53 protein-coding genes (1 of these 53 only partly in view) are annotated in these 57,147 nt (G+C 55.2%); 27 read left to right on the top strand and 26 right to left on the bottom strand.

The window, feature by feature from the left end; all coding sequences use genetic code 11:
- Positions 1-2,661 precede the first annotated feature (2,661 nt).
- Positions 2,662-2,928, bottom strand: coding sequence for a hypothetical protein (locus Q3Y58_RS12720; protein WP_274218877.1), 267 nt, complete (start codon positions 2,926-2,928; stop codon positions 2,662-2,664).
- Between the two features lie 296 nt (positions 2,929-3,224).
- On the opposite strand from Q3Y58_RS12720, the gene Q3Y58_RS12725 reads away from it, so the two are divergent.
- Entirely contained in the window at positions 3,225-3,641 is a 417-nt protein-coding gene (locus Q3Y58_RS12725; RefSeq protein WP_319622512.1) for a DUF2147 domain-containing protein, read from the top strand.
- A 109-nt stretch (positions 3,642-3,750) separates the two neighbouring features.
- Positions 3,751-4,191 carry a DUF2147 domain-containing protein gene (locus Q3Y58_RS12730; protein ID WP_319622513.1) on the top strand — a complete coding sequence of 147 codons (441 nt, stop codon included), beginning with the start codon at positions 3,751-3,753 and terminating at the stop codon, positions 4,189-4,191.
- A 50-nt stretch (positions 4,192-4,241) separates the two neighbouring features.
- On the opposite strand, the gene Q3Y58_RS12735 is transcribed toward Q3Y58_RS12730, so the two are convergent.
- From Q3Y58_RS12735 to Q3Y58_RS12765, 7 genes are all read right to left on the bottom strand, one after another.
- A complete protein-coding gene (locus Q3Y58_RS12735) occupies positions 4,242-4,706 on the bottom strand; it encodes a GNAT family N-acetyltransferase (RefSeq protein ID WP_319622514.1) in 465 nt (154 codons plus the stop codon).
- Between the two features lie 27 nt (positions 4,707-4,733).
- Positions 4,734-6,317, bottom strand: a complete 1,584-nt coding sequence (locus tag Q3Y58_RS12740; RefSeq protein WP_319622515.1) for an ArnT family glycosyltransferase — start codon at positions 6,315-6,317, stop codon at positions 4,734-4,736.
- 64 nt (positions 6,318-6,381) lie between these two features.
- Positions 6,382-8,112 (bottom strand): glucans biosynthesis glucosyltransferase MdoH, encoded by a 1,731-nt coding sequence (mdoH, locus tag Q3Y58_RS12745; protein WP_319622516.1) that lies wholly within the window; start codon positions 8,110-8,112, stop codon positions 6,382-6,384.
- Positions 8,109-8,303, bottom strand: coding sequence for a hypothetical protein (locus tag Q3Y58_RS12750; RefSeq protein WP_319622517.1), 195 nt, complete (start codon positions 8,301-8,303; stop codon positions 8,109-8,111). The genes mdoH and Q3Y58_RS12750 overlap by 4 nt, the downstream gene beginning before the upstream one ends.
- Complete coding sequence (locus Q3Y58_RS12755; RefSeq protein ID WP_319622518.1) at positions 8,300-9,871, bottom strand: OpgD/OpgG family glucan biosynthesis protein; 1,572 nt, start codon at positions 9,869-9,871, stop codon at positions 8,300-8,302. Before Q3Y58_RS12755 ends, Q3Y58_RS12750 begins: the two co-directional genes overlap by 4 nt.
- A gap of 236 nt (positions 9,872-10,107) precedes the next feature.
- Positions 10,108-11,592, bottom strand: coding sequence for an Asp-tRNA(Asn)/Glu-tRNA(Gln) amidotransferase subunit GatB (gatB, locus tag Q3Y58_RS12760; protein WP_319622519.1), 1,485 nt, complete (start codon positions 11,590-11,592; stop codon positions 10,108-10,110).
- 218 nt (positions 11,593-11,810) lie between these two features.
- Positions 11,811-12,104 (bottom strand): phosphatidylglycerophosphatase, encoded by a 294-nt coding sequence (locus Q3Y58_RS12765; RefSeq protein ID WP_319622520.1) that lies wholly within the window; start codon positions 12,102-12,104, stop codon positions 11,811-11,813.
- Positions 12,105-12,431: 327 nt separating this feature from the next.
- On the opposite strand from Q3Y58_RS12765, the gene Q3Y58_RS12770 reads away from it, so the two are divergent.
- On the top strand, positions 12,432-12,689 hold the full coding sequence (locus Q3Y58_RS12770; protein WP_319622521.1) for a YjhX family toxin: 258 nt from the start codon (positions 12,432-12,434) through the stop codon (positions 12,687-12,689).
- 320 nt (positions 12,690-13,009) lie between these two features.
- Entirely contained in the window at positions 13,010-14,401 is a 1,392-nt protein-coding gene (locus Q3Y58_RS12775) for a methyl-accepting chemotaxis protein (protein ID WP_319622522.1), read from the top strand.
- 66 nt (positions 14,402-14,467) lie between these two features.
- Here Q3Y58_RS12775 and Q3Y58_RS12780 read toward each other — a convergent pair whose 3' ends face one another.
- The 3 genes from Q3Y58_RS12780 to gatC form a co-directional block, all read right to left on the bottom strand.
- Positions 14,468-15,790, bottom strand: coding sequence for an alpha/beta hydrolase family protein (locus Q3Y58_RS12780; protein ID WP_319622523.1), 1,323 nt, complete (start codon positions 15,788-15,790; stop codon positions 14,468-14,470).
- Between the two features lie 1,252 nt (positions 15,791-17,042).
- Entirely contained in the window at positions 17,043-18,521 is a 1,479-nt protein-coding gene (gene gatA, locus Q3Y58_RS12785; protein WP_319622524.1) for an Asp-tRNA(Asn)/Glu-tRNA(Gln) amidotransferase subunit GatA, read from the bottom strand.
- A 51-nt stretch (positions 18,522-18,572) separates the two neighbouring features.
- On the bottom strand, positions 18,573-18,860 hold the full coding sequence (gene gatC, locus Q3Y58_RS12790) for an Asp-tRNA(Asn)/Glu-tRNA(Gln) amidotransferase subunit GatC (protein ID WP_274218864.1): 288 nt from the start codon (positions 18,858-18,860) through the stop codon (positions 18,573-18,575).
- 177 nt (positions 18,861-19,037) lie between these two features.
- On the opposite strand from gatC, the gene Q3Y58_RS12795 reads away from it, so the two are divergent.
- From Q3Y58_RS12795 to Q3Y58_RS12805, 3 genes are all read left to right on the top strand, one after another.
- Positions 19,038-19,580 (top strand): TetR/AcrR family transcriptional regulator, encoded by a 543-nt coding sequence (locus Q3Y58_RS12795; protein WP_319622525.1) that lies wholly within the window; start codon positions 19,038-19,040, stop codon positions 19,578-19,580.
- A gap of 297 nt (positions 19,581-19,877) precedes the next feature.
- Entirely contained in the window at positions 19,878-20,354 is a 477-nt protein-coding gene (locus tag Q3Y58_RS12800) for a YHS domain-containing (seleno)protein (protein WP_319622526.1), read from the top strand.
- Between the two features lie 452 nt (positions 20,355-20,806).
- Entirely contained in the window at positions 20,807-21,283 is a 477-nt protein-coding gene (locus Q3Y58_RS12805) for a YHS domain-containing (seleno)protein (protein ID WP_319622527.1), read from the top strand.
- A 94-nt stretch (positions 21,284-21,377) separates the two neighbouring features.
- On the opposite strand, the gene Q3Y58_RS12810 is transcribed toward Q3Y58_RS12805, so the two are convergent.
- From Q3Y58_RS12810 to ung, 3 genes are all read right to left on the bottom strand, one after another.
- Positions 21,378-22,034 carry a hypothetical protein gene (locus tag Q3Y58_RS12810; protein WP_319622528.1) on the bottom strand — a complete coding sequence of 219 codons (657 nt, stop codon included), beginning with the start codon at positions 22,032-22,034 and terminating at the stop codon, positions 21,378-21,380.
- 190 nt (positions 22,035-22,224) lie between these two features.
- Positions 22,225-22,941, bottom strand: a complete 717-nt coding sequence (locus Q3Y58_RS12815; protein WP_319622529.1) for a metal-dependent hydrolase — start codon at positions 22,939-22,941, stop codon at positions 22,225-22,227.
- A gap of 47 nt (positions 22,942-22,988) precedes the next feature.
- Positions 22,989-23,693 (bottom strand): uracil-DNA glycosylase, encoded by a 705-nt coding sequence (gene ung / locus Q3Y58_RS12820; protein WP_319622530.1) that lies wholly within the window; start codon positions 23,691-23,693, stop codon positions 22,989-22,991.
- A gap of 152 nt (positions 23,694-23,845) precedes the next feature.
- Here ung and ruvX point away from each other — a divergent pair, with 152 nt between their 5' ends.
- Complete coding sequence (ruvX, locus tag Q3Y58_RS12825) at positions 23,846-24,340, top strand: Holliday junction resolvase RuvX (protein WP_319622531.1); 495 nt, start codon at positions 23,846-23,848, stop codon at positions 24,338-24,340.
- Positions 24,341-24,386: 46 nt separating this feature from the next.
- On the top strand, positions 24,387-25,313 hold the full coding sequence (locus tag Q3Y58_RS12830) for an AEC family transporter (RefSeq protein ID WP_319622532.1): 927 nt from the start codon (positions 24,387-24,389) through the stop codon (positions 25,311-25,313).
- Positions 25,314-25,320: 7 nt separating this feature from the next.
- On the opposite strand, the gene Q3Y58_RS12835 is transcribed toward Q3Y58_RS12830, so the two are convergent.
- Positions 25,321-26,976 carry an acyl-CoA dehydrogenase family protein gene (locus tag Q3Y58_RS12835; protein ID WP_319622533.1) on the bottom strand — a complete coding sequence of 552 codons (1,656 nt, stop codon included), beginning with the start codon at positions 26,974-26,976 and terminating at the stop codon, positions 25,321-25,323.
- A 135-nt stretch (positions 26,977-27,111) separates the two neighbouring features.
- Between Q3Y58_RS12835 and Q3Y58_RS12840 the strand changes: the two genes are divergently transcribed.
- From Q3Y58_RS12840 to dprA, 4 genes are read left to right on the top strand one after another with little or no spacing between them, the layout of a single operon-like run.
- Complete coding sequence (locus tag Q3Y58_RS12840) at positions 27,112-28,068, top strand: aspartate carbamoyltransferase catalytic subunit (RefSeq protein ID WP_274218854.1); 957 nt, start codon at positions 27,112-27,114, stop codon at positions 28,066-28,068.
- 10 nt (positions 28,069-28,078) lie between these two features.
- Positions 28,079-29,383 carry a dihydroorotase gene (locus Q3Y58_RS12845; protein WP_319622534.1) on the top strand — a complete coding sequence of 435 codons (1,305 nt, stop codon included), beginning with the start codon at positions 28,079-28,081 and terminating at the stop codon, positions 29,381-29,383.
- A gap of 24 nt (positions 29,384-29,407) precedes the next feature.
- Positions 29,408-30,025: a glycerol-3-phosphate 1-O-acyltransferase PlsY gene (gene plsY / locus Q3Y58_RS12850; RefSeq protein WP_274218852.1), complete on the top strand. Its 618-nt coding sequence runs from the start codon at positions 29,408-29,410 to the stop codon at positions 30,023-30,025.
- 3 nt (positions 30,026-30,028) lie between these two features.
- Complete coding sequence (gene dprA / locus Q3Y58_RS12855) at positions 30,029-31,165, top strand: DNA-processing protein DprA (RefSeq protein WP_319622535.1); 1,137 nt, start codon at positions 30,029-30,031, stop codon at positions 31,163-31,165.
- A 20-nt stretch (positions 31,166-31,185) separates the two neighbouring features.
- Here dprA and Q3Y58_RS12860 read toward each other — a convergent pair whose 3' ends face one another.
- Positions 31,186-31,401, bottom strand: a complete 216-nt coding sequence (locus Q3Y58_RS12860; RefSeq protein ID WP_274218850.1) for a hypothetical protein — start codon at positions 31,399-31,401, stop codon at positions 31,186-31,188.
- Positions 31,402-31,700: 299 nt separating this feature from the next.
- Here Q3Y58_RS12860 and topA point away from each other — a divergent pair, with 299 nt between their 5' ends.
- The 6 genes from topA (at position 31,701) to rpmG (ending at position 39,806) form a co-directional block, all read left to right on the top strand.
- Entirely contained in the window at positions 31,701-34,511 is a 2,811-nt protein-coding gene (topA, locus tag Q3Y58_RS12865; RefSeq protein ID WP_319622536.1) for a type I DNA topoisomerase, read from the top strand.
- 112 nt (positions 34,512-34,623) lie between these two features.
- The gene (rnr, locus tag Q3Y58_RS12870; protein WP_319622658.1) at positions 34,624-36,882 is read left to right on the top strand and encodes a ribonuclease R; all 2,259 of its coding nucleotides are present in this window, start codon (positions 34,624-34,626) and stop codon (positions 36,880-36,882) included.
- A 7-nt stretch (positions 36,883-36,889) separates the two neighbouring features.
- On the top strand, positions 36,890-37,336 hold the full coding sequence (locus tag Q3Y58_RS12875) for a DUF983 domain-containing protein (protein ID WP_274218848.1): 447 nt from the start codon (positions 36,890-36,892) through the stop codon (positions 37,334-37,336).
- Between the two features lie 6 nt (positions 37,337-37,342).
- Positions 37,343-38,089 carry an NUDIX hydrolase gene (locus Q3Y58_RS12880; protein ID WP_319622537.1) on the top strand — a complete coding sequence of 249 codons (747 nt, stop codon included), beginning with the start codon at positions 37,343-37,345 and terminating at the stop codon, positions 38,087-38,089.
- A 207-nt stretch (positions 38,090-38,296) separates the two neighbouring features.
- Positions 38,297-39,475, top strand: coding sequence for an MFS transporter (locus Q3Y58_RS12885; protein WP_319622538.1), 1,179 nt, complete (start codon positions 38,297-38,299; stop codon positions 39,473-39,475).
- A 163-nt stretch (positions 39,476-39,638) separates the two neighbouring features.
- Positions 39,639-39,806, top strand: a complete 168-nt coding sequence (gene rpmG, locus Q3Y58_RS12890) for a 50S ribosomal protein L33 (RefSeq protein WP_274218845.1) — start codon at positions 39,639-39,641, stop codon at positions 39,804-39,806.
- Positions 39,807-40,498: 692 nt separating this feature from the next.
- Here rpmG and Q3Y58_RS12895 read toward each other — a convergent pair.
- Positions 40,499-41,893, bottom strand: coding sequence for a PleD family two-component system response regulator (locus Q3Y58_RS12895; protein ID WP_319622539.1), 1,395 nt, complete (start codon positions 41,891-41,893; stop codon positions 40,499-40,501).
- Positions 41,894-41,910: 17 nt separating this feature from the next.
- Entirely contained in the window at positions 41,911-42,285 is a 375-nt protein-coding gene (locus Q3Y58_RS12900; RefSeq protein ID WP_274218843.1) for a response regulator, read from the bottom strand.
- A 146-nt stretch (positions 42,286-42,431) separates the two neighbouring features.
- On the opposite strand from Q3Y58_RS12900, the gene Q3Y58_RS12905 reads away from it, so the two are divergent.
- From Q3Y58_RS12905 to Q3Y58_RS12915, 3 genes are read left to right on the top strand one after another with little or no spacing between them, the layout of a single operon-like run.
- Entirely contained in the window at positions 42,432-42,737 is a 306-nt protein-coding gene (locus Q3Y58_RS12905; RefSeq protein WP_319622540.1) for a DUF3572 domain-containing protein, read from the top strand.
- Positions 42,724-43,398 (top strand): hypothetical protein, encoded by a 675-nt coding sequence (locus tag Q3Y58_RS12910; RefSeq protein WP_319622541.1) that lies wholly within the window; start codon positions 42,724-42,726, stop codon positions 43,396-43,398. The genes Q3Y58_RS12905 and Q3Y58_RS12910 overlap by 14 nt, the downstream gene beginning before the upstream one ends.
- 45 nt (positions 43,399-43,443) lie before the next feature.
- Positions 43,444-44,751, top strand: a complete 1,308-nt coding sequence (locus Q3Y58_RS12915) for a DNA polymerase IV (RefSeq protein WP_319622542.1) — start codon at positions 43,444-43,446, stop codon at positions 44,749-44,751.
- A gap of 86 nt (positions 44,752-44,837) precedes the next feature.
- On the opposite strand, the gene Q3Y58_RS12920 is transcribed toward Q3Y58_RS12915, so the two are convergent.
- Positions 44,838-45,683: an EipB family protein gene (locus Q3Y58_RS12920; protein ID WP_319622543.1), complete on the bottom strand. Its 846-nt coding sequence runs from the start codon at positions 45,681-45,683 to the stop codon at positions 44,838-44,840.
- A 259-nt stretch (positions 45,684-45,942) separates the two neighbouring features.
- On the opposite strand from Q3Y58_RS12920, the gene Q3Y58_RS12925 reads away from it, so the two are divergent.
- The 4 genes from Q3Y58_RS12925 to Q3Y58_RS12940 all read left to right on the top strand — a co-directional run bounded on the left by Q3Y58_RS12925 (position 45,943) and on the right by Q3Y58_RS12940 (position 49,231).
- On the top strand, positions 45,943-46,404 hold the full coding sequence (locus tag Q3Y58_RS12925; RefSeq protein ID WP_319622544.1) for a RidA family protein: 462 nt from the start codon (positions 45,943-45,945) through the stop codon (positions 46,402-46,404).
- A gap of 96 nt (positions 46,405-46,500) precedes the next feature.
- Positions 46,501-47,268: a glycerophosphodiester phosphodiesterase family protein gene (locus Q3Y58_RS12930; RefSeq protein ID WP_274218837.1), complete on the top strand. Its 768-nt coding sequence runs from the start codon at positions 46,501-46,503 to the stop codon at positions 47,266-47,268.
- A gap of 105 nt (positions 47,269-47,373) precedes the next feature.
- Positions 47,374-48,612, top strand: a complete 1,239-nt coding sequence (locus Q3Y58_RS12935; RefSeq protein WP_319622545.1) for a GNAT family N-acetyltransferase — start codon at positions 47,374-47,376, stop codon at positions 48,610-48,612.
- A 199-nt stretch (positions 48,613-48,811) separates the two neighbouring features.
- Entirely contained in the window at positions 48,812-49,231 is a 420-nt protein-coding gene (locus Q3Y58_RS12940) for an HIT family protein (RefSeq protein WP_319622546.1), read from the top strand.
- Positions 49,232-49,288: 57 nt separating this feature from the next.
- Here Q3Y58_RS12940 and Q3Y58_RS12945 read toward each other — a convergent pair whose 3' ends face one another.
- From Q3Y58_RS12945 to Q3Y58_RS12970, 6 genes are all read right to left on the bottom strand, one after another.
- Positions 49,289-50,053 carry an N-acetyltransferase gene (locus Q3Y58_RS12945; protein WP_319622547.1) on the bottom strand — a complete coding sequence of 255 codons (765 nt, stop codon included), beginning with the start codon at positions 50,051-50,053 and terminating at the stop codon, positions 49,289-49,291.
- A gap of 137 nt (positions 50,054-50,190) precedes the next feature.
- Entirely contained in the window at positions 50,191-50,541 is a 351-nt protein-coding gene (locus tag Q3Y58_RS12950) for an AzlD domain-containing protein (RefSeq protein ID WP_274218833.1), read from the bottom strand.
- Positions 50,541-51,299, bottom strand: coding sequence for an AzlC family ABC transporter permease (locus Q3Y58_RS12955; RefSeq protein ID WP_413697820.1), 759 nt, complete (start codon positions 51,297-51,299; stop codon positions 50,541-50,543). The genes Q3Y58_RS12950 and Q3Y58_RS12955 overlap by 1 nt, the downstream gene beginning before the upstream one ends.
- Before the next feature lie 229 nt (positions 51,300-51,528).
- Positions 51,529-53,946 carry an ATP-dependent Clp protease ATP-binding subunit ClpA gene (gene clpA / locus Q3Y58_RS12960; protein WP_274218832.1) on the bottom strand — a complete coding sequence of 806 codons (2,418 nt, stop codon included), beginning with the start codon at positions 53,944-53,946 and terminating at the stop codon, positions 51,529-51,531.
- Between the two features lie 12 nt (positions 53,947-53,958).
- A complete protein-coding gene (gene clpS / locus Q3Y58_RS12965) occupies positions 53,959-54,288 on the bottom strand; it encodes an ATP-dependent Clp protease adapter ClpS (protein WP_274218831.1) in 330 nt (109 codons plus the stop codon).
- Positions 54,289-54,844: 556 nt separating this feature from the next.
- The gene (locus Q3Y58_RS12970; protein ID WP_319622548.1) at positions 54,845-55,177 is read right to left on the bottom strand and encodes a phasin family protein; all 333 of its coding nucleotides are present in this window, start codon (positions 55,175-55,177) and stop codon (positions 54,845-54,847) included.
- 367 nt (positions 55,178-55,544) lie between these two features.
- Here Q3Y58_RS12970 and Q3Y58_RS12975 point away from each other — a divergent pair, with 367 nt between their 5' ends.
- A complete protein-coding gene (locus tag Q3Y58_RS12975; protein WP_319622549.1) occupies positions 55,545-56,966 on the top strand; it encodes a D-alanyl-D-alanine carboxypeptidase in 1,422 nt (473 codons plus the stop codon).
- Positions 56,967-56,984: 18 nt separating this feature from the next.
- Here the strand turns inward: Q3Y58_RS12975 and Q3Y58_RS12980 are convergent, their stop codons facing one another.
- Positions 56,985-57,147, bottom strand: partial view of a DnaJ domain-containing protein gene (locus tag Q3Y58_RS12980; RefSeq protein WP_274218828.1) — the end only. It continues 578 nt past the right edge of the window; the window shows 163 of its 741 coding nt (coding positions 579-741); its start codon lies beyond the right edge, outside the window — the gene reads right to left on this strand; the stop codon is at positions 56,985-56,987.

Consider the following 57,147-nt stretch of genomic DNA (forward strand, 5'->3'; position numbering starts at 1 on the left):
GCATGTGTTAGGCCTGCCGCCAGCGTTCGTTCTGAGCCAGGATCAAACTCTCAGGTTAAACAAAAAGTTCAATCCAGACATAAATCAACGCAATCTCAAAATCTCAAATCAAACAAGCACCAAAAGGCACCTGCCGACGAGAAACACAAACTAAAAGGTACTAAAAAGCACCTCTAGGTGTAACTTTAAGAGAGAACGCCTGTCTGGCTAAGCTCTTGCTTAAATGCTCAGCATCACTGCCAAGCCGCTTCAAACAAAAACCGCCGCCTGCGTTTCTCTTCCTTCACAATATATAATTGTCAATGAACAGAGGGAGACCCCTCAAAACCAAAGAGTAAATGCCTAGCCTAAACCCAACCAACTGTCATTGACAGGGCTCAAACACGCATCATCCTCTCAGGAAGATTTAGAGCGAACCGTGCCGTCGCCGGCAGCGCCGTCGCTCTCGATGGACCGGGTTATAGACCCACAAACTCAGACCCGTCAACTCGATTCTGTAAAAATCGTAGGACACAAATCAGACCAACTGAGGATAAACCCAACCAATCAAGCAAAACCCAGCGTAAAATCACCCAAAACCCAATGTGGAAACACAAAATCAAAACCAAAACACAACGAACGCACACACTCCCACAACCGTCATGCCGGACAAGGCGAGCACAGCGAGGCGCAGATCCGGTATCCAGCGCAGAACACCAAGCAAACCAAGTATGGGCAAGGCGATGCGCCACGCGACTGCACCGAGGCCCAAACGGCATTGCTGCCCAATAAGTGGGTGGCAAGCGGACGTGCAGCACGCAAACCGGTCGGCGCGGGTGTAGCGAGGCGCCGATCCGGTATCCAGCGCAAAACAAGAAGCATCACTACAAATCACGGCTCAAATTCGCGCTTGGACGCGGGAAACAACTCGCTCTCTTAGGAACCGGCGGGACAGCAAACTCTGGACTGCACTTAACGCCACCCTCACCGTGCGCAGGACGACAGGCATTCTGCAATTACAAAGTAGCGGCGGCAGGCATCTACTTGTCCCCCTTTTAGGTCCAACCCATGGAAGGCTCGCCCGAGCCAAGCGCGAAGAACTTATCCCCCTCTCCTCCTCTCGCCGCAGAACGATGCAATGATGCAGAGGACAGGAAGAAGAGCCGCTGACCGGACAAAAGATATCCCCCTGCCACGACCGCAACAGTCCGCGAGCTTGCAGCACGCAAAACAGCAGAACCTGCGGGGATAACCCATGCGTTCAATTTGCGTTGCTTTGAACAAAACACGGATTTTAAGCATCAACGCACGCAAACACAGAAGCGCTCCTGCAAACGCCGACCAACAAACGCCCTCACCTGCCGAACCAACTAACTGGATCCCGGGTCAAGCCCGGGATGACAGGCAAGAGAGTGTGGCGCAGGTGGAAGGACCGCCGTGAGGGTGAGGCGAAGGGAGCAGAGTAAGGCCCCGACGTGCTAACGAAGAATGCCCCGGCACTCGAACAAAGCGTCATTTAAAACATACGCACATGACATCCAACAGGCCACTCCGTGGGGTGTGCAGGCACTAAGCCTGCAGTCAGCCAGACAGGCAGCACGCGTTCAAGCAATCGGCGCACGATCTAACACGGCGGGCCGAAAGCGTGAGGACAGTGGGACAGAGGGCAGCAAGACAGCTGTGTGAGAAGCCGAGCCGGCAACAACCGCCCTCACCTACTGAGCCACCTATCTGGATCCCGGGTCAAGGCCGGGATGATCGCCGAAAGATGGGGCGGTGAGAGCAGAGGTTGGGATGAACAATGGGAGAGTAAGACGGAAGGAACAGTGCCGAGCGTCTCCTACCCAAATGTTCAGCCCGCCAGCGCTCTGCCTCCAACCAACCACCGCCCGCATCTGCCGAACCGCACAACTGGATCCCGGGTCAAGCCCGGGATGACAGCTAAGAAGGGCTGCGCAGGTGGAAGGACCAACGGAATAGTGATGCGGAGCGAGCCACCTCACAACCGTCATACCGGACAAGGTGAGCGCAGCGAGGCGACGATCCGGTATCCAGCGCAAAAACAGTAAGCAACCGAAGCATAGGGAAGCCAAGGCCCCACGCGACAGCAACACGGCCCAAACGGCATTTCTAACCATTCGGTTCGCGACTAGCTGACGCGCGGCACGCAATCCGCGGGCGGAAGATCGGCACGCAACTCGCTTGCTCTGCACAGCGCAAATGCCAAGCTCCCAGCGCTCAGCCCCAACCAACCACCGCCCGCACCTGCCGAACCACACACAACTGGATCCCGGGTCAAGCCCGGGATGACAACCGAGGGCTGAAGCAAAGGTGGGAGCAGAGGTCAGGGTGATCGCCGAAAGATGGCGCGGTAGCAGGAGGACCAACGGGAGAGTGAGGCGGAGCACCCCACAACCGCCATGCCGGACAAGGTGAGCGCAGCGAGACGACGATCCGGTATCCAGCGCAAAATAAAAAGCAACTGCGAACAACAAAAGCGAGGTAGCTGGTGACGGCACATAACGCGATCCAAAGCCACCGGGTTTCGATCGGCATTGGCTTCGACCCAAGGCAACAGGAGCAAAAAGGCAGCAGGAACAAAAAAGGCTGCGGGGCCCAAAAGACAACAGGAACAAATAGCCACGGGGTCAAACAGGAACAGTCTTCCAGACCCAACGCTGCCTATTGTGTTGCCAGCCACTGACGAGCCTGGCGCTGTGCCTCTGAAATTTCGGCAGCGCTCATTAAATCAGAGATTTCACGGCGATGATGCGTTGCCTCCCGACACCCCTTGAGAGCGGCAATATTGAACCATTTGTGAGCGGCAACCAGATCCATGGCACCACCAGAACCGGATGCGGCCCGCAACCCACGATGCAAATAACCTTCTGGAACGTCCTGCCCCTCAGAACAAACCAATTGTAAAGTGCGCTCTACTCGAAAGGCCATACCCCCTCCTCACAAAACAAGTAAACACAACAAACTAAGTAAAATATAATCCTAAATTCATTGATAATTGACATGGTTACTACATAATTACAATAATTATAGGCACAAATAACAAATAAATACTTCATAGAAATAAATATCATATCAGTAATTAGAGGCCCCTCCCTCTTGGAGAACCTGGGGTTGGGCCCTAGACCATAGACGCAGTTTACGCATTTCCCCTAGTGCACCGCCGGTTCCGCGCCTAAACTCGCAGTATATCCAAGCTTTCATCAAGACATCTGGGAGGGTACGACATGATGAAATCCATGGCATTGGGGCTGGCCGTTATTGCAGGCTTGAGCCTTTCAGCACCATCAGCTTTCGCAGCGGACGCAAAGGGCACTTGGCAGCGCTCTAATGGAACTGCCCGTATTCAGATCGCTGATTGTGGCAGCGCACTCTGCGGAAATCTCGTGTGGCTGAAAACACCGCGCAAGGATACCGAAAATCCAGACCCAGCACTGCGGACACGCAACCTGGTAGGGTCTCAAACCATTTTGGGCATGAAGCCTTCTGGCGATGACACCTGGAAGGGCAAGGTCTACAACGCAGAGGATGGCCGGACCTATTCCGGCAAAATGAAGCTGATTTCCGCGAATGAACTCAAGCTTGAAGGCTGCGTGTTGGGCGGCCTTATCTGTAAAGGTGAAACGTGGTCACGCATAAAGTAAGTTTACGTTTACACTAAAACGCTCTAAATAGTCCGCCGTGATAAAACATATCTCCCCCAATATCCTTGGGGGAGATAGCCAAATAACAAGAACAAATCACGGTGTACTCATGTTTATCAAACATGCGCTTTATTCTGCCCTTTCTCTGCTTATCGGCATGGGCACTACGGCAAGCGCCTCTCAAATCCAAGGACCATGGTTGACCGGGGACGGCGCTATCGTGCAAATCCGCCCTTGCAGCAATGGACTTTGCGGCAAGCTGGTTGACTTCCCCCCACCTCCCGGTGAAGTGAAAGAAGAAATTACCGACCGGAACAATGAAGACAAATCCAAGCGGGACCGAAAAGTGCTTGGCATCAACGTGATCTGGGGCATGTCGCCGGTAAATGAAACGAAATGGGCAGGAATGGTCTACGATCCCAAGCGCGGCCTTTCCGCCAAGGCGACACTGGAACTTCTGGAGAACGGCAAACTCAAGCTGACCGGATGCAAAAAGGTTGTCGTGGACGTGTGCAAATCGGAAGACTGGATCAGATCGGCCAGCAAGTGAGCGCAGGCGGCCGGGCGCAGACCCCGGTCGCAGGCCGGTCCTTCGCAGTTTCAGAGCATGAGCTTGAAGCCGAGGTGGCTTTGCTCAAACCCCTCCCGCAGATAAAACCGATGAGCATCTACCCGCTGCGCATTGCTGGTGAGCTGTACCATGCAACACCCCTTTTCTGCGGCGGTTTGCTTTGCATGCGCAATCATCGCGCGTCCAATCCCCTTGCCGCGCTGATCCGCCCGTGTGTGCATGCTCTCCACAGTCGCACGCGGCCGCCCCTGAAAGGCCAGCCCTTTTTCAAGGGTAAGCTGGTATGTGGAAAGCACTGTACCCTGACTGTCGACAGCCACAAAGATATCGGCCTCAGGCGCCTTTTCAATCTCTTTGAAAGCCGCCGCATAAACGGTCATGTCGTCCGTCTCAAGGGATGCACGCGCCCCCACTGCTGCAGCGTTCATGAGAGCAACGATTTGCGGGAGATCATCTCCGGTTGCGACGCGGATGGTGAAGGCATGACCTGACATATGTTATTCCGGAACAGTGAGCGGGTGCTATTGGCACAACGCATTTGTGGGCTCGATACGATACGCGGCCCAGTTTGTAACACGGTGTCCGGTCGGCAACCACAAATGCGGCCATGCCACCTTGAAGTATCCAGAGCTAAGGACCTCAGACGCTGTTACTCCCATTGCGGCTGTGAACCGCTCGTCTTTTGCAGCCTGCGCCAAGGAACGCAGCTGCTGCCCATCCCCCTGCTCCCATACAACGAAACAGGAGGCTCTGCCCGGCGTTGTCGGACGGAACTCGCGGATTACAAGACGCGCCTCGGGAAAGGCCGCCCTTAGGTTGCCGCCAAGGTATGAATCAAGGGAAATGAGAGTACCTTCAGCCACCGATGGGTCCCATTCCAGCAGCTTTTTCGCAAGCGCCGGATAAGGCTTTGCAACGCGGCATTTGGAACCGCAAATTGTCCGATCAGGCGCAATGAAGTCAGGAAGGCGGATAAGGAATACAAGGCTGATGACAGCGGCAATGACAGCCATGAACCACCACAGCCGCTTTTCCGAATAGCCTCGAAACTCAACCAATGCGAACGCATAGATCGGCAGAAGCAGCAAGATCGGGTGCATGTGCCGCTCCTTGATGTAGGTGGCACCCGAAAGCAGCACACCCAAACCCGTTATGACTATGGCAACAAAGATATACCGGCCAATTAGCTGCGCGAGCGGAGAAAGGCTCCTGTTGCCTTCCACTCGTTCTCTTGTAGCCAGGCCGCCTGTCAGAAAGAACAGCGCCCAAAGCACAAGAAAAGGCATCGAGAAGCCAAGAAGACTGACGCTCAGCCTTCCCACTCCTTGAGCCGCACGGAGTAAATGGCTTTGCTGCTCGCCAACGACCATGACGTTGAGGCTATTGGACAGAAGGGATTGCTTGGCTTCAAACGTCCAGAGCAAGTACGGCGCATAAACAACAGCACCAATCAGGATGGCAAGCGGCAGCAGGTCCCAAGGCAAACGCTCCCGCCATGGGCGCAGTGAGACAACAGCAAACGCCATCGCAACGGGAACCAACCAGAATGAATGCTTGGAAAGCATGCCTAGCCCCAAGGCAACACCAAGAAGCGCGGCGCGCCACAAACCTGGCGCTTCTACAAGCCGGATAAAGCAGAGGAACGTTGCGCACACCGTCGCCATAAGAACAGCCGTGTGCGTCACCCCCTCATGGAGGTTGAAACCAACTTGGTAAAACAGAACCAGAGAGAACGTGGAGACGGCGGCAAGTGCTGAATCGCGAAGCGCGCGGCGTGCCAAAGCGTAGAAGAACACACCGGTGAGACAGACAAGACCGTACTTCAAGATCTGGAAACTCCAGATCGTCGGGCCAACAAGCTGCTGGATGAGATAGAGAAGCCATTCATACAGCGGCGGCTGCCGCAGCATGTACCCGGCACGCAGCTCCTGAACCAAAACGTTCTCGAACATGTCATCGATGCCGATCACGGGCGACGCGGCGGCGCGAAACAAGAGATTCAGCCCGCAATATCCGATAATCAAGGCAATCACGACTTGAGGGCGCTGCAGCGCGCCATGAAAGCCGGTCCATTGCCCCTGACCTGCCTGTACCTGTTGAGACATGAAAAAGCCCGCGTTTGACAATCTGATCAAACGCGGGCTCTCGGTATTTATCTATCCTCTAGATCTAAGAGATTGCATGATCTCGAAAACCCAGTTGGCGCAGTTCGTCCCCAAGCCGCTGGTTTGGGTGCAAGACAAGGCCAAGGATTGACGCACCACGGGTTGAGATTGGCTTGGAGGTAACCCAAACAATCAGCGGAGCCAAAAGAACCGGCAGCGCAACTGGCAAGGACCAGCACAACGTCTCGATGGAAATGGAATAGCCAAATGCCAGCGCAAGCAGTGCAAACCCCGGCATCCATGAAGTTGCCCGCACACTCTCCCAGAGTGTCAAGGTGCCCTCCCCACGGTGCGCGGTAGACCAGCCACTGTCCCGGCCAATAAGGATCTCAAGGATGCCACGGCACTGGAACATCATCAGGATTGGCGCCAGCGCAATCGCCGCGAGCACTTCGAAGAAGTACCCAAGCATGACCGCTAGCCCTGACACGGCCCCCCGGCGGTAACCGGAGACATTGGCAACAGCAATCAGAATTTTCGGCAGGAACAGCAAGGCGACAATCATGCCTAGCAAGAACCAAAGATCCAGATCATTGACGGAAAGATAGAGGCGCAATGTACGTTCATAAACCGAAGTCGTGCCCAAGGAGACAAGGCTCAGGATAAGGAACAGACACCACAAGCCCGACGCCAGATAAGCCGTGATCCCAAGAGTGATGTTCACGCGGCTCCACAAGGTCAGCCCGTTTGCAAACAGAAGACGGGCGTGCTGCAAGTTGCCCTGGCACCAACGCCGGTCTCGTGCAGCAAACCCGAGCAGGTTGGCGGGCATTTCTTCATAGGAGCCTTCGAGCTCTGCGTCACACCGCACCTGCCACCCCTTTCGGGCCAGCAGCGCAGCTTCCACCGTATCATGGGAGAGGATATGACCGGACAGCGGCCCCTCACCTTTCAAAACGGGCAAGCCACAGGACTGTGCGAAGGCACGGGTGCGGATGATTGCATTGTGCCCCCAGAACGGCCCACAGGTTCCCTGCAACACGGTCAAGCCGCGAGCAAAGGTGCGCCCATAAAGCCCTGTGGCGAAAGCAACGATACGCGCGAAAACGGAACTTGCACCAATCACGATCGGTACAGTCTGGAGCAGGCCAAGGTCCCTCTCCTGCGCCATGGCCTTCACCATGCGCATCATGCATTGCGCCGTCATCAGGCTGTCCGCATCAAGCACAAGCATGGTTTCATAGGCACCGCCACACCGGGTGACGAACTCCTTGATATTACCAGCCTTCCGGCCTTCATTGGACACCCGGTTGCGATAGTAAACCGGAATGCCCGGATCCTGGGCAAGCTTCAGATGGCATTGACGCTCTTCGGCAACCAGCGTTTCGCAGCGTGTGTCCGACAAAACGTGAAAATCGAACTGGGTCAGGCACCCTGCCGCCATCAGATCATCACGCATGATGCGAATGCGGTTGAAGACTTCAGGCGCATTCTCATTGTAGATCGGAACAAGGATTGCGGTCTTGAAGGTCGGCATGGGGATGCCGTCCAGCGACGCACCAATGTTTGATGGCTGGCGCCAAAACACACCCAGCAATGCCGTAACTGCACCCCAGCCGAGCCAGAACACACTGAAGAACACAAGAACCACGCGGCTCCAGTCGATATTGGAGATCGCGCGCGGACCTAAACTTGAATGAAAGAGCAATGCCGCTGCTGTTCCGAGAGCCAAAGCGCCCAGTACAACAATCATGCGCGGCAGAAATGCTTGACGGTTCCGCTCAGAACCGCTCATAGGCAAGAATCCTTCTGTCGGTTCAGCCGAAACGCGATGCGCAAGGTGTTTGCGAACCACTCAAGAACGGCAGGACGCAGCGGAGAAAGATCTTGCACAGGCATTGGCAACGGCGCAATTGGCCCCATCAGGGCGACAGTTTCAGTAGCAGCAGATTTCATGTCAGACGGATAGCTAAGTTGGGAGGTCATGAACGGCCCCATTGATAGGCATAGGTTTCGGAAAGAACCTTGTCTTCAGATGCCAGATGCAAGGATAGCTCTGTAACAGCATCAGTAGACGGACGACGAATGTCGGCTGTAATGCGCAGACGCCCAGTGTCTGCGACAGGTTCGATAAGGATGAGTTCGGCTTTGCCGCCATGAACATCGAGCACGGGCTCAATGTCTTTAGCGGAGGCAAGCGCCCCTCCTTCAAACTCAACTACAAACTTCCGCATGAGCGGATCATCGTCAGCCGCCGCATTGCCAGCACGTCCCATGCGGGAGCTATATACGCGTGCCATGTCATCGGCTTTTTGCGGCAGGTCTCCCCAGAGCAGCCTGTAAGACAGCTCCAGTTCATCGCCCGCTTTCACAGGCGCCTCCGGCTGCCAGAAAGCAACCGTGTTATCGTTGATTTCCTTGTCGGACGGCAGCTCAACCAGAACAACCGATCCCCGTCCCCAATCACCCGTTGGCTCCACATAAGCACTTGGGCGCAGCTCATAGCGAGCCTCAAGATCCTGATAGTTGTCGAACCGGCGATCACGCTGCATCAGGCCGAAACCCTTTGGCGTTTCCATGGAGAAGAACGAGGTCTGAATATGCTTGGGGTTGGCAAGCGGACGCCAGATTTCCTGGCCATGACTTGCATGGATGAACAGGCCATCGCTGTCATGCACTTCCGGACGATAGTCATCAAAGCCGAAAGAATCGCCCTCACCAAACAAGTACATGCTGGTGAGCGGCGCAATGCCAAAACGCTCGGTGTCCTTGACCACAAACAGACGCGCACGAACATCCATCAAAGTGGCATCGCCGGGCACGATCTTGAACTCATAGGCGCCAAAAACGCTATCACTTTCCATCTCCGCATAGACGGTAAGCGGCTCGCCAGCAACCGCAGGCGGCGCAACGTAGAACGCAGTAAACCGCGGAAACTCTTCCGCATCACCCGTGACGGTGTTGACTGCCAAACCGCGTGCAGAAAGGCCGTAACGGCTTCCCTTGCCCAGAGCACGAAAGTAACTTGCCCCAAGAAAGGCAACCAGCTCGTCCTTGTATTCCTTGGAGTTCAAAGGATAGTGCAGCCGAAACCCGGCAATGCCCGGCAACCTGCTCTCTGCCTTTGGATGCTCCGGAACCCCTGCACCATAGATGAAATCATCTTCGGTGAAGGTCAGCGCAGTCAGTTTTTCACCCTCCGCCTCATAGAGGCGAAGCGGTTCATTGAAAAGCCATCCCGGATGGAAGGCTTGAAGCTCATAGTTATGCGGAGCGCCAGACCACAGAGCATTCTCCGGGTTGAAGCGGATTGCCCGATGCTGGTCATAACTCAGCCGGCTCAACCATTCTGGAATGGCTGGCGCATCTTCCGCAGCACCTTTGCCTGCGGCCTTGTCCTTCATCTTTTTAGTCAGCCAGTCGAAACTGAAGGAAACTGATTCCAGCCCTTCTGCTTCAACAGCCCATGCAGTATTGGGGTGTATAGGTCCGGCCCCGACAGTAAGCAGCGCAGCGACACCTGCGCTCCCCAAAAGAAAATCGCGTCGATTCATTTGCAGCAAATTGCCCTTTTGCCTGATCTTCACCCGAAAAACTGGATAATACTCTTGATGTATAGTCGTTGCAGCAAACAGACCTGCGGACAATGCCCTCAGTAGTGACTTGTGCTCACTTCTGCTTGAACGCGCGAGAACTGCAACCGATACGCAAGACGCCGGGAAGACCAAAAAAAAGAACTGCTCCCGACCTAGGGAGCAGCTCTATACATGAACTGAGAATATATTGGGGCTCAATCTAGGCCAATTTTGGCTTTCAACATATCAGACACAGCTTGTGGGTTAGCTTTGCCCTTAGAGGCCTTCATCACTTGGCCCACAAACCAGCCGAGCATCCCCGGCTTTTCCTTAGCCTGCTCAGCCTTGTCCTGATTTGCTGCAAGAATCTCATCCACAATCGTCTCGATTGCGCCAAGGTCGGTCACCTGCTTCATGCCGCGCTCTTCAACGATCACAGCTGGGTCGCCGCCCTCGCTCCATACGATCTCGAAGAGGTCCTTTGCGATCTTGCCGGAGATGGTGCCGCCCTTGATGAGATCAACAATGCCACCAAGCTGTGCAGCAGAAACCGGAGAGGTCTCAAGCTCAAGACCTTCCTTGTTAAGGCGGCCGAACAACTCGTTGATCACCCAGTTGGCAGCCAACTTGGCGTCGCGCCCCTTGGCAACTTCTTCGAAGAAGTCAGCGGAAGATTTCTCAGCAATGAGAATGTCGGCATCGTACGATGTCAGACCGTATTCGGCGATGAAACGAGCCTTCTTGTCGTCTGGCAATTCGACCAGATGCTGAGCAAGATCATCAACATAGGCCTGCGTGAATTCCAGTGGCAGCAGATCCGGGTCCGGGAAGTAGCGGTAATCGTGCGCCTCTTCCTTGGAACGCATGGAACGGGTTTCGCCCTTCACCGCATCGAAAAGACGGGTTTCCTGATCGATCTGGCCGCCATCTTCCAGAATGCCGATCTGACGGCGTGCTTCATACTCGATCGCCTGACCCACGAAACGGATGGAGTTGACGTTCTTGATTTCGCAGCGTGTGCCGAACTCACCACCCGGACGGCGTACGGAAACGTTTACGTCCGCACGCATGGAGCCCTGGTCCATGTTGCCATCACAAGTGCCGAGATAGCGAAGGATGGTGCGCAGCTTGGTCAGGTAGGCCTTCGCCTCATCCGCAGAGCGGATGTCTGGCTTGGACACGATTTCCATCAGCGCAACACCAGAACGGTTCAGGTCCACAAAGGACATGGTTGGGTGCTGGTCGTGCAAGGACTTGCCCGCGTCCTGCTCAAGGTGCAGACGCTCAACGCCCACTTCCACTTTCTCGCCGTCCTTCATGTCGAGGTAGATGATGCCCTCGCCCACGATTGGCTGCTTGAACTGAGAGATCTGGTAGCCCTGCGGCAGATCTGGATAGAAGTAGTTCTTGCGGTCAAAAACAGACTTCAAGTTGATCTCGGCCTTGAGGCCCAGGCCAGTGCGGATCGCCTGACGCACACACTCCTCGTTGATCACCGGCAGCATGCCTGGCATGGCCGCGTCAACGAGGCTCACATTCGCATTAGGATCATTGCCAAAGCCGGTGGAAGCGCCCGAGAAAAGCTTGGCCTCAGAGGTCACCTGCGCGTGGACCTCCATACCGATCACGATTTCCCAGTCGCCCGTTGCGCCCTTGATAAACTTCTTCGGGTCCGGCGTCCGTGTATCGACAATCGTCATGCGATCATTTTCCTGTCTTTTGCGTTGAAGCGGCCTTCCGGAGGGCCCCGTAGCGTAAACGGGAGAAGGCAGCCGCATGTAAACTCAATTGGCTTGGGTAGTCCGTTCTTTTCAAAGAGGCAAGAAGAAAGCCTGCTGTTTTTTTGAACAAGGCAGGTTTATCGCCTAAAAACTGGCCCCGCGCTGTCTGGACCGACAAAGCGATTACGGGAAAGCTGCTAGCTGCGCGCCCAGCGCACGTAGATCGTGCGAACGATGAATGCAGCCAACGCACCGCCAATCATGCGGAACGGAAACAGAGCCAGCGCGCCGCTCTCATGTGCTGGGAGAAACGGCATGCCAACAAGGCGCAGCAATGCCTCCAAAAACAAACTGACCGCCGCCGCAGCAAACCCAGCGATCAGATATTTACCAGCTTGATCACAGCCCCGCCCCATGAGGGCGCCAATCACAAGCGCAAGCGGGTTCAACATTCCCGCAAAGCCAATCAATACTGTCCAGCTGTCTGTCATGATCCCCGCCTCACCTGCGCTCAACACCCAGGTGTTTTCACTAGGCGGTTAGATAAGCACTCTCAAGTGTTTTTCGACCAGACCGGTGTTTTTTACGTTTTCGGCATGGTGTTGCCCAAATGCGCTAGCGCAGTGTCGGGGAGCCTTTTAAAGACAGAACCACCAAATCGTTGGAGTTTTTATGTCTTACAGCTTTGAGGCCCGGTAAAGCCCTGTCGGCTTACTGAAGAGACCAGACAGGGCCCGCACGAATATAACCGCTCACCCGTACCGCTCTTTTGTGGATGGGAACGAGCAGACGTGCCCACATAAAACTTCAAGAATTCAATGGACATTTCAAAAGCTGAACAGCGCATCATGCATGTGCTGGCGCAGGGCGGTCATATCTGCCTTGAAAAAGACGAGCGCGGTAAAATCATCGAGGTGAACTGCGTAACACGAGATGGATGGTACATGAGCGGCATGAACCTTCTCCTGTTCCGCAAACTCAAAGCGAAACGCCTCATCAAAAGTCAGGGCGGCAAGCCCTACCGCGCAACCCGGCTTGGCCTGACACGCGTGCGGGCCGAACTGGACAACCGATGAGTGATGGTGCCCCTGGTCACGGCTGACCGGGGGCAACCGCAACCAACGCCGCAAAAAAGCACCGTTTACTTAAAGAATAAAATTTTCCAAAACTTGAACCTCTAGCCACCTTCCATGCAAGACGGTCGCTGATTTACGTTAGAAAGAACTAATTTTCAAAATACCTGAAATATAGAATTGTTTTAAAGAAATATAATATGCCCTCTATATTAATTTTTCGCAGTAAAAGATATCTAGATACGTAAAACTACCCTCAACCCTACCCCGGTGAACTGCTAGTGATATGCAACTGTAAATAGTTTATCCGGGAGGAGGTTGTAATGTCTGGACAGCGGTCCCTTTTTGGCCTTGGCAACACGCAAACCATTGATGAGCCGAAGGCTGCAAACGGTTCGACTGATGCCAAAACACTCAATGAAATCCGCGCTCTTCTGGCCTCGCTGCGCGATTCCAGGCCATTGGAAGAAGGGCTCACTATCCCTGAGGATATCGTTGAGCTGGCGGCAGACATACAGCGCAAGATTGACCATTGGGATACGCAGACGCTGGAGCGCACCGTTGATTACTCCATCAACGCCAGTGAAGCCATGGCCTACACCGCAGAACTCAGTACGCATGTGCGGGCAACCGACGGCTGGGCGCAGACCATGTCTACCGGTGTCGAGGAAATGGAAAGCTCCATCAACCTGATCGCCGAAAACGCCAAGGCAACCGCTGACACCATTACTGACGCCAACAACGCGCTGCGGGACTGCGAAACGGTGACCCACGCGACGCTGGAATCAAATCGGGAAATTGGTGTTTCTTTCGAGCGCATGCAGGAAGCCGGCGAGCGGCTGGCTGAAGCGGCCGACAAGATCTCAAGCTTTGTGAACACCATCGACGGCCTTTCCAAGCAGACCAATCTTCTGGCTCTCAATGCCACCATTGAAGCGGCACGGGCCGGTGAAGCGGGCAAAGGCTTCTCAGTGGTGGCATCTGAAGTGAAAAACCTTTCCGGCCAGACCCAAAAAGCGACCGATGACATCAGGGCGCTTATCGGCGACCTCTTGCAAAACCTCAACGAAGTCAACTCCACCGTGGAAAGTGTGGGCGGTCTGGTGGAAGGAAGCCTGCAACGCTCTGAAGAGGCCGCGCAACACATTACCCAAGTGCGCACCAGCGCCGGAGAGATTGACACGCAGGCCCGCCAGAACGCTGAACTTTTAGAACAGCAAAGTCAGGCCAATCATGAAATCGCCAAGGGGGTGTTGGAAGTGGCCCATCACTCGGCAAAGGCCAGCACAGCCATCGAGAATGTGATCCGCAGTGTTTCAGGATCAGAGAAGATCGTTGCCCAGCAATTCGACGAACTGCAGCAACGCAGTATTCCCGGCTTCGTGCTCCTCAAGGCCAAGGCAGACCATATCCTATGGAAGAAGCACCTTGCCGAGATCATGGCAGGCCTGAGCAAGAAAACCTCAGCGCAAATGAGCAACTACCACGAATGTGGCTTGGGAAAATGGTATGACAACATCACCAGCCCTGCCCTAATTGCGATGCCTGCCTTCCAGAAACTGCTTCCTGCGCACGAGGAGGTGCATGATCAGGGTAAACGCTGCGCTGACCTGTTTCATGGCGGCGACCGCAATGGCGCGCTTGAGGCTTATACCAGCATGAGCGAGGCTTCTGAGAGAGTGCTTGCCTGTATCGATGAGCTGATCAGGAGCTAACGGCAGAAATGGTATCAAAAAAGCGCGGCAGGTTTTTGCCGCGCTTTTTGTTTAACTGGCCTTGGCTCACTCCCCGGCCTTCAACCATTCAAAGCGAAGGCCCTTGGCAGTGCGGTTCGGAAACCCTTTCCAATAGGAATGCCCCTCCCCGTAGATGCCATCTTCTGACTGCTCCCAAACACCATCATTGGAGATCGGAACAAGCTCCAGGTAGCTGGCCTTGTCGGCATCTTCCTTCAGGTAGAGATCCATCCACGCACTGGCAAAGTGCTGAGAGATGTTGTTCATGCGCACATTGTCCCAGACCGCATCCGTATAGTGTTCGCTCACGTTAAACCCCAGTTCCTCATCGAAGCGGTAGGCTTCTCTCGGCGCGGGCATGGGCGCACCTGCATTGTGGTTGGCATGTTCGAAGGTCAAAAGGGCACGATCGACCGCCCCCGCCTCTTCCCAGATGGTGCGGATGCCGCCCTCATATCCTGAGACATCGTCCTCGGAACCGGCCACAAACAACATGGGGATCTGGATGCCCTTGAGACCATCCGCCTCCCAGAAGTCGTAGGTGCGGCCCCACGGCGCGAACGCAATGGCCGTCTTGATACGCGGATCAATGAGCGCCTTGTGGCTCTCGCTACCAGCCCGGTGGATGCCCAGCGTGCCAAATGGCGCGCCCCAAGACAGATCGACAGCTGCTTGTGTGACCCCGCCGCCCGCCGTTATCACCGCGCCGTAACCGCCCATGGAGTAGCCAATAAGCCCGGTGCGGCTTGTGTCCACCAAACCATTCAGGAACGATCCCTTTTCGGTCGACAGACGATCAATCTCATTGAGCACAAAGACCTGATCCAGCGACCGGTTCACCAGCGTGGACCCGAACGCTGCCTTGTCCCTGTAGGTGCTGTCCTTGTGGTCGATGGAGGCCACCACATAACCTTTGGAGGCAAGGTTTTCCGCAAGTGGCGACAGCAGGAACCGATTGCCGGGATAGCCATGACTGACAAGGACCAGCGGATAGCTGCCACGCGCCGGCGCAGCGTCCCGGCGCGCACGCCCTTCAAGCGCCACCTCGGTTTTGCCATCACGCAGGTAAGCAGTCAGGGTTGTGGACCCGGAGCTGCCCTCTGCCGCCGGATACCAGACCTCGACCGTGAGGTTACGGTCATAACGCGGCAACACGTCAGGTTCGGCACCTGCCGGATCCAGCGCGAGAACATTGATCTGATCCTTGTGCATCAGGTCCAGAGTGCGCACGCCCAGCGCATAAGGGCCATAAGCTGCAAGTTCAGGCGCATCAGGCCGCTGACTATCAATTCTGTTTTCCGCAAACACGCTCACCGGCATCACTCCCAGAACCACTGCCAGCCCCAGAACCTTCTTGAATGAGGTCATTTACCCCTCCCTAATCATCAAGCGCGCCACATGACGATCAACTTAGAGTATAAGAGGAACTGAGCAACCACCCTGGTGGCATTTATGACCCGATTGATGCAGGTTTTTTGAGGTCTGAGGTTCTCCCGAACAAGAAAAGAGCTGATCCGGGATCCAGCGCAAAAAGCGTGAGCACTTGCGAACACGGAACCTCAAGCGCCGCAGGTAACCAACAGGCCTGCTGGATCCCGCATCAAGTGCGGGATGACGGTGGGGTGTGCGGAGAGTGCGGTGGGCCTCATGGGCACGGTCGGGGCGGGTAGAGAGTACGTTGGGTCTCATGGGCGCTGATGCGGGGTACCGGTAGTCCGTCCCCTCCTCGCGTCATCCCGGACAAGGGGAGCGATAGCGAGCCGCTGATCCGGGATCCAGCACAAGGGGCGTGAACCCATGCGAATACAGCACCCCAAGCGCCGTGTGCTGGCCAACAGGCCCGACTGGATCCCGCATCAAGTGCGGGATGACGGTGGGGTGGGTAGAGAGTGCGGTGGGTCTCATGGGCACGGAGTTTCAGCGACGCGTGGTCTCATGGGCGCTGATGCGGGGTGCCGGTAGACCGTTCCCTCCTCGCGTCATCCCGGACAAGGGGAGCGGGAGCGATACGCAGGTCCGGGATCCAGCGCAAGGGGCGTGAGCAATGGCGAACACAGCACCCCAAGCGACCTGCGCTGGCCAACAGGCCCGGCTGGATCCCGCATCAAGTGCGGGATGACGGTTGGGGTGGGTAGAGAGCGCGGTGGGCCTCATGGGCGCGGGGTTTCAGCGACGTGTGGTCTCATGGGCGCTGATGCGGGGTGCCGGTAGTCCGTTCCCCCCCTGACGTCATCCCGGACAAGGGGAGCGGGAGCGATACGCAGATCCGGGATCCAGCACAAGGAGCGTGAGCAATGGCGAACACAGCACCCCAAGCGCCGTGTGCTGACCAACAAGCCCGACTGGATCCCGCATCAAGTGCGGGATGACGGTCGAGGTGAATCCTCTCACGTCATCCCGGACAAGGGGAGCGGGAGCGAGACGCAGATCCGGGATCCAGCGCAAGGAGCGTGAACCCTTGCGAACGCAGCACCCCAAGCGCCGTGTGCTGACCAACAAGCCCAACTGGATCCCGCATCAAGTGCGGGATGACGGTCGGGGTATAGGATGGGCTTGCGCCTAAAACTAAAAAGGCCCCGGATCTCTCCGAGGCCTTAGTCATTCACATCAGGTTAGCAGCTTATTTGCTCCACCAGTTTTCTGGCTTGAAGGTGCCGGCAGCTTGCTCGATCACCTCACCCACCTGGAACAGGGTGCCTTCATCAAACGGCTTGCCAATCAGCTGAAGACCGAGCGGCAGACCATCCTTGTTGAGACCTGCTGGAATGGAGATGCCCGGAACACCTGCCATGTTTGCGGTCACGGTGAAGATGTCGTTCAGGTACATGGTCACAGGATCGGTGATTTCACCCGGCGCAAACGCTGCATCTGGTGTGGTTGGCGTCAGAATTGCGTCAACGCCGTTTTCCCAAGCCAAGTCAAAGTCGCGCTTGATGAGCGTGCGCACCTTCTGAGCCTTGAGGTAGTAAGCGTCGTAGTAACCGGCAGAAAGCACGTAAGTGCCGATCATCACCCGGCGCTTTACCTCATCTCCGAAACCTTCCGCGCGGGTGTTTTCGTACATCTCAACGATGTCGTTGCCCGGAACGCGCAGGCCGTAGCGCACGCCGTCGTAGCGGGCAAGGTTTGAAGAAGCCTCAGCAGGTGCCACGATATAGTAGGCTGGCAGAGCGTATTTGGTGTGCGGCAAGGAGATTTCGACGATTTCTGCGCCAGCGTCCTTAAGCCACTCAATGCCCTGTTGCCACAGCTGGTCGATGACTTCCGGCATACCGTCTACACGGTACTCCTTGGGAATGCCGATCTTCATGCCCTTGATGGACTTGCCGACAAAGCTTTCATAGTCCGGCACAGGCGCATCAACAGAGGTGGTGTCCTTTGCATCCACAGAAGCCATGGACTTCAGCAGGATCGCGTTGTCACGCACGGTTCGACCAATCGGACCGGCCTGATCCAAAGAAGACGCAAACGCAACCATGCCCCAGCGCGAACAACGGCCATAGGTTGGCTTGATGCCCACGGTACCAGTGAGCGCTGCTGGCTGGCGAATGGAACCACCCGTATCGGATGCGGTCGCCGCGGCACATAGATGAGCAGCAACCGCAGATGCAGAACCGCCAGAAGAACCGCCTGGAACCAGCGCGGTGTCAGAGCCATTCCGGCGCCAAGGGTTGACCACGTTGCCATAGAAAGATGTTTCGTTGGAGGAGCCCATTGCGAACTCATCCATGTTCAGCTTGCCAAGCATGACAGCGCCGTCGTTCCAAAGGTTCTGGGTGACGGTGGATTCATACTCGGGCTTGAAGCCATCCAGAATGTGAGAACAGGCCTGCGTGTGCACGCCCTTGGTGGCGTAAAGGTCCTTGATACCCAGAGGAATGCCTTCGAGCGGGCGCGCCTCACCTGCAGCAATCTTCGCGTCAGACGCTTTCGCCTGCTCGCGGGCGATGTCACCAGTAACCGTAATGTAAGCGTTGAAAGCCGCATTGGCGGTTTCGATTTCGGAAAGATACGCCTCGGTCAGTTCCGTGGCAGAGATTTCGCGGGCAGCGAGTTTTTCACGCGCCTCGGCGATAGTCAGATCGACAAGCTTTGTCATTGTCTAGTGTTCCTTGGAAAAAGAGAAACAAGCGGAGATCAAGCGCGGGGCTTACTCAACAACCTTTGGCACCATGAAGAAGTTGTCTTCAGAAACAGGCGCGTTCTTGACGATGGTATCGGCATAATCGCCATCCGTCTTGCCATCACTGCGCTTCTTCATGCTCTGCTCAACAACAGAGGTCATTGGCTCAACACCATCGATGTTGACTTCATCGAGCTGTTCAACGAACCCGAGGATTGCGTTGAGTTCTCCAGTCATCTTTTCCGCCTGGGCGTCATCCACCTTGATGCGGGCCAGCCGTGCCACACGCTTTACCGTGTTCAAATCAACAGACATGCGCTTCTCCAACTTATCTCGGCACCTGCCGAGGTCAATTTATTGTAGTCAGCTATAAACAGGCCGCGCCTTGGTTTTCAATGCGCCGCAGCGGGTCATCCTCTGCCATGGCCACTTTACGAGACTGACAAGGACCGTTATTAGAAGACACGCAACTCGCAGGTGGCGGCTTTTTCCATGAAGACAACAATCGGACGTCCGAAAAACAATGATCTGACCCGCAGCATTCTGAAGACGACACTTCAGGAAGTGGCTGATCACGGGTTCCACGGCGCTCGTTTGGACCGGATAGCCGCCAACGCACAGACCTCCAAGCAGGCTCTCTACCGCCGGTGGCAAAACAAAGAGGAACTCATCAGCGAGGCGGTGCGCTATGGGTTTTCAAGAATTCCCGTTGAACCGCCCGGCTCAGGGTCGCTCTCCAGTGATCTGATCAGTGTTTCAGGCCACTTTCAGGAGGCGCTCGTGTCCTCCCCCCTCGGCAAGGCCTATCTCGCACTCTTGACCGAACCCGCCACAGCAGACGATGCAAGACTGATTGAAGGAGAACAACGCACGTTCTTTCGTCAGATGTTCGTCTATGCCGGGAATACAGCGGGCATGGAAGAAAAGATCGACCTCATTCTGGCGCAACTGCTGTACCGTTGCCTGTTTCAGCGCTCAGCACTGGGCGCAATTGCCCTGAAAAACCTGATCACATCCACCGTGAAAGACATGTGATCCAAGGTGAACAGATCTGTACACGACCTATTTAAAGCCATCAAGCATCTGAAATAAAACAGGTATTCTGGAAATTTCAGAGGAACCCCCTTGACTTCTGACGGGGATCTCACGGCTCCTCTCAGCCGCGTGAGGTCGTTTGATTGGCGCTTTTGAACACTCCCCGCCACATTCCAAATCGTGACAGGCGCCGGTCCCAGTGGACGATAGAGATCAGCCCGGTCATGGAGCAAGAAACAATCAGTTCGAAGCCACCCCATCGCGAAGGAAGCGATCCGGGTGAGAGGAACAAGAAACATGCCGATTAACGCGACATTCAAAGCATTTGCCCTGGCCACCATGGTGGCAGTCTCCGCTCCAGCGATGGTTATGGCAGACGAAGTAACCACTTACACCCAAGAGGGTATTGCAATTAACGGCACCGACCCAGTCGCTTACTTCACTGAAGGAAAGCCGGTACAAGGTACCGCCGAGTTCACCACAACATACGATGATGTAACCTGGCAGTTCTCCAGCGCGGAAAACCTCGAGAAGTTCAAGTCTGACCCGGCCAAGTATGCACCTCAGTACGGCGGCTGGTGTGCAACCGGCATGAGTTTTGGCGTCAAGCTGCCCATCAAGTCTGACCTGTGGCGCATTGTAGATGGCAAGCTGTACCTCAATGCACATGATGGTGCCATGAAGCGCTTCAATGAAAAGACCGAGGAAGTCATCGAGAACGCCAACACCAACTGGCCCAACGTGAAAGACATTCCTGCGGACGAACTCGGCTAATCGGCCCCCTCAACCCTACCCGTAAGTTGTTCGCATGAAGAAGTCGCAGAGCGCCCCCTCTGCGGCTTCTCTCGTTTTCGAAACTAGCTCATTCCGGTTGCGCATCTGAGCGCATTTCACTTCAACCAGTCCAATTGGGAATGAGACAACACGCACTCGATCAGTATCAACACGACTCAATCGCTCAACACCCAAAGGTACGACAGGCGGACAGTGGGCACGGCGACAGGATTTGTTTCGAACTTGGCAAGAGCTGTAGAACGCGCCCTAACCATAACGCTCATCTGACGGCCTTCTCGCGCGTCCGTGATGCCCTTTGATTGGCATGAGCCTGAAAAAAACCGCAGAGTATCGTTGCAAAGAAACACAGCCGAACCGGCCCGCGCAACAAGATAGAAACTGACGCTCCCCCACACAGTCACGCTCCGGGTAGAATTGAGAGGAACCGACACATGCCGATCAAGTCAACTTTCAAAGCCATCGCTCTTGCAGGTCTCATGATGACCGCGGCTCCCGCCATGACATTTGCAGATGAGGTGACCACCTTCACCGCAGATGGTCTTGCAATCAAAGGGACCGATCCGGTTGCCTACTTCACCCAAGGCAAGCCTGTGCCGGGCAAAAAAGAGTTCTCGACAACCTATGATGACGTGACTTGGCAGTTCTCCAGCGCAGAGAACCTTCAAAAATTCGAAGCCAATCCGGAAAAGTATGCCCCGCAATACGGCGGCTGGTGTGCCACAGGCGTGAGCTTCGGTTACAAGATCCCGATCATGCCTGAAAAGTGGGCCATCGTTGATGGAAAACTCTATCTCAACGCCCATGACGGTGCCCATCGCCGCTTTACCGAACGCACAGATGAAGTGATCAACAACGCCAACACCAATTGGCCAACAATCAAGGAAACACCAGCAGACGAGCTGGGTTAATCTGTTGACCTTCATCCCCATCGACGACGAAAGCCGCGGCTCTGGAGCTGCGGCTTTTTCTTTTCAAGCTTAGATGACTGCGGCACTCGCCCGACTAATTGGCAGCAAACACAGAGATACTTTGGAACCGCTCGATGGCGCTTACCAGTACGTCCTGTTTGACCGGCCATGTTTCCGGGTTCTGGACCAGAAAACTCTTGCCTCTCCACTCGTGATAGACCTTCACGAAGGTGTCGTTGACCTTGGCAAAATGAAACAGGGCCACTTCCCCCGTGCCTTTGCCATAAACACCGCCCTCCGGAGCATGGGGCGTATCCTGGCAAATCAGCAGAAACGTGCCTGAGCTGCCGCTCTCCGAGATCCGTTGAACAGTGGCGTTCTCCTGTCCGCAGATATCTATGAAAGGCTGCAGGCTCATGGACAGATAGGCGTCCAGTGAAACGTCCTGATCCAGCTTGATGTAGTCGCCGCGCACGGCATAAAGCTGCGTCCAACTTTCGAACTTCTGCCCCTTGGGGATTTGCTCAAAGATGAATTCCGGGCCGTTCTGGTGACGAAAGTACTCGCTTTGACCAATAGGCTCCCCTGCCTTGATCCACATCGGCGGCGGATACGAGATGACAGCCTCATAAACCTGGATTGATTGTATAAAATCTGGTGCCTTGTCTTGCCCCTCCGCCGACACGCTGGTCCCGGGCAACAAACCGAAGGCAATAAACCCGGCGCATATCAGCAAACTCTTCAATCTCATTGGCACCCTCATTCAAACCGCTTTCTCGTCCCAATCAGAACGAGCACCTTCGGGGCGCCATGTAGATGGGAACTCACCACACCCATAACGAGAAAAACGCCAGCTCGCGACACCCAAACACCAACTCAAACAAAAAAAGCCGCAGCTTTCGACTGCGACTTTGCAAGGCGTCAATGCGAAAAAGGCGCGTTTACTCTTTGCCGATCTCAACCGTTTCACCCGGCTTGAGGTCGGCAATGCGGAAGCCGTTGGTGCCCATGGTCTCAATGAAATGATCCGCACTTTGATCAAGAATTGGGAAGGTCTTGTAGTGACAAGGCACGATGGTCTTGAAGTTGAAATAGCGCTTGCAGGCCATGGCTGCTGTTTCCGCGCCCATGGTGAAGCGATCGCCGATTGGAACGATCCCCACCTCAGGCTGATAGATTTCATGGATCAAGGCCATGTCGCTGAAGATGTCCGTATCCCCCATGTGAAGCAGGGTGGGTTCCCCTTCCGCAATGACCACAATGCCATTGGGATTTCCCATGTAGGTCTGGCCGTCTCCGGCCTGCGCGGTGGAGGAGGAATGCTGCGCCTGGGTGAGTGCGACCTTGAAAGGCCCCACATCAACACAGCCACCTGAACCCATCGGATTGATGTTCTCAATACCCCTGGACTGCGCCCACATGCAGATTTCGAAGTTCGACGTCAACTGAGCGCCGGTTTCTTTCAAGATATGTAGGGCGTCTCCCACATGATCGTCATGCCCATGGGTGAGCAGCACATGGGTAACCCCTTCACTCACCGAGGCGACTGTTGCATCCTCAGGAAAGGTTGGATTGCCAGTGAAAAAGGGATCAATGAGAATTTTTGCGTCTTTAATTTCAACAGTAAAAGCCGAATGGCTCCAATAAGTCAGCTTCATGCCTAGCTCTCCCAATCGCGCACCAAGGAGGCCTCTCCCGACGATGCCTAATGCCGATCTTCCGTTGACGTAACATGCTCAACGTCCCAACGTATACCTGAAGAGCTTTCTGTCTTTAAGTACTCATTGATCGCGGAGAAGGGTTTCGATCCGAAAAAACCCCGATAAGCCGACAAAGGCGACGGATGTGCGCCTTTCAGAACAAGATTCTTGGTGGGATCAACCATCTTTGCCTTCTTTTGCGCGTGCGCGCCCCATAGCAAATAGGCAATTCCCTCTCGCTGCACTGCCAACGCGTTCAGCGCGGCGCTGGTGAAGGTCTCCCATCCCTTCTTGGCGTGCGAACCGGCCTTGCCTTCCTCAACGCTCAAACTTGTGTTGAGCAACAGTACGCCCTGCTCCGCCCAAGCCTGCAAGCAACCGTGAGAAGGCACCGGAATGCCCTCATCCGCCTCCAGCTCCTTGAAGATGTTGCGCAACGAGGGCGGAAACCTGACGCCCTTCTCGACCGAGAAACTCAAGCCATGGGCCTGCCCCGGCCCGTGGTAGGGGTCCTGCCCCACAAGCACGACCTTTACCTTGGAGAACGGTGTTGCATTGAACGCTGCAAAACGCGTGTGCTTGGGCGGGTAGATGGTCTTGCCCGCAGCCTCCTCCGCTTCCAGGAAAGCTGCCAGCTTCTTGAAATAGGGCTGCTCGAACTCAGCCGCCAAGATGTTGCGCCATTCCGGTTCCAGATCCAACGGGCCCATGCCACGCCTCCAAGCTTTGCACTACCAGACTGCTTGAGACCACGCCCACGGCAAGGACGCCAGAGGGTTTGCCCGAAACACATGAGGTTTCCACTTTAAATCTGTTCATCTGAAGCGTGGCAATTGCGCAAGAACCGTGCTACAGCGCGCAAATGAGCACGAATACACCAGTTCTTTCCCTTGAAGAGTTTCAAGAGGTTCTCCCTCCCCAAGGTCGCCTGATCGGGCTTGATCTGGGCACGAAAACCATCGGCCTTGCCATGTCCGACATCGGCCGCAAGATTGCCACGCCCCTTGAAACCATCAAGCGCAAAAAATTCACGCTAGACACAGACCGCCTGTTGGAACTGTGCCAAACCCATGAAGTGATTGGCCTGGTTCTGGGCCTCCCGCTCAACATGGACGGCACAGAGGGTCCTCGCGTACAGTCCACCAAGGCATTTGCCCGCAATCTGGCCCAGCGCACGGAACTGCCCATGGCGTTCTGGGATGAGCGCCTGTCAACGGCAGCTGTCACACGCACCCTTATCGACGCCGATCGCTCCCGCGCCCGACGTGCCGAGCTGGTCGACAAGATGGCCGCAAGTTACATTCTGCAGGGGCTCCTCGACCGCCTTCAGCTGGGTGGTACAAGCTTCTTCGACTGACCCGCCACGACGCCGTTATCCGGCATCAACGAAAACGAGTAGCTCCATGCACACCGTGCTCATGGCCTTAACGCCAGTCCTCATGCTGATCGCAACCGGTTGGGCCATTGCCAACTACAAGATGATCAGCGCAGATGGCTGGCGGCCCATGGAAACGCTGTGCTACTGGCTGCTGTTTCCTGCGGTGCTTTTTACCAGCGTGTCGGATGCCGATTTCGCCAGCCTGGATCTTGGAAGCTATGCCATCGGCCTCTATGGCACGCTGGCTCTGCTGTGTGTCATTCTTGTCCCCACGGGCGTGCTGTTGAGGCACCAGCTTGAGGTATCCGGCCCTGCGTTCAGTTCCATCTTTCAAGGAACAACACGGTGGAACGCCTTCATTGCACTAGCCATTGTATCCAATATTCTGGCGGATGAAGGCTGGACGCTGATCGCCATCACAATGGCGCTGCTTATTCCGGTGATGAACGTGCTCAGCATCACCATGATGACCTTCTACGCTTCCTCCAATGCTCTTTCCATCAAGGCACTGGTGATGGGCATCGTGAAAAACCCCTTCATCATCTCCATTGGAGCGGGTTTGATCGTCAACGTGACTGGCCTCGACCTGCCCGGCTTTATCGAAGACTATGCAGAGTTTCTGGGCCGCGCCGCTCTGCCACTGGCGATCTTGAGCGTTGGCGCAGCAATTGACATGAAGTCCCTTCGCAAACCGGGGCCACGTCTGCTCATTGGCTGCCTATTACGCCTTGTCGTCGCGCCGGCTATCGCACTTGCCGTTGCAACCCTACTGGGCCTTGGATCCAATGCGACCATAGCACTTGTGATTGCATTCGCGGTCCCAACGGCGGCGGCAAGCTATGTGCTCGCGCGCCAAATGGGAGGCGATGCCACGTTGATGGCAGAACTTCTGGCCCTTCAAACCCTTGCCTCAGCCGTCACTGTTCCGCTGTGGCTCCTGTTGTTGGTTTGAGCCCTGGTCAGGCGACCACGTAGAGCCAGTCCACGATGCTGCGCGCGTCGTGGCGCGCATCAAGCATCCCATAGCTGGAGCGCCATTGTCCGGCAAGACGGCTGTCCATAAAGGCATCGGAGATGAAACTGGGGGCCGCTTCTCGCAGCGCGGCGGCAGCGGCCGTAAGTGCCAGCTGCTCTGTAAGAATGCGGGCACTGCCCGGATCGTCAATGCACGTGCGAGCGGCAGCCTGAAGCACCTCAACGGACACCTTTCCTGCCTGACCAAGCCGCCCTTCCAGATGATCCAAAACAGCCAGGAAGCCGCTAGAATTCTTGGTCATGACACGCATCAGGTCGAGGGCCATCACATTGCCTGAACCTTCCCAGATGCTGTTCACAGGTGCTTCGCGATAGAACCGCGCCAGATCATGCTCCTCCACATAACCATTTCCGCCTAGGCATTCCATCGCCTCGCCGGTGACCACATTTGCTGTCTTGCAGACCCAGTACTTTGCCACCGGTGTGATGACGCGCAGGTAGTCACGCTCCAACTCGTTTTCCGGGGCCGCATCAAAGGCGCGAGCAAGCCGGAAGGCAAGCGCAGAAGCGGCGGCTACATCCAGTGCCATATCCGCCAGAACACGATTCATGACCGGCTGATCCAACAGCGCCTTTCCAAAGGCCTGTCGATGCCGCGTGTGATGCACCGCCCGCGCCACTGCACCGCGCATCACACCAGCAGAACCCAAGGCACAATCTAGACGTGTCGGATTCACCATGGACAGAATGGTCTTGATGCCCTGCCCTTCCTCGCCCAGCAGGAAACCATGCGCATCTTCAAACTCCACCTCAGAGGAGGCATTTGACAGATTTCCCATCTTGTTTTTCAGGCGAATGAGGTTCAGGCCGTTGACACTGCCGCCCTCCAGAACCCGCGGAACGAGGAAACAACTTGGCCCTGCCTCTGTACGCGCCAGCACCAGAAAGGCATCAGACATGGGGGCAGAAAAAAACCACTTGTGGCCGTTTATGAGGTATTCCCCCTCACCAACCCTTTCCGCCGTGGTGACGATCTGGCGGAGATCGGTCCCACCTTGTTTTTCGGTCAGCCCCATTCCAAGGCTGACGCTGTTTTTTTGAGAGGCGGCGCGGAACCTCTGGTCATAGGTCCGCGAGGCAATCAAACTCTGCCATTTCTCGGCGATCTCAGGATTGTGTTGCAACGCCATCCCGGCCGCATTGGTCATGGTGATCGGACACAGGTGCCCCATCTCCACCTGAGACATCATGTAGTATCGCCGCGCCCGATTGAAGTGAGCGTTTTTTGCCCCCGGCTGGAGCGCGTCAACGGACGCACAATGCAAGCCTGCTGCAAACGAGCGCCGCATCAATGCGTGATAGGACGGGTGAAACTCGACGATATCCAACCGGCGTCCATAGGCATCATGGGTCTTGAGCTCTGGTTTGTGGACATTGGCCATGCGCCCCAGATCCAGCGCATCAGCCGCGCCGCATTGCGCGCCCATCTTGATGAGATCGGTGCGAACGGAATCAGAATCCGGCGCGTGTCCCAGAGAAGAGAAAACAAGCGGATCGCTCTCGCAAAGATTGTAGCCGAAGTAAGGAGGGGCTTGGTTCAAAACCGGTTGTCCAGCCCCATTGCTATTAGTCTTTGGCATAATACCGGCCCTCCTCCCTGCAAAGTTTCCGCTGGTTAATCAACGACATCACAACCTTTACCTGCAACTGCAAAAATATACTAGCGGTATTGCCTCTTTACGGTTGACCTCCATGAGCATATAGGGGTGTCTTCGATGACTACACACACAGCACATCGATCCACATCCTTTCCTCACCGGCACCTCCTCGGCATCGAGGGGTTGCAACCGCCGGAAATTCTCCATCTTTTAGATCTTGCAGACGAAGCAGTTGAAGTCTCTAGACAGGTAGAGAAGCAGAAGGCGGTCCTGCGTGGCCGGACACAAATCAACCTCTTCTTCGAGGCATCCACTCGCACCCAGGCTTCCTTCGAAATCGCAGGAAAACGCCTCGGCGCGGATGTGATGAATATGTCTGTCGCAACGTCCTCTGTCAAAAAAGGCGAGACGCTGATCGACACAGCCGCCACCCTTCATGCCATGCGCCCGGACCTTCTGGTGGTTCGACACCAGTCCGCTGGGGCGGTGCAGCTGCTGGCCCGCAAGGTTGGCTGCTCGGTGGTCAATGCGGGCGATGGCCAACATGAGCATCCAACCCAGGCACTTCTGGATGCGCTGACCATCCGTCGCCACAAAGGCGATATTGGCGGATTGACTGTTGCCATCTGCGGCGACATTCGCCACTCCCGAGTTGCTCGCTCCAACATCATTCTTCTCAATGCACTGGGTGCGCGAGTGCGCGTCGTAGCACCATCAACCCTCCTGCCCTCCGGTATCCATAACATGGGCGTTGAAGTCTTCACCGACATGCGCAAAGGCCTTGAAGGCTGTGACATCGTCATGATGCTGCGCCTCCAGAGAGAACGCATGAGCGGTGCGTTTGTGCCATCGGTCCGTGAGTATTTTAAATATCACGGCCTCGACAAGGAAAAGCTGAGCTTTGCCAAGCCAGATGCCCTTGTCATGCATCCCGGCCCCATGAACCGTGGTGTTGAGATTGCAGCAGAAGTTGCGGACGGGCCTCAGAGCCTGATTAAAGAACAGGTCGAAATGGGCGTTGCCATCCGCATGGCAGTACTTGAAGCCCTGGCGACACACCTGCCGACCAAGTGAGGAGCTGAGCATGGCTGAAAAGAACAATCCGCTCGTTCTGACCAATGCGCGGGTGATTGATCCTGCCTCGGGACTGGATGAAGCCGGTTCCGTGCTCGTGCAGGACGGCAAGATTGTTGCAGCAGGCGCTGCAGCAAACAACCAAGGCGCACCTGAAGGTGCGGTGAAGATGGACTGCGGCGGCGCCATTGTCGCTCCGGGCCTCATCGACATGGGCGTTACTGTGGGCGAACCGGGAGCAGAGCACCGGGAAACCCTTGAAAGCGCAAGCCAAGCAGCCGCTGCTGGTGGCGTGACCACCATGATCACCAGCCCGGACTGTGATCCCATCATTGATGACCCGGCGCTGGTAGACTTCATCCTGCGCCGCGCCCGCCACACCGCCATCGTGAATGTCCATCCGATGGCAGCGCTGACCAAAGCCCTTGAAGGCAGGGAAATGAGTGAGCTTGGCCTGCTGAAGGAAGCGGGTGCCGTTGCCTTTACCAACGCCACCATTCCAGTCTCCAACTCGCAGGTGTTCGCTCGCATTCTCACCTATGCCCGCGACTTTGATGCCCTTGTGGTGCATCAGGCCAAGGACAAGGATCTGGCAGGCTCAGGCGTCATGAACTCGGGCCTGCGTGCCACGTGGCTGGGTTTGGGCGGCGTGCCGCGTGAAGCGGAGTTCATCGCCATTGAGCGGGACATGCGACTGGTCGCCATGACCAAGGGCAAGTATCACGCCCGTCTCATCTCCTGTCCGCAGAGTGCACGCGCCATTCAGATCGCCAAGAATGACGGCCTGAATGTAACGGCTGGCATTTCCATCAATCATCTGACGCTCAATGAAAACGACATTGCGAACTACCGCACGTTCCACAAGATGTCGCCGCCCCTGCGCACGGAAGATGACCGACTGGAAATGGTGAAAGCTCTAGCTGATGGCACCATTGACATCATTATGTCAGACCACAACCCGCAGGATGTGGAAACCAAGCGTCATCCGTTTGCCGAATCTGAAGACGGTGCGCTAGGGCTTGAAACCATGCTGGGAGCTGGAATGCGCCTCGTCCATAGCGGCGACGTGCCTCTCATGAAGCTTCTGGCGGCCATGACCTGCAATCCAGCAGATCGTCTTGGGCTCGAAGCTGGCCGTCTGTCGAAGGGTGCCCCTGCCGACCTGATCGTGTTCGATCCGGAACGGCCTTGGATTGTAGAGAAAGAAAAAATCCGCTCTCGTTCCAAGAACACACCGTTTGAAGACGAGACGTTGCAGGGCCGTGTTCTGACAACTCTGGTGGCGGGTCGCATTCTGTATAATATTGCAGCTTAACGCGCCACAACGGAGACCGAAGACGTGCCAGATCCAATCAGCTGGTCTTACTCACTGCCATACTACATGATTGCTCTGGCAATCGGGTACATTCTTGGCTCCATTCCATTCGGTCTCCTGATCACAAAGGCAGCCGGTCTGGGCGACATTCGCCAGATCGGCTCCGGCAACATTGGCACCACCAATGTGCTACGCACCGGCAAGAAGAGCCTCGCCGCCCTCACCTTGTTGTGTGATGCGCTCAAAGGCACCCTTGCTGTTGTCATCGCCTACATCTGGCTGGGCAATGACGCCGCCATGATTGCGGGCCTTGGGGCCTTCCTCGGTCACCTGTTCCCTGTCTGGCTGAAGTTCAAAGGCGGCAAAGGCGTTGCAACATACATTGGCATTCTGCTCGGCCTGAACTGGCCTTTCGCGCTGGTCTTCATGGTGATTTGGTTGCTTGTGGCCTTCATCACCAAATACTCTTCACTGTCAGCACTGGTTTCGTCTCTTCTGATCCCGTTTGTTCTTGTTGTATTTGACCAATGGCAACTCGCAGAAATCACGGGTTTGCTTGGTGTCATGCTCTGGCTAAAACATCACGAGAACATTTCTCGTCTTCTTAAGGGCACAGAAGGCAAAATCGGATCGAAGGGATAGTAAATGCCAACAGCCACGAAGGGCCGCGCGGTTGAACTTAGTGACGCGCAGCGGCTCTCCTGGCTCAGGCTTATCCGTTCTGAAAATGTGGGACCGCGGACCTTCCGCGATTTGCTAAATCACTTTGGTTCTGCCGAAAATGCGCTCGCCGCACTTCCCGACCTGTCACGACGCGGCGGACGGTCCTCCTACAAGGTCTGCCCTGCAGACAAGGCGGAGGCCGAACTTGACGCTGTGAGCCGCTACGGCGCGTCCATGGTGGCCCTTGGAGAGCGGCCCTATCCGCCAAACCTGCGCGAAATTGAAGCGCCCCCACCGCTTCTTACCATGGCTGGCCCCGCAGATACCGCAGGTTCAAAGGCTGTCGCCATAATCGGTGCGCGCAATTGCTCCATGGCAGGCGCAAAGCTCGCAGCGACCTTTGCAGAAGAACTATCGCGCAACGGCTATCTTGTCGTCTCAGGCCTTGCGCGCGGCATTGACAGCGCGGCGCACAAGGCAAGCCTTCGACTGGGCACCCTGGCCGTATTCGCAGGTGGGATTAACGTGATCTACCCGAGTGAGAACCAGGCTCTGGTTGAAGCCTTCCACCAAAATGCGGGCGGCGTCGTGACGGAGATGCCATTTGGGCTCAAACCCCGCGCCAGAGAGTTCCCCCGTCGCAACAGACTGATCTCAGGTATCTCGCTAGGGGTACTGGTGATTGAAGCGGCAAGCCGATCCGGTAGCCTGCACACGGCGCGCTTTGCTCTGGAACAAAACAGGGATGTGCTGGCAGTCCCCGGCTCTCCCCTTGACCCGCGATCTGAAGGCGCAAACCGGCTCATCCAGCAAGGGGCCGCCCTGATGATGACGCCCGACGATGCCCTTCAGGTGTTGGAAGCCAACAGCGCAAGCCTGCTCTCCCAAAACTTTGAAGAACCGGCAGGTGCCGAACATCCCGGCTATAACACTGAGGAAATTTCAGAGAATGATCGGCAAAGGCTTTTATATGCGCTCGGCCCGACGCCAAGCGATGTGGATGAAATAATCCGTTTTTTGCAGATATCCCCTCAAGCAGCTCAGGTCATGCTGCTTGAGCTTGAATTAGCAGGACGCTTGGAACGTCACCGGGGAAACAAGGTTTCTCTCATCACATAAGAAACGTTGGGTAGGACGAACTACCCGTTGGCTACCTTGAGCTCTGTTTCAGGTGCTGCGCCTTTCTGACGCTCCTGACGAGCTTCTTCTTCAGCCATGGACAGAAGATAAGCAAGAAAACTCAAGTCATTAGAGCGAGCCATCTTGGCCAGTTCCTGACACATCTTCTCACAATAAGTTGCAGTTGCTACACGATCATCGTTGCTTGCGGCATTGAGGGGTGCGCCTTCACTCATGTTTCGCCTTTCCAATTGCTGGGATGGTACCAGCTAAACGTTTTCTCTTATGTTTTGTGAAATGCAATTCATGATTGCGCTAAGGAAATAACACTCTTCAATCTTGAGCGGAAGTGCAAAACCACTAATTACGTAGGGGTGCTTTATCAGGGTCTATGGCTTTTCCACTCTTGACCTCGCGCGCTGAAAAGGCCATTTGACAGCCGCGACTGTATCCGAGATTGTCTCGGATCGACTCACTTGCATCCTGTGCCCTGCACCAATTCATAGGCGAAAAAGTCGCGAGAGTTTGGATTTAGATGAATATCGTCATTGTGGAATCGCCGGCGAAAGCCAAAACCATCAACAAATACCTTGGGTCTGATTACAAGGTACTGGCCTCTTATGGTCACGTGCGTGATTTGCCCCCGAAAGATGGTTCAGTGCTCCCCGATGATGACTTTGCCATGTCATGGGCGGTGGATTCCAAATCACAAAAACGCCTCAGCGATATAGCCAATGCGGTGAAGGATGCCGACCGCCTCATTCTCGCAACCGACCCCGACCGCGAAGGGGAAGCAATTTCATGGCACGTGCTTGAGGTTTTGAAGAAGAAAAAACTCCTCAAGGACAAGAAAGTCGAGCGCGTCGTGTTCAATGCGATCACGAAAAACGCGATCCTTGAAGCCATGCAGAACCCCCGCGAGCTGGACGAGCCTTTGGTAGACGCCTATCTGGCGCGCCGTGCCCTCGACTACCTCGTGGGTTTCACACTCTCACCTGTCTTGTGGCGCAAGCTGCCGGGAGCCCGCTCTGCAGGCCGCGTGCAGTCCGTTGCCCTGCGCCTTGTTTGTCAGCGTGAAAACGAAATCGAAGACTTTGTCAGTCAGGAATACTGGTCGCTGCTGGCCAACCTGAAGACCCCATCTGCAGATCCGGTTCAGGCCCGCCTGACTGCGTTTGACGGCAAGAAACTTCAAAAGCTCAGCATTGGAAACGAGGCGGAAGCCACCAGCATCAAGACCATGCTGGAAGGCGCGAGCTTCCAGGTGATGAGCGTTGAATCCAAGCCGCAAAAGCGCAACCCGTTCCCGCCATTCACCACATCGACCCTTCAGCAGGAAGCTTCTCGTAAGTGCGGCTTTGCCGCTGCCCGCACCATGCAAGTGGCGCAGGGTCTTTATGAAGGGGTGAACATCGGCGGCGAGACTGCCGGTCTTATTACCTACATGCGTACAGACGGTGTGCAGATTGCGCAGGAAGCCATCCACAGCGCCCGCTCTGTGATCGGCAAGCAGTTTGGCGACAACTACGTCCCAGAAAAGCCTCGCTTCTACTCCACCAAGGCCAAGAACGCGCAGGAAGCACACGAAGCGATCCGCCCAACGGATCTGACGCGGCACCCGCGAGATATGGCCAAGTTCCTTGATCCAGATGCAGCACGTCTCTACGAGTTGATCTGGAAGCGCACCATCGCCAGTCAGATGGAAAGCGCAGTGCTTGAACGCACCACAGCAGACATTGAAGCCATCAATGGCTCAAAGACCGCGGCCTTGCGCGCCACAGGGTCCGTTGTGCGCTTTGACGGCTTCCTGACCCTCTATCAAGAGGGCCGCGATGACGAGGAAGACGAAGATTCACGCCGCCTTCCAGCCATGAACAAGGACGACGTCCTTGGCCGCACAGGCATTGAAGCCAATCAGCACTTCACTGAACCGCCACCACGCTATACGGAAGCGACATTGGTGAAGAAGATGGAAGAGCTCAGCATCGGTCGCCCTTCCACCTATGCAGCCACACTGCAAACCCTGCGTGATCGCGGCTACGTGGTTCAGGAAAAGAAGCGCCTGGTCCCACAGGATAAAGGTCGTCTGGTTACAGCGTTCCTGGAAGGCTTCTTTGAGCGTTATGTGGAGTATGACTTCACCGCGTCGCTGGAAGACCAGCTCGACAAGATTTCCGCAGGTGATTTGGATTGGAAAAAGGTCTTGCGCGACTTCTGGAACCCATTCCACGAAATCTGTGACCAGGTCATAAAGCGCTCCAACACGGAAGTGCTGGACGCCCTCAATGACATTCTGAGGGCCCACGTCTTCCCGGACAAGGAAGATGGTTCGGATCCACGCCAGTGTCCAAAGTGTGAGACCGGCCGCTTGTCCTTGAAAGTAAGCCGCTTTGGTGCCTTTGTTGGTTGCTCCAACTACAACAAGGACAAGAAGGACGGCAAGGTTCCTGATGAGGATCCGCCACACTGTGATTATACCCGCCAGCTGAACAACTCCGGTGACGGCGATGGGGACGCAGCTTCCGATGGCCCGAAGGTTCTGGGTGTTGATCCGGAAACCGGCCTTGAAGTCTCCTTGCGCGTTGGTCGCTTCGGACCTTATGTGCAGCTGGGTGAAGAGGCCAAGCCAAAGCGCTCCTCCCTGCCGCGTGGTTGGTCTGCTGCGGACCTGGATCTCGAAAAGGCGCTCCAGTTGCTCTCCCTCCCACGGGAAGTGGGCGAGCACCCTGAAGACGGCAAGATGATTACCGCAGGCCTTGGACGCTTCGGCCCATTCGTACAGCACGATGGCACCTATGCCAATCTGGATGGACCTGATGAGGTGTTCTCTGTTGGCATCAACCGCGCCGTTACACTTCTCGCCGAGAAGCGTGCCAAGGGTGGTGGTCGCCGCGCTGCAGCAAAACCGCTCAAGGAACTGGGTGATCACCCGGATGGCGGCGCAATTAATGTTTACTCCGGCCGGTATGGTCCCTATGTGAAATGGGAAAAGACCAACGCCACACTGCCGAAGGACACCAAGCCCGAGGACGTCACGCTTGAGCAGGCCATTGAACTGGTGAATGCCAAGGCAGGATCAAAAGGCAAAGGCAAGAAAGCCGCCGCAAAGAAAACCACCGCTAAAAAGGCCTCCGCTTCCAAGTCCGAAGGCGCTGCGAAGGGCGTACTGAAGGAGTTGGGCGCACACCCTGATGGGGGTGACATGAGCCTTCGTGACAGCGGCCGTCTCGGCATCCGCCTGAAGTGGGATAAAACTTTCATCTCCCTCGGCAAGGATGTGAAACCGGACGACATTACATTTGAACAGGCCGTCTCAATCGTAAACGCCAACAAGGCTTCCGGTTAAGGCGGTACACTCTGCCCGCAAAAAGGGCGCAAGCGCAGCGCTCTGCTGTACTGGAAGAAAAGAATTGAGCCGACACAAGCTCGCTGGAAAAAAGCACAAGGGACCGGCAGAAATGCCGTCCCGCGATGACATCCTTGCGTTCATCGCAGAAAACCCCGGCAAAGCCGGCAAGCGGGAAATCGCCCGCCACTTCGGCATTGTGGGTGCAGCTCGCATCCATTTGAAGAAACAGCTGAAGGAACTCGCTGAAGAAGGGTCGATCGAGAAGCGCAAGAAGCGTATGATCCGCCCCGGCGACCTCCCCTCCGTTTTGGTGGTGAACCTCAACACCCGGTCCCGTGATGGCGAGTTGCTGGGCACCCCGACGAACTGGGATCCCGAACATGGCAACCCGCCCAACATTCTGATCCTGCAGGAACAGCGTCGTGGCAAGTCCGGCCCTCAAGTTGGGGTGGGCGACCGTGCTCTTGTGCGTTTGAATGAACAGGATCCGGGGCCGCAAGCCTCGTATTGCGCCCGTGTAATCCGCAGGCTGCAGAAGCAGGAAAGCACCATACTGGGCATCCTGCGTATCGACCCGACAACCAAGGCGGTCCACCTGGAGCCAGTAGACCGGCGTGTCAAGGAAGTGGATATTGATCCACGGGACCTGAAAGAAGCAGAAGACGGCGATCTCGTTTCCGTTGCTGTTCACAAGGTCGGGCGCTACGGCATCGCTCGGGCCAGCGTTGAACACCGCATCGGCTCCATGAACTCCGAACACGCGGTCTCCGAAATCGCGCTTTACAGCCAGAACATTCCGAACGTGTTTCCGGATGAAGTTTTGGCAGAAGCCGAGAGCGCCAAGCCGGTCAAGCAACAAAACCGGGAAGACTGGCGCGACATTCCGCTGATCACGATCGACCCGGCGGACGCGAAGGACCACGATGACGCGGTATTCGCACAGGCTGATGATGATCCGGAAAACGAAGGTGGCGTTGTGGTTTACGTCGCTATTGCCGACGTGGCCGCGTATGTAACACCAGGCTCCGACATGGACCGCGAAGCGCAAAAGCGCGGCAACTCGGTCTATTTCCCGGACCGGGTCATCCCTATGCTGCCGGAGCGCATCTCAAACAACCTGTGCTCCCTTCGCGAGAAGGAAGAACGCCCTGCCATGGCGACGCGCATGGTGTTTGATGCTGAGGGCCAAAAGATCTCGCACACCTTCCACCGTGTGATCATGCGCTCTGCGGCCAAGCTCTCCTACCAGCAGGCACAAAAAGCCATTGAAGGCATAACTGACGACAAGACAGAGGTCTTGCTGGAAGATGTGCTGAAACCTCTTTGGCAGGCCTACGCGGTTCTCAAGAAAGGCCGCGACAAGCGTGCCCCACTCGAGCTTGACTTGCCTGAACGCAAGATTCTTCTAAAAGAAGATGGCACAGTGGACCGCGTGGTGGTGCCAGAGCGCCTTGACGCCCACAAACTGATTGAAGAGTTCATGATTCAGGCCAACGTGGCCGCGGCAGAAACACTGGAATCCAAGAATTCTGCACTGCTCTACCGCATCCATGACGCGTCTACGCCGGAAAAGCTTGAAAACCTGCGCGACTTCCTGTCGACCATGAACATCAAGCTGCCCCATCAGGGTGGTTTGCGCGCCTCCGTGTTCAACAACATCTTGGACCGCGTAAAAGACACGCCAAACTCGCCTTTGGTGAACGAAGTTGTGCTGCGCTCTCAGGCGCAGGCCGAGTATCACCCGCAAAACATTGGTCACTTTGGCCTTAACCTGCGACGTTATGCCCACTTCACTTCCCCAATCCGCCGCTACGCCGACCTGATTGTCCACAGGGCGTTGATTGCCTCGCTAAACCTCGGCAAGGACGGTTTACCTAGCGGATTTGAGGAAAAACTCGAGGTGATCGCAGGGGAAATTTCCGCAGCAGAAAGAAGGGCAATGCTGGCGGAAAGGGAAACCATTGACCGCTTGATCGCCCTCTGGTTGGCAGACCAGGTCGGTGCCAAGTTCACCGGAAGAATCGCTGGCGTCACCAAATCGGGACTTTTTATACGCTTGCAAGATAGCGGCGCAGATGGTTTTGTACCTGCTTCTACTATTGGGAATGATTACTACGCCTATGAAGAAGCGGCCCATGCACTGATTGGCAGAGCCACCCGTGAAACCTTCCAACTGGGAGATACGGTTGAAGTTCGCTTGGCAGAAGCAGCTCCATTCGCAGGCGCCTTGCGGTTCGAGATTTTGAGCCCAGGTAAGATTTCCTCAGACATGGGTCGACGCAAGCCGACCACAAAAAAGAAGAACTGGTCGCAGCGAACAGGCAAGCCAGCGGGATTGAGAAAGTCGAAGTCTCGAAAGAAACGGTGAAACACGAATGAGTTTGCAGGAAAGCATCAGCCCTCCCCCAAAACGTGACGTGGCTTCCGCTATGGCCAAGGGAGGGCTGCTGAAGTGCCCCTCCTGCGGCAACGGCAAGATGTTTGAAAGCTTCTTGAAGGTCAAACAAAGCTGCGATGCGTGTGGCGAAGAACTACACCACCACCGCGCCGACGACGCCCCTCCGTACTTTACCATCTTCATTGTCGGTCACATCGTTGTGGCTCTGTGCCTTGCAGTGGAGATGGCCTTCTTTCCTCCCCTATGGCTTCATATGGCCTTGTGGCTGCCCCTGACGGTGGTTATGTCGCTCGCCATGCTGCCGCCCATAAAAGGCAGTCTTGTGGGCCTGCAATGGGCGCTACGCATGCACGGCTTTGATCTAAAGTCAGAGGATGAGGAGGAAACCGGTGACAACACCTTTCACTCCGTCAGTCAGGCCTAGCGCACCATGAGCCAGGAAATACTCGACCGCCTTCAACGCGTTGATCGCATTCTTGATGGAGAGCCGCTGGTACCAAAAGATGCGGCAACGCTTCTTATTCTGGAGCGCAAGGCTGACGGTGACCCTCATGTTCTCATGGGCAGGCGCCACATGCGCCACAAATTCATGCCCGGAATGTTTGTGTTTCCAGGTGGGCGCGTCGATCCGGAAGACGTCGGCGTCCGTTTTGCCGCGGACTATGATCCCACTGTGCAGTCAAAGCTTACCAGGGATCTGAAGGGCGAAGAAGAAGAGGACTACACTCGCGCCTTCGCCATTGCCGCTGTGCGCGAAACCTATGAAGAAGCAGGCCTGTTCATCGGTCGTCTGGACCACAACGATACAGAACCCTGCGGCCATGGTTTTGAAGCCTTTGACAGCCGGTTCGTGATGCCAGACCTGAGCCCGATGCGCTTCATTGCACGCGCCATCACGCCTCCTGGACGTCCACGGCGTTACGACACACGCTTTCTCGCTGTCTGGGCAGATCAGATCGCCGACAGGCTCCCAGAAGGAACAGGGCCATCGGGCGAGCTGGAAGAGCTTCAATGGCTTTCTTTGGAGGAGAGCAAGCAGTTGGAGCTACCGCCAATAACTTTGGCCGTTATTGAAGAGCTTCAGAACCGCCTCGCGGAAGATCCGAAGCTGGAGCCAGATTATCCGGTTCCTTATTACTACTGGACACCTGAAGGGTTTGTTCGAGAAGAACTCTAGAAACACGCGTGTACTGGTAGTATTTGCAAAACACTGTGTTGATGCGTCGCAGCCTCTGCGGCGCTTTTTTTTTGCGCCTCATCCCTATTCCGTATTGTGCTCACCGACACACATGGGCTAAATCCTGAACGAACGTTCAAATGTTTGAGTAACTTTGAACCCAAAAAGAACTTAAGCCTCACCCCATTACTGAACAGGCAAACTGCTATGCACTCCCCCACCGCACGCGGCGGCGTTCTGTTTGACCCAAGACAACGACGCGGCATCGTTGCCGCCATCGGCGCGATCACCGCCGTCGGTCTTGCACTCTCCGCCAGCCTGCCCCTTCTTGCCCTCACACTAAGTGAACGCGGCATTTCAGAGGGCATGATCGGCCTGAACACCGCCTTCGCTGGTGTGGCTGCCATTGCGGCCACACCGCTCTGTACACCCATCGCCCGCCGCTTTGGAACGCCACTCGCCTTGCTGGGTGCCGTGGTTGTCTCCGGCCTCGCCCTTCCGCTGTTCTTCTTTGCGCAAGAACTGTGGATGTGGTTCCCATTACGTATTTTGTTTCACGGCGCAGTCTGCGTGGCCTTCGTGCTCTCTGAGTTCTGGATCAATGCCCTTGCTCCCAGCGAACGCCGTGGCTTGATCATGGGAATCTATGCAACGGTGCTGTCAGCGGGCTTTGCAACGGGACCCATCATCTTGGCTACAGTGGGCACAACAGGACCAGCACCGTTTTTCGTGTCCGCCGTATTGATCCTTTTGGCTGCCTTCCCGATCATGTATGGCTTCAGAGCCAGACCAGACCTTGAAGAGAAGGCCACAACCAAGTTTCTCTCTTTCCTGCTGGTTGCCCCCATCGCAACCCTTGCCGGATTCTTCTTCGGAGCAATTGAGTCGAGCGCGCTTTCTCTGCTGCCGCTTTACGGCATCGGCATTGGATATGTTACCGCAACAGCCGCGCTTCTTGTCACAGCCATGACGGCCGGAAATCTGCTTTTGCAGATACCAATCGGCATGTTGGCGGACAAACTCGATCGGCGCATGATACTCTTGGTCTGTGCCATCCTGGGCAGCGGTGGCGCGGCCCTGATGATTCCCGCATCAAGTTCCCCTTACCTCTTGTTTCCACTGATGTTTTTTTGGGGAGGAATTATCGCAGGTCTCTACACCATTGGGTTGACTCACCTTGGCGCTCGGTTTTCAGGGGCCAATCTGGCCTCTGCAAATGCGGCCTTCGTGATGATGTATTCCCTTGGAATGCTTGTAGGACCAGCCACAACCGGGTACGCCATGAAGGCCTTTGATAGCAATGGCTTGCCTATCGTGTTCGCAACTCTCTTGGGAGCGTACGTTTTAGTTTGCCTCATAAGGACAATTTGTTTACGGCTCTCTTAACAACAGATCTTGACTTTAAGCCGCTAATCAGTAGTGTGCGCGCTGAATTTCCTCTGTTTCGCTCGCACACGCGCCCGACGGAAATGATCCGCAAGCGGGCATGACGAGCATGACAAAAACAATCCGGCCATGACCAGGCCGACAACCCATAGGACCCTTAGCCATGGCCAAGGCAACCACAATCAAAATCAAGCTGCTGTCTACTGCTGACACTGGCTTCTTCTACGTGACCAAGAAAAACTCCCGCACCATGACCGAAAAGATGGTCAAGCGTAAGTACGACCCGGTCGTTAAGAAGCACGTTGAATTCAAGGAAGCAAAGATCAAGTAAGGTCTTTTCTCTTCGACATGATCAAGGGTGCCCTCTGGGCGCCCTTTTTTGTTTGCGAAGACCGTTTCCGGACCGGAGCCAGACCCGGATCCCGCTTTGGTTAATGGAGTTCACTTATTCAAGAGCGGTCTTCGGACACATCTCAAACCGCCTCAGCGCAATACTACTCCAGCTAAACGCGAAGGCCCCCTGCACAATCTAGAGAAGCCAAATACGCACAAAAGGTTGCGCACTTCCCGGCTAATAGCTCAGGGTGAGAAAAAAGGTATCCCCACACGCACTGCGTGCGTTATATCACTGACATATAAGGGGTATAGATGAATAAATTAGGAAGTGGAGTGGTGGTCGGCGCGAAGCGGATGACATGAGGAGGCCACTCTGAACCCGTTTCTGCGCCGACCAACCCCACGGACCCAGGAGATGCGGCGGACCTGAGCGCTCCGTAGGGTGTTTAAATTGTCCAAGTCCAGTCTCGGCAATCCTGCGCAAATGCGCGTCACCTTGTGTTAAATCTGGACATGCCCTGCAATTATCGTTTGCAATCAACGATACCATCGCAACATTTACGACTTTAGTAAAGCTTTAAGGTAAATGCGCTCCTGAAAAGCGAGGGGATTCTAGTTCTATGCACAACAAATAAACTCTAATTTCAATGAAGACTACGGAAACAAGGTGAGAACCACACCTTTTTATTAGAGGCAGTGGTTATCTTGTGGATCAATCAGGTTCAGCTGCACCTGATTCCGCCCACCATTTTTGGCGGAATACAACCCCTGATCGGCCCTCTTGACCAAGCTTGCAGTGGTCTCGTCTGTGGACTGAAGCGTTGCTACACCAATACTTGCGGTAATGGGTATCTTCTCGGTTTTGCCTACAACAGAGAACGGCATAGCCGCGATTTCGGCGCGCAAGCGCTCTGCAACAGTCAGCGCAACTTTCTGATCAGTTTCCGGTGTAACAATAACGAATTCCTCACCGCCGTAGCGGCAAACCAGATCAAGACCACGCACGTTCCGACGAAGCCGATGCGCGAACTCCACAAGCACCTCATCCCCCACATCATGTCCATACTTGTCGTTGATCGACTTGAAGTGATCAACGTCCAGCAAAAGCAGCGAGAGAAACTTGCCCTCCTTGATCGCGCGGGCGATGTGGGCACCAGCGTGATGCTCGAAGTAGCGGCGGTTATAGAGCCCTGTGAGCGCGTCCGTCACGGCCATCTCCACCGTTTCCTGCATGGCGCGCAAAAGCGCGTCGCTGGTCCGTTTCTGGCGCACCTGTGTCGTACACCTCAAAATAAATTCCGATGGGTCAATGGGCTGCTCAACGAAGTCATTGACGCCAATATCCATTGCCTTGATCAGGCGCCGCTTGTCGCGCTGACTGGACAAGAAGATTATCGGGATCATCCGGGTGTGCTCATTGGACCGTAGCTGCGCGCATAGCCGCAATGGATCGGTGGCATCTATATTGCCATTGATCAGCACCAAATCGGGATCATCTTCCACGCAGCGGTAAACAGCCCTGCCCGGCCGCCCTTCAGAAATCACGGTAAAATGCCCGGCAAGATACCCTTCAATTTGCTTGACTGAGGCCGGATCACTGTCCACCAGAAAAACCGAGGCATCGGTCACTGGCTCCTGAAGTTCCGGCTCGCTCATTTGCAGGTTCAGATCCTGCCCCGTGCGTGCGCGCATGCGCAGCTCATCCATGGCCCTTTTCATGCGGATCAGATTACGCACCCGGATCACCAGTTCCACGTCATCGACAGGCTTGGATATGAAATCATCGGCGCCAGCCTCATAGCCCCTCAGTCGATCGCTCTGATGCTTGAGTGCGGTAATCAGGACAACGGGAATATGGGCTGTGCGGGGAGATTGCTTGATGCGCCGACAGACTTCAAAGCCGTCAATGTCTGGCATCATCACATCAAGTAGCACCACATCGAATGCGTTGGATTCCATGGCTTCCAGCGCTTCACTGCCATTGGAGGCTGTGGTCACCTCAAAATAGTCTGCGGCGAGCCGAGCTGCGAGCAGGCGAAGATTGGCTTCAATGTCGTCTACAACCAATATTCGACCTGTCATCTGCTATCCTACTCCAGTTACGCGGCCTCCCCGAGAAAGGAGCGGACCGTTTCCAAGAAACTTCCTACCGAAATCGGCTTGGATATATAGGCCTCACACCCGCCTTGACGGATGCGTTCCTCATCGCCTTTCATGGCGAACGCCGTCACGGCCACAACGGGAATGGACTTCAGCGCATCGTCCTCCTTGATCCATTTGGTCACCTCCAGCCCGGAGACTTCCGGCAACTGAATGTCCATCAAGATCAGGTCTGGCACATGTTGACGCGCAAGCTCCAAGGCCTCCATGCCGTTACGTGACCTTAAGGTAGAATAGCCATGCGCCTCTAAGAGATCATTAAAGAGCTTCATGTTGAGCTCATTGTCTTCAACAATCAGCACTGTCTTCTGCATTTCCATTCGAATCCCGCAGGTTTTTTGAACGATCGACGCTTATAACCGAATGATCATTCAAACGAAATGATAGCCTTGCTCAGCATCTCGCACTAGGGTTTTGACAATAAGTTAAGGAAGAATCGTTTCGGAAAGGCAAACAAGCGATGAAAGGAACGAAATCCGGCCCCATGACGCAGGAAGCCGCGGAAGAAATCGCCACAAGCGCACTGTCTTACCTCGCCCAGAACCCGGAATACCTCGGTCGCTTCCTGTCTCTGGCAGGTATTGGCCCCTCAGAGATTCGCGAGGCAGCCCAAGAACCCGGCTTTCTGGCCGGTGTTTTGGAGTTCTACATGCAAGACGAGCAGCTGCTGCTGGCTTTCACCGAGACTCAAGGCCACCGGCCGACAATGCTGGCCGCCGCCCACCTGACACTGGCGGGAGGGGTGGACTACTTTGCCGGAACCTGATCGCCCCTCGCCGCAGTTCATGAAGGAAATTGAAGGCCTGGAGCTTACATCACGTCCGCTGATCATCTGTGATGCGGACGAGGTTCTGCTGCACTTCATTCGGCACATGCACGCCCTGGGCCAGGAACAGGGCATCGCCCTTAGAGAACCCATTTATCGCCTCCACAACAATCTGGTGGAAACAAAAACGGGTCGCCTTCTCTCAAAGACCGAATGCGACCGCTTCATTTCGCAGTTCTTTGAGACAGTGGTCCACCGTCAGGATGCGGTTGATCATGCAGCGCTCCAGCTGGCCGCCCTGCGTGAGCATGTAGACATCATCATTCTGACCAACCTTCCGGGAACTGCGAACCGGGAGGCACGCATCAAGCTGCTGGCAGAGCTTGGCATGGACTACCCGCTGATTACCAACTCAGGCCCCAAAGGCGGCGCAGTTGCCGAACTGGGAAAAGGCCGGGGCTCTAACCCGGTGGTCTTCATTGATGACAGCCCTCAAAACCTGATTTCGGCCAGAACAACAGCGCCCCGTGTGCAGCTGGTCCACTTCGTTGCCGATCCTGTGTTCTTTGAGGGCGCACCTCAGATCGATGGCGTCGCTTTTCGCTCCTGCTGCTGGATAGAAACCGGGGCATACTTGAAGGAAGTGTTTGGTTTGGCGTAGAAGACGAGGACATAATAGGAACAAATCCAATCACTGGTCTTGCTTATGTCCATTCCTGCGACCCAACCAAAGGCACTGTGCCGCGATTGCGGTAACCGCTTTGCCTCCACTCGGAACCGCTGCCCTTCTTGCGGCAGCCCTCGCATGGTCGCACATCCAGAGCTGGACCAACTCTCCATCGCCCATATTGACTGCGACGCGTTCTATGCCGCCATCGAAAAACGCGACAACCCGGACCTGATTGACAAACCAGTCATTGTTGGCGGCGGGCGGCGGGGCGTGGTCGCGACCTGCTGCTATGTCGCCCGAATGTATGGCGTGCGCTCTGCCATGCCCATGTTCAAAGCGCTCGACGCCTGTCCGGATGCAGTTGTCATTCGCCCGCGTATGGACGTCTATGTGAGTGTGGGCCGCCAGATCCGAGAGGCCATGCAGCAGCTCACCCCTCTTGTGGAACCGCTGTCCATTGACGAGGCCTTTCTGGACCTATCCGGAACCGAAAAGCTCCACCACGGCACACCAGCGGAAATCTTGGTGCAGTTCGTCAAACGCATCGAACAGGAAATCGGCGTTTCGCTGTCTGTGGGGCTGGCCGCAAACAAGTTCCTCGCCAAGATTGCTTCAGATCTCGACAAACCACGCGGCTTTTCTGTCATCGGTGCCGCTGAGCGCAAAAGTTTCCTTGAAGACAAATCCACCAGCATCATCTGGGGCGTTGGAAAGGTGCTGCAAAAGAAGCTTGCAGCCGATGGCATCACAACGGTCGGCCAGCTCCAGCGCAAAGACCCCACGGACCTCGCCAAAGCCTATGGCGTCATGGGCCTGCGACTGGCGAAGCTATGCCAAGGTGAAGATGATCGCCACGTTTCCAACGAGCGCGAAACCAAAAGCATCTCCAACGAAACAACGTTCAATATCGATATCGCCGACCCCAGGGAACTCTCAGACATTCTCTGGGAACTGAGCGAGAAGGTGTCGTTCCGCGCTAAAAACGCAGGCTTTGCAGGGCGAAGCGTAATGCTGAAACTGAAGTCCAATGACTTCAAATCCATCACACGCTCACGGCAGCTGCATGACCCGACACAGCTGGCGGACCGTATTTTCCGAACAGCGAATGCGCTGTTGCAGCCGGAAGCAGATGGAATAAAGCGCTACCGCCTTATCGGCGTAGGTTTGGCTGACCTGTGTGATCCAGCCCTTGCAGACCCGGAAGATCTTGTCGATGAACAGGCAGGCAAGCGCGCCAAGGCTGAAAAGGCCATCGATGCGCTGAGAAACAAGTTCGGTAAGGAAAGCGTCGGTTTGGGCCGCGCTCTGGGCAAAGACCCGACTTCAACGGCCAAGGAGCGCTAAGCCCCTTGGTTTGCCGCAGGCAGGAACCCGCCGACCAAATAGATTCACAAGAAACAATTCAGCCAGAACCTCCGTTCAAACGCCGGTTATTGGCACTTGTCCTCGTTCAGGACCGTCAGATTTGCAAGGGTTCCAGAGACGATGAAGGTGCCATAATCCAGCTTCAACTCACGTGCAATTCCGCGGCTGTCCATGAGAAACTGCAGCTCGTAATCCGGCGTCTGCTCACTAACACCTTCTGGCATGTCCAGGTTGAAATAGGCGGAAGAAATGCGCCACAGTTGTTCTGCGGGCTCCGCTACAGGCACTTTCGATTCATAAGAAATGACCTTCAGATTTCTTGTTACGGGCGTCATCACGGTGCTGGTTTCAAACAGTGTGCTTCCTGCCTCGCTGCCATCAAAGACCTTGGCCGACAGGAAGCGCTCGCCCCGCTGCGCCGCGTCTATGACCGCAGACAGGTGTTCAGTTGGAAACATGACATCTTTGGAAAATTCCAAGGACTGACCGGATGGCTGCTTCAGCCGGACTGAAGTGCCTTGAGCCTCTCGGGTTGCCGTGCCGCGCACCTCCTCCGCCAAGGAGCTGTCGACAAAAGACCGTGTGAGAAAGCGCAGGCTCTCGCCGCCAGCCGTCTCAAACGACGAAATTCGCAAGTCGGTCACCTGCGACATTCCCATGTCAGAGGTCATGATCATCATGAAACGCACAGTGATTGCATGACCCTCGCACGTGTTCCCAGTGAACTCGTAGACCATGCGCCCACTGATCTCCGAGATGCCGGAGCCTTCCTCGGCATCCACGAGCTCCATATCGTAAATGGCCAGATGCGGTTGCAGGTCTGCGCTGTTGGCACCGCTACTGCCCAAGGCAAGCCAAGCCGCGGCCAATCCCCACCTCATGAGCCGAGAAGCTACTGTTCCTGTAGACATACAACCTCCAGATGACACATGAGTTTGCGGAAGTGCTCGGGTTTCTTGGCTACCCTGTGTCCCGCAGCGGCATTTTCTGCATAAAGAACGCGCAAATGCAAATCCCAAAACCAATAGAACGGGCAGTTTTTCGTAAAGTGCATGAAAATTATACAGCCAATATGAATAGTAAGTTCCTGTCTTGCGCGCCCCACGATTCTTCGGCAATCTGCAAAACACTTTAAGCGCAAGTGCTTATAGTGTGCACTGAGGGTTATCGATGACTGCTGATATTGAAGCAAATTTGTCCGCTCTAGGCATCACCCTGCCAGAAGCTGCCGCTCCAGCTGCCAACTATGTTCCATTCGTGAAGACCGGCAACCAGCTGTTCATCTCCGGTCAAATCCCAATCAAGGACGGAAAGATCAGTTTTCAAGGCAAAGTCGGCGCTGATCTGACCACCGAGGATGGCGCAGAAGCGGCCAAGATTTGTGCCATCAACCTGCTCGCGCAAGCCAAGGCAGCCGCAGGTGACCTCTCCAAGGTCAGACTGGTCAAACTTGTCGGCTTCGTAAATTCGACACCGGACTTCGCAGAACAACCCGTCGTGATCAACGGCGCTTCTGATTTGATGGTCGCGGTTTTGGGAGAAGCGGGCAAGCATGCTCGATCAGCGGTCAGCGCAGGCGCGCTGCCCTTTGGCGTCGCGGTCGAAGTTGAAGCCATTTTCGAACTGCTGTGAGCGTCATCTGGTTATTGGAACCAGCTGGCACACTTATCCGACAGAACTGATGACAGTGGCGGACCAAGGTTCGCCCGTGATCTCCGGAATGCGTGTATGAAAGATCTTTCGTGGCTCACAGAGCGCCCAATTGCGCATCGCGGCTACCACAACGACGAGAACGGCGTTATCGAAAACACGCCAACCGCCGTTTCCAAAGCGCTGGAGCGAAACTTCGCCATTGAGGTCGACCTGCAAGAGACCGCTGATCACAAGGCACTCATCTTTCATGATCATACACTGAACCGAGTTACCCATGCCAAAGGCGAAGTTGCTCACCGCACGCTTGACGAGCTTATGAAGGTCAAGCTGAAACGGACCCGTGACCCGATGTGGTCACTGCAACAGCTCCTTGAAGAAGTCAAAGGCGATGTCCCGCTGATCATTGAGGTGAAGTCGCTGTTCAGGAATGGTGGTCAACGCGAATTTCTCTACGAGATTGTGGAGGCCCTGCGCCACTACAACGGGCCCTTTGCCCTTAAATCCTTTGACCCCAAAATGCTGCGGGCTCTTAAAGACATGGCCCCTCACATTCCAAGGGGGGCTCTGTCCTGCTCGTTTCTTGAAAAGCCACAGCGGGATTTTTACAATCCCGTGCAGCGGTTCATTATCCGCTACATGCTGCATATGCTTGGGACCAAGCCAGACTTCATTTCATACTGCATTCGCGACCTACCAGCCGTCGGCCCAAGCTTTCTGAAACGCACAAGAGACGTTCCGGTAATGGCTTGGACAGTCAAAACCCCGGCGGATCGCGAGAAAGCCCAAATTTTTGCCGACCAGATTGTGTTTGAAGGCTTCGACCCAGATCTGCCAATCATGTAATTGTTAGCCTTGGCCTCTTTGACGCGTGCGTTAGAAACACTAGCTTAGCCAGTGTCAACGCGCATCCCCGCGCAGATGAACCGAGCAACAGGAGATCAGAGGCGTATGCCCGACGAAAACGCACCAACCCTGCGCGCGATCTCGTCACTAAGAGAGATCGAACGTGCTCAGTGGGATCACTTGGCAAACCCGGGTGTAACGAGAACTCCAACCGAGTTTGAATCATCCTCTGAACTTCTTGAATCAGTCTCCGAAGAAAACCGCTATAACCCATTCTTATCCTGGGACTTTTTACAGGCACTAGAAGAGAGCGGCTGCGCATCCGTAGATACTGGCTGGATGCCGCACCACCTGATATTAGAGCAGCAAGGCGAACTTCTTGCCGCAGTCCCCGCCTACCTCAAAAACCACAGTCAGGGCGAATATGTCTTTGACCACGCCTGGGCCGATGCCATTCATCGGGCGGGCGGGCGTTACTATCCAAAGATTCAATGCAGTGTTCCATTTACGCCGGTTACAGCACGCAAACTGCTTGTCGCACCCGAGGTGGACCAAGCCACCGCACGCCAAGCCCTAGTCTCGGGACTTGTTCACCTCGCAGACCGCTACAACGCTTCTTCCGTGCATTTAACCTTCATGCAGAAGCCGGAATGGGATGCACTTGGCGAACTGGAGTTCCTGCAACGTACCGACCAGCAGTTCCATTGGAACAACAACGAGTACCGCTCGTTCGAGGAGTTTCTTGAAACTTTGGCTTCCCGAAAGCGCAAAGCGCTGCGCAAGGAGCGCAGAGAAGCGCTGGCACACGATATCGAGATCGAATGGATCACCGGTTCGGACATCAAAGAACACCACTGGGACGCCTTCTATGCCTTTTACATGGACACTGGGGCGCGCAAGTGGGGAACACCTTATCTGAACCGCACGTTCTTCTCGCTTCTGGGCGAACGTCAGCCGGAAGATGTCTTGTTGATCATGGCAAAGCGCAATGGCCGCTACATCGCAGGCGCACTCAACATGATCGGCTCCGATACGCTGTATGGCCGCAATTGGGGGTGCATCGAGCATCACCCCTTCTTGCACTTCGAGGTGTGCTACTACCAGGCCATCGACTTTGCCATTCATCGAGGCCTCAAGCGCGTCGAAGCAGGCGCCCAGGGAAGCCACAAGCTGGCACGCGGCTACATGCCCAACACGACCTATTCCGCCCACTGGATTGCACACCCTTCCTTAAGAAACGCGGTAGCAAACTATCTGGAGCACGAACGAGTCGCAGTGGAAGAAGATCAGGCCTACCTGAAAGAGCGCGGCCCTTTCAAAAAACATCAGGACAATTCAACTTGAAGAACGCCCTCTAAGAGTCTGCTCTGACTCACAAAAAGGGCGAAGTTGAATCATTTTCTGAAGAACCCGCGTTTCTTGAATCATTTTCTCAACAAGCCGATTGAATCACATTATGAATGAGTTCAGCACCTATTGAACGCCGCAGCGTAACCCCAAAAAGATAATAGGTAATTTCAACTAGAGCCCGAGGGATGTCACCATGACTGCCTATGACGACCAGAACGTCTTTGCGAAAATTTTGCGCGGGGAAATGCCCTGCGAAAAGGTATACGAGGACGACAACACACTCGTAATCATGGACATCATGCCACGAGGTGACGGCCATATTCTGGTGCTGCCAAAGGCCCCTTCTCGCAACATTCTGGACATCGACAGTGACAGCCTCACATCCTTGATGGCAACTGTTCAGAAAATGGCTCTGGCTGTTATGAAGGCCTTCTCCGCTAACGGCACCACAGTTCAGCAGTTTTCAGAAAGCGCGGGCGGTCAGGTCGTGTTCCACACCCACGTGCATGTAATCCCTCGCTTTGACGGGGTCGCCTTGCGTCCGCACACTGGCGACATGGCTGACCCTGCGATACTGAAAGAGCACGCAGACAAGATCCGCGCAGTGCTGTAGGAAGCTGCAGGCACAAAAACGCAGGCCCCACCTTGGCAGACCGGTGGGGCTTTGCGGTCACGCTTTGGCAAGCACCTTGTCGAACCGGCTATCCATGCAGACACTAACATCAGTCGTGATGAAAGCCCCATCCTTGAACAGGGCGAAGATGGTAGCCGGACAGGCCGCAGCCTGCGCCTGCTCCAAACGCTCAAACTTTACGATCTTGAGCGGTAGCCCCCTCTTTTCAGCGGTCTCGCGCAAAGAGTGGTTCACGTACAGCTCCGTAAAGGGGCAGCGCGCGCTGTAGTAGGCCACCAGTCCCTTTTCCTCAGGGCCCTTCCCCGTAAGCGCAGCTGGCAAGAAGTTGGGCTCAACGGCGTTCTCAGAGAGCTTCAATGCAAGCAACTCAAAGCCCCAAGGCGAACTTGCTGCCACCTCGAAGCCCTGGCGCTTGAACCACTTTCCCTCGCCCATGAAGTGAAACTTCTTTTTCCCAACAATGGTAACAAGTCCATCGCGGCCCTGATCCCGCGCAGTCTTCAGAGCAACGTCAAGCAGCGCCTTGCCGTGACCCTGCCCCTTGAACTTGCCTGAAACCCAAAAGCAGTTGATCAGCAGATAGTTCGGCGCGGAAATCGGTGCCCATCCATGTTCGGCTGGCCCAAACTCAATGAACACCTTGCCGCGCTCATCCAGCTTCACGAACTCATAGCCATGAGCGAATTGTTCCGTGAGCCACGCCTTCTTGGCCTGATAGCCTGCCGCGCACTTGCTATCTGAAATCGCGCAGCAAATATGCTCGTCCGCGATATTCTCCGGACTGAGATGAATGTATGCCATCACCTGCTCCCAACCTATGGAACTGTGCCTGATAGCAACAAACTAGCACCCTCGCCCGGTCCTTCGCAGGACAGAAGTCAAAACCCCCGAGAATTAGGAGACTAAATTAAAGGCCTAGAACGCAAAAGCTCGAAAGCTCATACGACGACCAGCCAACCGCTGATCAGCACAAGCTCCGCAGTGGCAACACCTGCCAGCAAATGATCCCGGCACAACTTGAAAGTCGCAAACCCCCAGGCCGTTGCGACCAAGCGAAGCCAAACCGGCGTTTCTGCAAGCGGCCCTTCAGGAAACAGGATCAGTCGCGCGATGATGGCAGCAATGAGCGCTGTAGCGACAGCGCGCACCCAAACCAGAATTTCGCTTTCTTCATCAATGCGCCCGGCAGCATAGACCCCAATCCAGCGCCAGATGTCTGTGGCAATCCATCCTGCAAAGAAAATCATCAGGTACGGCCACCACCACGTCTGCATCATGTCGCCTGTCATCAGATCCACCCCTTCCGCCGAGCGGTAAACAGCCCATAGGCCAACGTGCCTCCGACAAAGCCGGAAAGCAGAAGGTCAAATCCAGGAAACCAGAGATAAAAAACAGGCCCGAGGATCAAACCGAAGATCATGGCCATATGGTCTGAGGGAACCCTTGCCGCGCCCCACATGGAAATCAGGAAGTAGATTGGTGTCAACATGACCAGCGCCCCGGCCACGATGTCCGGTACCTGAGGCACAAGCAAATAGGCGATGGCGGTCACGATCGCCACAGACGAGTTCACAAAACTCACAAAACCCGCAAAAAACGGCAACCTCGCATGCCGTGGCATGTCTGGCAGTGTGCGCATTGCAAAAACCCAAGCGGTGACTGCCACGAAGTGCGACATGATCAACAGCAGCCAATTGGGGGTTCGCTTGCCATCTCGCAGTACCGGCATCAGGGCCACCGTCATGGGCATCAACCGGATGGACGACAAGGCAACCGCAATAGCAGCCGTTACAAGCCCGACGCCGGTCGACAACGCGCCGGTTAAAACCACGATACTTGGCAGAGCCCAAATAAAAATCGTCATCAACATGACTTGAAGCAAAGACAGATCCGCTTCTCGAGCCAAGCTTGCGAAACCGACAAATCCACCCATCAAGATGACTGTCGGAAGAGAAAGCGCTTTGCGCATGCCCAGAAAATACCAGGACAAAGTACTGCGAGTTTCCATGACTGAAACGGGATTGACCTCACTGGACTGGAGAACCATTCAGAACAGCTCGCAGATCTGAGAAACACTTCCCAAATGGCCAAAAAAGCACCCACTCTGGGTTTAGCCCTTACCAAACCTGCGACAATATATCATCCGTAATACTCCCTTATTATTTAAGAGGCAAAGGAAATTGCTGCGCAGTAAGCATCATTTCAAAAAATACAAAAGGGCCGGACTTCAAAAAGAAATCCGGCCCTTCATAATTTAGGTAGCTGTAACTAAAGCGTTATTCGGCGAGCGGAACCTTTGGCACGCTGGAACCACCCTTGGAGGACGTGGACTTGGCCGCTTTCTTGCGCTTTGGCTTCGCCGCTTTCGGAGCTGCCTTGGCCGGGGCCGCAGGCTTGTCCTCCACACTCTCAAGTAGCAACCCTTCAAGATCCTCGGAGACAGATACTTTCACAGTCCCGCCCCTCTTGAGCTTGCCGAACAGCACTTCGTCCGCCAACGGTTTCTTGATGTGCTCCTGAATAACACGGCCCAGAGGACGCGCACCCATCTGCTGGTCGTAGCCTTTTTCAGCAAGCCAGGCGACAGCCTCTGGCGTCAGTTCGAACGTCACGTTGCGCTCTGCAAGCTGCGCCTCCAACTGCATGACGAACTTCTCGACCACCTTGTGAATGACGGTGTCATCCAGATTGGAGAACGGAATGATCGCATCAAGACGGTTGCGGAACTCCGGCGTAAACATCCGGTTGATCGCTTCAGTGTCATCACCTTCACGCTTGACCTGGCTGAAACCGATCGGCGGCTTGGCAAGATCCGCAGCACCAGCGTTAGTGGTCATGATCAGGATGACGTTCCTGAAGTCGACCTGCTTGCCGTTGTGATCCGTCAGCTTGCCGTGGTCCATTACCTGCAAAAGGATATTGTAAAGGTCCTGATGCGCTTTTTCGATTTCATCGAGCAACAAGACGCAATGCGGGTGCTGGTCAACGCCATCTGTGAGCAAGCCACCTTGATCAAAGCCAACATACCCTGGAGGCGCACCGATCAAACGGGAGACGGTGTGACGCTCCATATATTCGGACATATCGAAACGCAGCAGCTCGACACCCAGTGTGGATGCCAATTGGCGCGCAACCTCCGTCTTACCCACACCGGTTGGACCGGAGAACAAATAAGACCCGATTGGCTTATCCGGCTCACGCAAACCCGCTCGGGCCAACTTGATGGAGGCCGCCAGCGCTTCGATGGCCTTGTCTTGACCGTAAACAACGCGCTTCAAGCTGTCGTTGAGGTTGGACAGAACCTCCGCATCGTCCTTGGAAACAGACTTCGGCGGGATCCGAGCCATTGTTGCGATGGTTGCCTCAATCTCCTTCAGGCCAATGGTCTTGCGACGCTTGGACTCTGGAATAAGCATTTGAGAGGCACCGGACTCGTCAATCACGTCGATGGCTTTATCCGGCAGCTTTCGGTCGTTCAGGTAGCGTGCAGAAAGCTCCACAGCCCCCTTAAGCGCATCATTTGTGAACCGCACATTATGGAAGTCCTCAAAATAAGGCTTCAGGCCCTTCAGGATCTCGATTGCATCCGGGATGGATGGCTCGTTTACATCCACCTTCTGGAACCGGCGCACCAATGCCCGATCCTTCTCGAAGAACTGGCGGTACTCTTTATAGGTGGTCGAGCCGATACAACGGATCGCGCCAGAGGCCAGAGCGGGCTTGAGCAGATTGGACGCGTCCATAGCGCCGCCCGAAGTTGCGCCAGCACCGATCACGGTGTGGATTTCGTCGATGAACATGACCGCGCCGGGATATTCTTCGATCTCTTTGACCACCTGCTTCAGGCGCTCTTCAAAGTCACCACGATAGCGCGTGCCGGCCAGCAGCGAACCCATATCCAAAGAGAAGATGGTTGCTGTCTTCAACACTTCCGGAACATCGCCAACAACGATGCGGCGAGCCAGGCCTTCAGCAATCGCTGTTTTGCCAACGCCAGGGTCGCCCACGTAAAGCGGGTTGTTCTTGGACCGGCGGCACAAGATCTGAATGGTCCGCGCGATTTCCTTGTCACGACCAATCAGTGGATCAATCTTGCCAGAGAAAGCCTTCTCATTGAGGTTCACGCAGTAAGCTTCAAGTGCTTCAGTTTTTTGCTGCTTGCCCTCAGAGCCGGACGCTGACCCTGCCCCGCCCGTAGGCGTCGCTTCGCTATCTTCCTCAACACCGCGAATAGGTTTCGGCTCTGTCATGCCAGCGCGCTTGGCAATCCCGTGTGAGATGTAGTTTACCGCGTCGTACCGGGTCATGTCCTGCTCTTGCAGGAAGTAAGCCGCATGACTTTCCCGTTCCGCGAAGATTGCCACAAGGACATTGGCACCTGTAACCTCTTCCCGGCCAGACGATTGGACATGAATGACGGCGCGCTGAATCACGCGCTGGAAACCGGCGGTGGGCTTTGAATCCTCATCGCCATCCATCACAAGGTTTTCGAGTTCGGTATCGATGTATTCGACAATTTCCCGGCGAAGCTGATCCAGATCCACGTTGCAGGCACGCATCACCGCGGCTGCATCTTGGTCGTCAATCAACGCTAGGAGCAAATGTTCCAGGGTTGCATATTCTTGCTGGCGTTCATTGGCAAATGCCAGCGCCTGATGGAGAGCTTTTTCGAGACTGCGAGAAAATGACGGCACAGGCGCCCCCTATTACTTTTTCTCCATAACACACTGCAATGGATGTTGATGTTTTCGGGCGAAATCCATAACTTGCGTGACCTTAGTTTCAGCCACTTCGTAAGTGAAGACGCCGCATTCACCGACGCCGTGGTGATGAACATGGAGCATAATCCGCGTCGCGTCTTCCCGGCTCTTGTGAAAGAACCGCTCAACAACGTGGATGACGAACTCCATGGGAGTGTAGTCATCATTCAAGAGCAGCACCCTGTAGAGACTTGGCCGTTTAACCTTCGGCTTCGTCTTGGTTACAGTGACCGTTCCGCCATCACCACCGTCGTCCGGATCGTCTCTGCCACTCATATATTCCTCGTGCCCCATCATGTATAAATCAGGGACCTTGATAGTATTTAAACAAGAGCCCCTCGAATTCAAGGGGGAAAATTTCACCCTAGAACTAAATGATGTTTGAAATATTGTTCCCAACCCTGCTGCACTCAAGTTTAATTGATCAAACACCACTGTTTTTGGATCACAAACCGACAACAGACTTTCAGCATCTCCGCGAAAATGCTGCTCAACTGCCATTTTACTTACCTTCATGCCCAACTTGGTCTATCGATTGGAACCCACGTTCTTCATGTTAAATAGAGGCAGTGTTCCAGAATACAATCGGTGTCTGTTACCACACTACCCCTCTTCATCACTCTACTTAAAACCATTGTGCACGGTGTTTGCAAAATTCAAACCCAGAAACCGAGCATTTTCGTGGTGCATAAACCAAGTGATAAGCTGCTTTTGGATGGTAGTGGGGATAGCACCCCGCCGAAACACGTCTCTTATATATAAAGTGTAGGCAACAAAAAGCCCGAGCCAATAGACCCGGGCTTTCCAATCAGCTCAATTTGAAACGGGAAAACTACTTTTTGGCTTCTGGCATGATGTTGGAGAACGGCTTGTATGCATCTTTAGCCATCTCGCTGTACATCTCACCCAGCTTGGTCATCTCGGTGACGAAGTTCTCGTAGCTGGACTTGGCGTAGGAGTTCTGTGCTTCAAATGCCTTGTCCAAGGTGCCTGCCCCCATGACAGCAGACATGGCATCGCTGCTCTCTTTCCATGACTTCTTCTGATACTCAGAGAGCTCGTTGGAGACCGCCTGAATGCCCTTTGAGAGAGCGCCAATGCTCTCCATTACCATCTCAGAATTGTCCTTCTGGATTTTCTGAAGTTCTTCAAAACCACCCATCATACCAATGTCCCCAATATTTCAGAGAGTAAAATAGACCAACGCACCTGCGGTAGCCCTCAGAAAACTAACAGGAAACACCTATACCGCACCGCACAATAAAAGTCAAAATATGCCGCATCGCATTATTCAACTACTAACTGCTAGTGACGCTGCGTTAATTTTGGTAGGGGATAAAAACATGAAAATGATGCCGGGCATTTACACATTCGTAACCGCGTTTGCATCATTTTGGGCATGAAGCGGTTTGGGGGCTTTTCCTGATTTTTACACCCGCACGGATCACGCGAATCTCGCTTGATCTTGCAAGCCGTCGTTGAGTGCGCGTTTCAAACGCGAAAACAAATGCTTACTGCTAATGGGGCGAGTTATGGGTCTGCGTTTTTTTGGACCACTGTCACGTATCAAGAAGACTTTCAGCCTGATTGCTACGGCGGGCCTGGTTGCGACCACGTTGGTGGCAACAGCTACAGTAGCTGAGGCGAACTCAAAGTATGCGGGCGTCGTCGTCGACGCCAAGACAGGCAAGGTGCTTTATCAGGACAACGCCCACGCACGGCGTTTCCCAGCTTCAACAACAAAGATCATGACCCTCTATGTCCTCTTTGAGGAAATGGAAGCCGGTCGCATGTCTTTGAACACCCGCATGCGCGTATCCAAATACGCTTCTCAGCGCCCGCCAACCAAGCTCTGGCTTAAGGCAGGCGGCACCTTGCGCGTGAAAGATGCGATTTTCGCTCTGATCACCCGGTCGGCAAACGACGCCTCCACGGTGATTGCTGAACACATCTCCGGATCAGAAGCGGCCTTCGCGCGCCGGATGACAGCAACTGCGCGCCGCATCGGCATGCAAAATACGGTATTCAAGAACCCACACGGTCTGCCAAACAGCAAACAGGTCACCACCGCTTATGACCTGTCGTTGCTCGGCCGCGCCATTCAGGATCGGTTTCCGAAATACTACAAGTACTTCAACACCCGCTCCTACAAGTACGGCAAGACGAGCCTGCGCAACCACAACCGACTGCTGGGATCTGTTCGCGGCGTTGACGGTATTAAAACCGGCTACACTCGCGCTTCTGGTTTCAACCTCGTAACCAACGTGGAACGTGATGGCCGCCACATCGTGGCCGTTGTAATGGGCGGACGAACTGGTCGCAGCCGCGACGCACACATGGTGGACCTGATCAACCGCTACTTGGGCAAAGCTAGCCGTGGTCCACGTACCGCGCCGCTTCTGCTCGCTGGCAGCCCGACTTCTCTGCCACAAACGCTGGCCGCGCTGCCAAACTCCAAGCCAAGCTTCGGTTCAGCAACAGCATCCACGCCGGTCATGGCCTATGCTCAAGCTTCAACAACACCAAGCACCAAGCCTGGCGGAGATCCGATCGCACAAATGCTTGAGAGCCACGAATCTCTGGCTCCAATTGCAAACCCAGAAGAGCCCATCAAGGTCGCCTCAGTTGCGCCAACCGCCCTTCCGGCTGCAGCCCCTGTCCAGAACGCTGCACAGCAGCAGGTTCCGGCAGCAAGCGCCGAACCAGAGCCAAGCTGGCACGTGCAGATCTCCGCGTCTGCCAGTCAGGAGCAGGCCATTGCAATGCTAGAAAAAGCCCGTGCAGCAACCGGTGGAAAGCTCAAGCGCTATTCCATGTACACCGAGCCGGTCCGCACGAAAAACCAGACGCTGTACCGCGCCCGGTTCATTGGATTTGAAACGAAAACTGCCGCTTGGGACGCTTGTAAGTCCCTGAAAAGAGCAAACTACTCTTGCTATGCCGTATATCAGTAACTTGCGTAACGGTGATAACTAATGTCTGTTGAGAAGCCTATCCTTCGCCTCGTTGAGCTTAGCAGCAAGGACCGCGGAGCCGCCGCTGTCCGGATGAACTCTCTTGATCAGTCTGCGGTGGGCCGCTCGGATTTCCTCCGTGCTAGCCCCCGGGGAAAGACCAAGAATCTCGTAGGCCTCC

It is taken from the genome of Nesiotobacter zosterae, from assembly GCF_033843645.1.
Classification (GTDB): domain Bacteria; phylum Pseudomonadota; class Alphaproteobacteria; order Rhizobiales; family Stappiaceae; genus Pseudovibrio; species Pseudovibrio zosterae.

Excerpts from the sequence above, each read along its gene's own strand:
- Q3Y58_RS12750 (WP_319622517.1), bottom strand. The coding sequence starts at position 8,303 with ATGACCTCCCAACTTAGCTATCCGTCTGACATGAAATCTGCTGCTACT.
- Q3Y58_RS12905 (WP_319622540.1), top strand. The coding sequence starts at position 42,432 with ATGAAAGGAACGAAATCCGGCCCCATGACGCAGGAAGCCGCGGAAGAA.
- rpmG (WP_274218845.1), top strand. The coding sequence starts at position 39,639 with ATGGCCAAGGCAACCACAATCAAAATCAAGCTGCTGTCTACTGCTGAC.
- Q3Y58_RS12770 (WP_319622521.1), top strand. The coding sequence starts at position 12,432 with ATGGACATTTCAAAAGCTGAACAGCGCATCATGCATGTGCTGGCGCAG.
- topA (WP_319622536.1), top strand. The coding sequence starts at position 31,701 with ATGAATATCGTCATTGTGGAATCGCCGGCGAAAGCCAAAACCATCAAC.
- clpS (WP_274218831.1), bottom strand. The coding sequence starts at position 54,288 with ATGAGTGGCAGAGACGATCCGGACGACGGTGGTGATGGCGGAACGGTC.
- Q3Y58_RS12805 (WP_319622527.1), top strand. The coding sequence starts at position 20,807 with ATGCCGATCAAGTCAACTTTCAAAGCCATCGCTCTTGCAGGTCTCATG.
- Q3Y58_RS12935 (WP_319622545.1), top strand. The coding sequence starts at position 47,374 with ATGCCCGACGAAAACGCACCAACCCTGCGCGCGATCTCGTCACTAAGA.
- gatA (WP_319622524.1), bottom strand. The coding sequence starts at position 18,521 with ATGACAAAGCTTGTCGATCTGACTATCGCCGAGGCGCGTGAAAAACTC.
- Q3Y58_RS12970 (WP_319622548.1), bottom strand. The coding sequence starts at position 55,177 with ATGATGGGTGGTTTTGAAGAACTTCAGAAAATCCAGAAGGACAATTCT.
- Q3Y58_RS12925 (WP_319622544.1), top strand. The coding sequence starts at position 45,943 with ATGACTGCTGATATTGAAGCAAATTTGTCCGCTCTAGGCATCACCCTG.
- Q3Y58_RS12815 (WP_319622529.1), bottom strand. The coding sequence starts at position 22,941 with ATGAAGCTGACTTATTGGAGCCATTCGGCTTTTACTGTTGAAATTAAA.
- Q3Y58_RS12800 (WP_319622526.1), top strand. The coding sequence starts at position 19,878 with ATGCCGATTAACGCGACATTCAAAGCATTTGCCCTGGCCACCATGGTG.
- Q3Y58_RS12900 (WP_274218843.1), bottom strand. The coding sequence starts at position 42,285 with ATGCAGAAGACAGTGCTGATTGTTGAAGACAATGAGCTCAACATGAAG.
- Q3Y58_RS12740 (WP_319622515.1), bottom strand. The coding sequence starts at position 6,317 with ATGTCTCAACAGGTACAGGCAGGTCAGGGGCAATGGACCGGCTTTCAT.
- Q3Y58_RS12840 (WP_274218854.1), top strand. The coding sequence starts at position 27,112 with ATGACTACACACACAGCACATCGATCCACATCCTTTCCTCACCGGCAC.
- Q3Y58_RS12920 (WP_319622543.1), bottom strand. The coding sequence starts at position 45,683 with ATGTCTACAGGAACAGTAGCTTCTCGGCTCATGAGGTGGGGATTGGCC.
- Q3Y58_RS12945 (WP_319622547.1), bottom strand. The coding sequence starts at position 50,053 with ATGGCATACATTCATCTCAGTCCGGAGAATATCGCGGACGAGCATATT.
- Q3Y58_RS12780 (WP_319622523.1), bottom strand. The coding sequence starts at position 15,790 with ATGACCTCATTCAAGAAGGTTCTGGGGCTGGCAGTGGTTCTGGGAGTG.
- Q3Y58_RS12880 (WP_319622537.1), top strand. The coding sequence starts at position 37,343 with ATGAGCCAGGAAATACTCGACCGCCTTCAACGCGTTGATCGCATTCTT.
- Q3Y58_RS12885 (WP_319622538.1), top strand. The coding sequence starts at position 38,297 with ATGCACTCCCCCACCGCACGCGGCGGCGTTCTGTTTGACCCAAGACAA.
- Q3Y58_RS12725 (WP_319622512.1), top strand. The coding sequence starts at position 3,225 with ATGATGAAATCCATGGCATTGGGGCTGGCCGTTATTGCAGGCTTGAGC.
- Q3Y58_RS12950 (WP_274218833.1), bottom strand. The coding sequence starts at position 50,541 with ATGACAGGCGACATGATGCAGACGTGGTGGTGGCCGTACCTGATGATT.
- Q3Y58_RS12955 (WP_413697820.1), bottom strand. The coding sequence starts at position 51,299 with ATGGTTCTCCAGTCCAGTGAGGTCAATCCCGTTTCAGTCATGGAAACT.
- Q3Y58_RS12975 (WP_319622549.1), top strand. The coding sequence starts at position 55,545 with ATGGGTCTGCGTTTTTTTGGACCACTGTCACGTATCAAGAAGACTTTC.
- Q3Y58_RS12775 (WP_319622522.1), top strand. The coding sequence starts at position 13,010 with ATGTCTGGACAGCGGTCCCTTTTTGGCCTTGGCAACACGCAAACCATT.
- ruvX (WP_319622531.1), top strand. The coding sequence starts at position 23,846 with ATGAGCACGAATACACCAGTTCTTTCCCTTGAAGAGTTTCAAGAGGTT.
- Q3Y58_RS12795 (WP_319622525.1), top strand. The coding sequence starts at position 19,038 with ATGAAGACAACAATCGGACGTCCGAAAAACAATGATCTGACCCGCAGC.
- Q3Y58_RS12735 (WP_319622514.1), bottom strand. The coding sequence starts at position 4,706 with ATGTCAGGTCATGCCTTCACCATCCGCGTCGCAACCGGAGATGATCTC.
- gatC (WP_274218864.1), bottom strand. The coding sequence starts at position 18,860 with ATGTCTGTTGATTTGAACACGGTAAAGCGTGTGGCACGGCTGGCCCGC.
- Q3Y58_RS12940 (WP_319622546.1), top strand. The coding sequence starts at position 48,812 with ATGACTGCCTATGACGACCAGAACGTCTTTGCGAAAATTTTGCGCGGG.
- Q3Y58_RS12830 (WP_319622532.1), top strand. The coding sequence starts at position 24,387 with ATGCACACCGTGCTCATGGCCTTAACGCCAGTCCTCATGCTGATCGCA.
- Q3Y58_RS12860 (WP_274218850.1), bottom strand. The coding sequence starts at position 31,401 with ATGAGTGAAGGCGCACCCCTCAATGCCGCAAGCAACGATGATCGTGTA.
- Q3Y58_RS12845 (WP_319622534.1), top strand. The coding sequence starts at position 28,079 with ATGGCTGAAAAGAACAATCCGCTCGTTCTGACCAATGCGCGGGTGATT.
- Q3Y58_RS12755 (WP_319622518.1), bottom strand. The coding sequence starts at position 9,871 with ATGAATCGACGCGATTTTCTTTTGGGGAGCGCAGGTGTCGCTGCGCTG.
- Q3Y58_RS12835 (WP_319622533.1), bottom strand. The coding sequence starts at position 26,976 with ATGCCAAAGACTAATAGCAATGGGGCTGGACAACCGGTTTTGAACCAA.
- Q3Y58_RS12765 (WP_319622520.1), bottom strand. The coding sequence starts at position 12,104 with ATGACAGACAGCTGGACAGTATTGATTGGCTTTGCGGGAATGTTGAAC.
- mdoH (WP_319622516.1), bottom strand. The coding sequence starts at position 8,112 with ATGAGCGGTTCTGAGCGGAACCGTCAAGCATTTCTGCCGCGCATGATT.
- rnr (WP_319622658.1), top strand. The coding sequence starts at position 34,624 with ATGCCGTCCCGCGATGACATCCTTGCGTTCATCGCAGAAAACCCCGGC.
- Q3Y58_RS12810 (WP_319622528.1), bottom strand. The coding sequence starts at position 22,034 with ATGAGATTGAAGAGTTTGCTGATATGCGCCGGGTTTATTGCCTTCGGT.
- ung (WP_319622530.1), bottom strand. The coding sequence starts at position 23,693 with ATGGGCCCGTTGGATCTGGAACCGGAATGGCGCAACATCTTGGCGGCT.
- Q3Y58_RS12730 (WP_319622513.1), top strand. The coding sequence starts at position 3,751 with ATGTTTATCAAACATGCGCTTTATTCTGCCCTTTCTCTGCTTATCGGC.
- Q3Y58_RS12915 (WP_319622542.1), top strand. The coding sequence starts at position 43,444 with ATGTCCATTCCTGCGACCCAACCAAAGGCACTGTGCCGCGATTGCGGT.
- Q3Y58_RS12720 (WP_274218877.1), bottom strand. The coding sequence starts at position 2,928 with ATGGCCTTTCGAGTAGAGCGCACTTTACAATTGGTTTGTTCTGAGGGG.
- gatB (WP_319622519.1), bottom strand. The coding sequence starts at position 11,592 with ATGACGATTGTCGATACACGGACGCCGGACCCGAAGAAGTTTATCAAG.
- dprA (WP_319622535.1), top strand. The coding sequence starts at position 30,029 with ATGCCAACAGCCACGAAGGGCCGCGCGGTTGAACTTAGTGACGCGCAG.
- Q3Y58_RS12875 (WP_274218848.1), top strand. The coding sequence starts at position 36,890 with ATGAGTTTGCAGGAAAGCATCAGCCCTCCCCCAAAACGTGACGTGGCT.
- Q3Y58_RS12930 (WP_274218837.1), top strand. The coding sequence starts at position 46,501 with ATGAAAGATCTTTCGTGGCTCACAGAGCGCCCAATTGCGCATCGCGGC.
- Q3Y58_RS12895 (WP_319622539.1), bottom strand. The coding sequence starts at position 41,893 with ATGACAGGTCGAATATTGGTTGTAGACGACATTGAAGCCAATCTTCGC.